At 59.6% G+C, this 54,749-nt stretch carries 62 protein-coding genes, 6 tRNA genes and 1 riboswitch (2 of these 69 running past the window's edge); of the genes, 56 read left to right on the top strand and 12 right to left on the bottom strand.

The window, feature by feature from the left end; genetic code table 11:
- The 3 genes in view from FV139_RS04110 to FV139_RS04100 are tightly spaced (at most 31 nt apart) and all read right to left on the bottom strand, a layout consistent with a single transcriptional unit that may run on beyond the window.
- Positions 1-288: the 5' portion of a carboxyl transferase domain-containing protein gene (locus FV139_RS04110; protein WP_148066928.1), read on the bottom strand. The gene continues 1,320 nt to the left of window position 1, outside the view; 288 of the gene's 1,608 nt are visible here — the first part of the coding sequence; it begins with the start codon at positions 286-288; its stop codon lies beyond the left edge, outside the window.
- Positions 289-303: 15 nt separating this feature from the next.
- Entirely contained in the window at positions 304-1,473 is a 1,170-nt protein-coding gene (locus FV139_RS04105) for an isovaleryl-CoA dehydrogenase (RefSeq protein ID WP_148066927.1), read from the bottom strand.
- Positions 1,474-1,504: 31 nt separating this feature from the next.
- Positions 1,505-1,891: a MerR family transcriptional regulator gene (locus FV139_RS04100; protein WP_148066926.1), complete on the bottom strand. Its 387-nt coding sequence runs from the start codon at positions 1,889-1,891 to the stop codon at positions 1,505-1,507.
- A 146-nt stretch (positions 1,892-2,037) separates the two neighbouring features.
- Here FV139_RS04100 and vapB point away from each other — a divergent pair, with 146 nt between their 5' ends.
- Together vapB and vapC are read left to right on the top strand one after the other, a co-directional pair.
- Entirely contained in the window at positions 2,038-2,271 is a 234-nt protein-coding gene (vapB, locus tag FV139_RS04095; protein WP_148066925.1) for a type II toxin-antitoxin system VapB family antitoxin, read from the top strand.
- Positions 2,271-2,669, top strand: a complete 399-nt coding sequence (gene vapC, locus FV139_RS04090) for a type II toxin-antitoxin system tRNA(fMet)-specific endonuclease VapC (protein WP_148066924.1) — start codon at positions 2,271-2,273, stop codon at positions 2,667-2,669. The genes vapB and vapC overlap by 1 nt, the downstream gene beginning before the upstream one ends.
- A 120-nt stretch (positions 2,670-2,789) precedes the next feature.
- Here vapC and FV139_RS04085 read toward each other — a convergent pair whose 3' ends face one another.
- The 3 genes from FV139_RS04085 to FV139_RS04075 form a co-directional block, all read right to left on the bottom strand.
- Positions 2,790-3,638: a sterol desaturase family protein gene (locus tag FV139_RS04085; protein WP_148066923.1), complete on the bottom strand. Its 849-nt coding sequence runs from the start codon at positions 3,636-3,638 to the stop codon at positions 2,790-2,792.
- On the bottom strand, positions 3,638-4,315 hold the full coding sequence (locus FV139_RS04080; protein WP_148066922.1) for a TetR/AcrR family transcriptional regulator: 678 nt from the start codon (positions 4,313-4,315) through the stop codon (positions 3,638-3,640). The genes FV139_RS04085 and FV139_RS04080 overlap by 1 nt, the downstream gene beginning before the upstream one ends.
- Before the next feature lie 114 nt (positions 4,316-4,429).
- The gene (locus FV139_RS04075; RefSeq protein ID WP_148066921.1) at positions 4,430-4,960 is read right to left on the bottom strand and encodes a nuclear transport factor 2 family protein; all 531 of its coding nucleotides are present in this window, start codon (positions 4,958-4,960) and stop codon (positions 4,430-4,432) included.
- A 142-nt stretch (positions 4,961-5,102) separates the two neighbouring features.
- Between FV139_RS04075 and birA the strand changes: the two genes are divergently transcribed.
- From birA to FV139_RS04035, 8 genes are all read left to right on the top strand, one after another.
- A complete protein-coding gene (gene birA, locus FV139_RS04070) occupies positions 5,103-6,080 on the top strand; it encodes a bifunctional biotin--[acetyl-CoA-carboxylase] ligase/biotin operon repressor BirA (RefSeq protein ID WP_148066920.1) in 978 nt (325 codons plus the stop codon).
- The gene (locus tag FV139_RS04065; RefSeq protein WP_235898514.1) at positions 6,077-6,823 is read left to right on the top strand and encodes a type III pantothenate kinase; all 747 of its coding nucleotides are present in this window, start codon (positions 6,077-6,079) and stop codon (positions 6,821-6,823) included. Before birA ends, FV139_RS04065 begins: the two co-directional genes overlap by 4 nt.
- Positions 6,824-6,880: 57 nt before the next feature.
- A tRNA-Thr gene (locus FV139_RS04060) sits at positions 6,881-6,956 on the top strand.
- Between the two features lie 95 nt (positions 6,957-7,051).
- A tRNA-Thr gene (locus tag FV139_RS04055) sits at positions 7,052-7,127 on the top strand.
- 73 nt (positions 7,128-7,200) lie between these two features.
- Entirely contained in the window at positions 7,201-8,076 is an 876-nt protein-coding gene (locus tag FV139_RS04050; RefSeq protein WP_235898512.1) for a phytanoyl-CoA dioxygenase family protein, read from the top strand.
- A 111-nt stretch (positions 8,077-8,187) separates the two neighbouring features.
- Positions 8,188-9,618, top strand: a complete 1,431-nt coding sequence (locus tag FV139_RS04045; RefSeq protein WP_148066919.1) for a hypothetical protein — start codon at positions 8,188-8,190, stop codon at positions 9,616-9,618.
- Positions 9,619-9,659: 41 nt separating this feature from the next.
- On the top strand, positions 9,660-11,372 hold the full coding sequence (locus tag FV139_RS04040; protein WP_148066918.1) for a glycosyltransferase family protein: 1,713 nt from the start codon (positions 9,660-9,662) through the stop codon (positions 11,370-11,372).
- The gene (locus tag FV139_RS04035) at positions 11,369-12,169 is read left to right on the top strand and encodes an enoyl-CoA hydratase (protein WP_148066917.1); all 801 of its coding nucleotides are present in this window, start codon (positions 11,369-11,371) and stop codon (positions 12,167-12,169) included. Before FV139_RS04040 ends, FV139_RS04035 begins: the two co-directional genes overlap by 4 nt.
- Before the next feature lie 45 nt (positions 12,170-12,214).
- On the opposite strand, the gene FV139_RS04030 is transcribed toward FV139_RS04035, so the two are convergent.
- Complete coding sequence (locus tag FV139_RS04030; protein ID WP_187276385.1) at positions 12,215-12,874, bottom strand: hypothetical protein; 660 nt, start codon at positions 12,872-12,874, stop codon at positions 12,215-12,217.
- A 295-nt stretch (positions 12,875-13,169) separates the two neighbouring features.
- Between FV139_RS04030 and FV139_RS04025 the strand changes: the two genes are divergently transcribed.
- The 13 genes from FV139_RS04025 (at position 13,170) to rpoC (ending at position 27,252) form a co-directional block, all read left to right on the top strand.
- A tRNA-Tyr gene (locus FV139_RS04025) sits at positions 13,170-13,253 on the top strand.
- 116 nt (positions 13,254-13,369) lie between these two features.
- A tRNA-Gly gene (locus FV139_RS04020) sits at positions 13,370-13,443 on the top strand.
- Positions 13,444-13,457: 14 nt separating this feature from the next.
- Positions 13,458-13,533, top strand: a tRNA-Thr gene (locus FV139_RS04015).
- A gap of 90 nt (positions 13,534-13,623) precedes the next feature.
- The gene (gene tuf, locus FV139_RS04010; RefSeq protein WP_148066904.1) at positions 13,624-14,847 is read left to right on the top strand and encodes an elongation factor Tu; all 1,224 of its coding nucleotides are present in this window, start codon (positions 13,624-13,626) and stop codon (positions 14,845-14,847) included.
- A gap of 107 nt (positions 14,848-14,954) precedes the next feature.
- A tRNA-Trp gene (locus tag FV139_RS04005) sits at positions 14,955-15,030 on the top strand.
- 49 nt (positions 15,031-15,079) lie between these two features.
- Entirely contained in the window at positions 15,080-15,442 is a 363-nt protein-coding gene (gene secE, locus FV139_RS04000; RefSeq protein ID WP_148066916.1) for a preprotein translocase subunit SecE, read from the top strand.
- A gap of 21 nt (positions 15,443-15,463) precedes the next feature.
- Positions 15,464-15,997: a transcription termination/antitermination protein NusG gene (gene nusG, locus FV139_RS03995; protein WP_148066915.1), complete on the top strand. Its 534-nt coding sequence runs from the start codon at positions 15,464-15,466 to the stop codon at positions 15,995-15,997.
- 142 nt (positions 15,998-16,139) lie between these two features.
- On the top strand, positions 16,140-16,574 hold the full coding sequence (gene rplK, locus FV139_RS03990; RefSeq protein ID WP_148066914.1) for a 50S ribosomal protein L11: 435 nt from the start codon (positions 16,140-16,142) through the stop codon (positions 16,572-16,574).
- Entirely contained in the window at positions 16,574-17,269 is a 696-nt protein-coding gene (gene rplA, locus FV139_RS03985) for a 50S ribosomal protein L1 (protein WP_148066913.1), read from the top strand. Before rplK ends, rplA begins: the two co-directional genes overlap by 1 nt.
- Positions 17,270-17,638: 369 nt before the next feature.
- Positions 17,639-18,166, top strand: coding sequence for a 50S ribosomal protein L10 (rplJ, locus tag FV139_RS03980; protein WP_148066912.1), 528 nt, complete (start codon positions 17,639-17,641; stop codon positions 18,164-18,166).
- A gap of 64 nt (positions 18,167-18,230) precedes the next feature.
- Positions 18,231-18,611, top strand: a complete 381-nt coding sequence (gene rplL, locus FV139_RS03975) for a 50S ribosomal protein L7/L12 (RefSeq protein WP_148066911.1) — start codon at positions 18,231-18,233, stop codon at positions 18,609-18,611.
- A 236-nt stretch (positions 18,612-18,847) separates the two neighbouring features.
- Entirely contained in the window at positions 18,848-22,921 is a 4,074-nt protein-coding gene (gene rpoB / locus FV139_RS03970; RefSeq protein WP_148066910.1) for a DNA-directed RNA polymerase subunit beta, read from the top strand.
- Between the two features lie 113 nt (positions 22,922-23,034).
- On the top strand, positions 23,035-27,252 hold the full coding sequence (gene rpoC, locus FV139_RS03965; RefSeq protein WP_148066909.1) for a DNA-directed RNA polymerase subunit beta': 4,218 nt from the start codon (positions 23,035-23,037) through the stop codon (positions 27,250-27,252).
- Positions 27,253-27,883: 631 nt separating this feature from the next.
- On the opposite strand, the gene FV139_RS03960 is transcribed toward rpoC, so the two are convergent.
- The 3 genes from FV139_RS03960 to FV139_RS03950 form a co-directional block, all read right to left on the bottom strand.
- Complete coding sequence (locus tag FV139_RS03960; RefSeq protein ID WP_148066908.1) at positions 27,884-29,050, bottom strand: FecR family protein; 1,167 nt, start codon at positions 29,048-29,050, stop codon at positions 27,884-27,886.
- A 216-nt stretch (positions 29,051-29,266) separates the two neighbouring features.
- A complete protein-coding gene (gene fusA / locus FV139_RS03955) occupies positions 29,267-31,351 on the bottom strand; it encodes an elongation factor G (protein WP_148066907.1) in 2,085 nt (694 codons plus the stop codon).
- 244 nt (positions 31,352-31,595) lie between these two features.
- Positions 31,596-32,603, bottom strand: coding sequence for a DUF4382 domain-containing protein (locus tag FV139_RS03950; RefSeq protein WP_148066906.1), 1,008 nt, complete (start codon positions 32,601-32,603; stop codon positions 31,596-31,598).
- A gap of 414 nt (positions 32,604-33,017) precedes the next feature.
- Here FV139_RS03950 and rpsL point away from each other — a divergent pair, with 414 nt between their 5' ends.
- The 5 genes from rpsL (at position 33,018) to FV139_RS03925 (ending at position 39,843) form a co-directional block, all read left to right on the top strand.
- On the top strand, positions 33,018-33,389 hold the full coding sequence (rpsL, locus tag FV139_RS03945; RefSeq protein ID WP_007230799.1) for a 30S ribosomal protein S12: 372 nt from the start codon (positions 33,018-33,020) through the stop codon (positions 33,387-33,389).
- Between the two features lie 137 nt (positions 33,390-33,526).
- A complete protein-coding gene (rpsG, locus tag FV139_RS03940; RefSeq protein ID WP_133213772.1) occupies positions 33,527-33,997 on the top strand; it encodes a 30S ribosomal protein S7 in 471 nt (156 codons plus the stop codon).
- Between the two features lie 36 nt (positions 33,998-34,033).
- Positions 34,034-36,139 (top strand): elongation factor G, encoded by a 2,106-nt coding sequence (gene fusA, locus FV139_RS03935; RefSeq protein WP_148066905.1) that lies wholly within the window; start codon positions 34,034-34,036, stop codon positions 36,137-36,139.
- 38 nt (positions 36,140-36,177) lie between these two features.
- Complete coding sequence (tuf, locus tag FV139_RS03930; RefSeq protein WP_148066904.1) at positions 36,178-37,401, top strand: elongation factor Tu; 1,224 nt, start codon at positions 36,178-36,180, stop codon at positions 37,399-37,401.
- 134 nt (positions 37,402-37,535) lie between these two features.
- Positions 37,536-37,725: riboswitch (cobalamin riboswitch) on the top strand.
- A 246-nt stretch (positions 37,726-37,971) separates the two neighbouring features.
- Entirely contained in the window at positions 37,972-39,843 is a 1,872-nt protein-coding gene (locus FV139_RS03925) for a TonB-dependent receptor domain-containing protein (RefSeq protein WP_187276384.1), read from the top strand.
- Between the two features lie 103 nt (positions 39,844-39,946).
- Here FV139_RS03925 and FV139_RS03920 read toward each other — a convergent pair whose 3' ends face one another.
- Positions 39,947-40,348 (bottom strand): TM2 domain-containing protein, encoded by a 402-nt coding sequence (locus FV139_RS03920; RefSeq protein ID WP_328592270.1) that lies wholly within the window; start codon positions 40,346-40,348, stop codon positions 39,947-39,949.
- A 353-nt stretch (positions 40,349-40,701) separates the two neighbouring features.
- Here FV139_RS03920 and rpsJ point away from each other — a divergent pair, with 353 nt between their 5' ends.
- The 28 genes from rpsJ (at position 40,702) to rplQ (ending at position 54,549) form a co-directional block, all read left to right on the top strand.
- The gene (rpsJ, locus tag FV139_RS03915; protein ID WP_116366776.1) at positions 40,702-41,013 is read left to right on the top strand and encodes a 30S ribosomal protein S10; all 312 of its coding nucleotides are present in this window, start codon (positions 40,702-40,704) and stop codon (positions 41,011-41,013) included.
- Positions 41,014-41,136: 123 nt separating this feature from the next.
- Positions 41,137-41,772 carry a 50S ribosomal protein L3 gene (rplC, locus tag FV139_RS03910; RefSeq protein ID WP_148066902.1) on the top strand — a complete coding sequence of 212 codons (636 nt, stop codon included), beginning with the start codon at positions 41,137-41,139 and terminating at the stop codon, positions 41,770-41,772.
- Between the two features lie 17 nt (positions 41,773-41,789).
- Entirely contained in the window at positions 41,790-42,407 is a 618-nt protein-coding gene (gene rplD, locus FV139_RS03905) for a 50S ribosomal protein L4 (RefSeq protein WP_148066901.1), read from the top strand.
- On the top strand, positions 42,404-42,700 hold the full coding sequence (gene rplW / locus FV139_RS03900; protein WP_148066900.1) for a 50S ribosomal protein L23: 297 nt from the start codon (positions 42,404-42,406) through the stop codon (positions 42,698-42,700). The genes rplD and rplW overlap by 4 nt, the downstream gene beginning before the upstream one ends.
- A gap of 23 nt (positions 42,701-42,723) precedes the next feature.
- A complete protein-coding gene (rplB, locus tag FV139_RS03895; protein WP_148066899.1) occupies positions 42,724-43,551 on the top strand; it encodes a 50S ribosomal protein L2 in 828 nt (275 codons plus the stop codon).
- A gap of 37 nt (positions 43,552-43,588) precedes the next feature.
- Entirely contained in the window at positions 43,589-43,864 is a 276-nt protein-coding gene (gene rpsS, locus FV139_RS03890) for a 30S ribosomal protein S19 (RefSeq protein WP_148066898.1), read from the top strand.
- Positions 43,865-43,894: 30 nt separating this feature from the next.
- Positions 43,895-44,233 (top strand): 50S ribosomal protein L22, encoded by a 339-nt coding sequence (gene rplV / locus FV139_RS03885; protein ID WP_148066897.1) that lies wholly within the window; start codon positions 43,895-43,897, stop codon positions 44,231-44,233.
- Positions 44,234-44,248: 15 nt separating this feature from the next.
- Positions 44,249-44,920, top strand: a complete 672-nt coding sequence (gene rpsC, locus FV139_RS03880) for a 30S ribosomal protein S3 (RefSeq protein WP_148066896.1) — start codon at positions 44,249-44,251, stop codon at positions 44,918-44,920.
- Between the two features lie 11 nt (positions 44,921-44,931).
- Positions 44,932-45,345 carry a 50S ribosomal protein L16 gene (rplP, locus tag FV139_RS03875; protein ID WP_148066895.1) on the top strand — a complete coding sequence of 138 codons (414 nt, stop codon included), beginning with the start codon at positions 44,932-44,934 and terminating at the stop codon, positions 45,343-45,345.
- Positions 45,345-45,536, top strand: a complete 192-nt coding sequence (gene rpmC / locus FV139_RS03870) for a 50S ribosomal protein L29 (protein ID WP_116366760.1) — start codon at positions 45,345-45,347, stop codon at positions 45,534-45,536. Before rplP ends, rpmC begins: the two co-directional genes overlap by 1 nt.
- Positions 45,537-45,538: 2 nt before the next feature.
- Entirely contained in the window at positions 45,539-45,808 is a 270-nt protein-coding gene (rpsQ, locus tag FV139_RS03865; protein WP_148066894.1) for a 30S ribosomal protein S17, read from the top strand.
- 42 nt (positions 45,809-45,850) lie between these two features.
- Positions 45,851-46,219 (top strand): 50S ribosomal protein L14, encoded by a 369-nt coding sequence (gene rplN / locus FV139_RS03860; RefSeq protein WP_116366756.1) that lies wholly within the window; start codon positions 45,851-45,853, stop codon positions 46,217-46,219.
- Positions 46,220-46,243: 24 nt separating this feature from the next.
- On the top strand, positions 46,244-46,555 hold the full coding sequence (gene rplX / locus FV139_RS03855) for a 50S ribosomal protein L24 (RefSeq protein ID WP_116366754.1): 312 nt from the start codon (positions 46,244-46,246) through the stop codon (positions 46,553-46,555).
- Positions 46,556-46,596: 41 nt separating this feature from the next.
- Positions 46,597-47,136, top strand: coding sequence for a 50S ribosomal protein L5 (rplE, locus tag FV139_RS03850; RefSeq protein WP_148066893.1), 540 nt, complete (start codon positions 46,597-46,599; stop codon positions 47,134-47,136).
- A 12-nt stretch (positions 47,137-47,148) separates the two neighbouring features.
- Positions 47,149-47,454: a 30S ribosomal protein S14 gene (gene rpsN / locus FV139_RS03845; protein ID WP_148066892.1), complete on the top strand. Its 306-nt coding sequence runs from the start codon at positions 47,149-47,151 to the stop codon at positions 47,452-47,454.
- A 15-nt stretch (positions 47,455-47,469) separates the two neighbouring features.
- Complete coding sequence (gene rpsH / locus FV139_RS03840; protein WP_148066891.1) at positions 47,470-47,862, top strand: 30S ribosomal protein S8; 393 nt, start codon at positions 47,470-47,472, stop codon at positions 47,860-47,862.
- A 27-nt stretch (positions 47,863-47,889) separates the two neighbouring features.
- Positions 47,890-48,417, top strand: coding sequence for a 50S ribosomal protein L6 (gene rplF / locus FV139_RS03835; protein WP_148066890.1), 528 nt, complete (start codon positions 47,890-47,892; stop codon positions 48,415-48,417).
- A 14-nt stretch (positions 48,418-48,431) separates the two neighbouring features.
- Complete coding sequence (gene rplR / locus FV139_RS03830; protein WP_148066889.1) at positions 48,432-48,782, top strand: 50S ribosomal protein L18; 351 nt, start codon at positions 48,432-48,434, stop codon at positions 48,780-48,782.
- Between the two features lie 9 nt (positions 48,783-48,791).
- Complete coding sequence (rpsE, locus tag FV139_RS03825; RefSeq protein ID WP_148066888.1) at positions 48,792-49,304, top strand: 30S ribosomal protein S5; 513 nt, start codon at positions 48,792-48,794, stop codon at positions 49,302-49,304.
- Positions 49,305-49,322: 18 nt separating this feature from the next.
- Positions 49,323-49,505: a 50S ribosomal protein L30 gene (gene rpmD, locus FV139_RS03820; RefSeq protein ID WP_148066887.1), complete on the top strand. Its 183-nt coding sequence runs from the start codon at positions 49,323-49,325 to the stop codon at positions 49,503-49,505.
- A 15-nt stretch (positions 49,506-49,520) separates the two neighbouring features.
- On the top strand, positions 49,521-49,955 hold the full coding sequence (gene rplO, locus FV139_RS03815; RefSeq protein WP_148067072.1) for a 50S ribosomal protein L15: 435 nt from the start codon (positions 49,521-49,523) through the stop codon (positions 49,953-49,955).
- On the top strand, positions 49,956-51,284 hold the full coding sequence (secY, locus tag FV139_RS03810) for a preprotein translocase subunit SecY (protein WP_148066886.1): 1,329 nt from the start codon (positions 49,956-49,958) through the stop codon (positions 51,282-51,284). It abuts the gene before it with no gap.
- A 28-nt stretch (positions 51,285-51,312) separates the two neighbouring features.
- Entirely contained in the window at positions 51,313-51,429 is a 117-nt protein-coding gene (gene rpmJ, locus FV139_RS03805) for a 50S ribosomal protein L36 (protein WP_116366734.1), read from the top strand.
- A gap of 160 nt (positions 51,430-51,589) precedes the next feature.
- Complete coding sequence (gene rpsM / locus FV139_RS03800; protein WP_148066885.1) at positions 51,590-51,946, top strand: 30S ribosomal protein S13; 357 nt, start codon at positions 51,590-51,592, stop codon at positions 51,944-51,946.
- A 75-nt stretch (positions 51,947-52,021) separates the two neighbouring features.
- On the top strand, positions 52,022-52,414 hold the full coding sequence (gene rpsK / locus FV139_RS03795; protein WP_148066884.1) for a 30S ribosomal protein S11: 393 nt from the start codon (positions 52,022-52,024) through the stop codon (positions 52,412-52,414).
- 20 nt (positions 52,415-52,434) lie between these two features.
- Positions 52,435-53,055, top strand: a complete 621-nt coding sequence (rpsD, locus tag FV139_RS03790) for a 30S ribosomal protein S4 (protein ID WP_148066883.1) — start codon at positions 52,435-52,437, stop codon at positions 53,053-53,055.
- A gap of 37 nt (positions 53,056-53,092) precedes the next feature.
- On the top strand, positions 53,093-54,097 hold the full coding sequence (locus FV139_RS03785; protein ID WP_148066882.1) for a DNA-directed RNA polymerase subunit alpha: 1,005 nt from the start codon (positions 53,093-53,095) through the stop codon (positions 54,095-54,097).
- A 65-nt stretch (positions 54,098-54,162) separates the two neighbouring features.
- Positions 54,163-54,549, top strand: a complete 387-nt coding sequence (gene rplQ / locus FV139_RS03780) for a 50S ribosomal protein L17 (RefSeq protein ID WP_148066881.1) — start codon at positions 54,163-54,165, stop codon at positions 54,547-54,549.
- 87 nt (positions 54,550-54,636) lie between these two features.
- Here rplQ and FV139_RS03775 read toward each other — a convergent pair whose 3' ends face one another.
- Positions 54,637-54,749 carry the 3' portion of a serine/threonine protein kinase gene (locus tag FV139_RS03775; RefSeq protein ID WP_148066880.1) on the bottom strand. The gene runs 1,252 nt beyond the window's last position, so the window shows 113 of its 1,365 coding nt (coding positions 1,253-1,365); its start codon lies beyond the right edge, outside the window — the gene reads right to left on this strand; it ends in the stop codon at positions 54,637-54,639.

The raw sequence follows: 54,749 nt of genomic DNA, 5'->3' as shown, positions 1-54,749 counted from the left end.
GCCGATGCCGGTGATGATGCCCGCGCCGGGGACGGGGCTGTCATAGACCTCGTAGGCGGCGAGCTGGCTCAGTTCGAGAAAGGGCGCACCGGGGTCGAGCAGGGCGTTCAGGCGTTCCCGGGGCAGCAGTTTGCCACGGGCCGTATGCCGCTCCCGGGCCTTGGCGCCTCCACCTTGGTGGATTTGGGCCACTTTTGCCTTCAGGTCATCGACCTGGCGTTGCATGTTCTCGCGATTGGCGAGGAACGCTTCGTCGCGGGGATTGATGCGGGTCTTCAACACACTCATCGGGTCACTTCCCTGTTAGCGGGTTTCGTTGAACAGCTCGCGGCCGATCAGCATGCGGCGGATCTCTGACGTGCCGGCGCCAATCTCGTACAGTTTGGCGTCGCGCAGCAGGCGGCCGGTATTGGCTTCGTTGGTATAGCCGAAGCCACCGAGGGTCTGGATGGCCTGCAGGGCCATCTGGGTGGCTTTTTCGGCGGTGTAGAGAATCACGGCGGCGCAGTCCTTGCGGCTTTCCTCGCCGCGGTCACAGGCGCCGGCCACGGCGTAGAGGTAGGCGCGGCTGGCGCTGAGGTCGGCGTACATGTCTGCCAGCTTGCCCTGCATCAACTGGAACTCACCGATGCTCTGGCCGAACTGTTTGCGGTCGTGGAGGTAGGGGACCACTTCGTCCAGGCAGGCCTGCATGATGCCTACTGGGCCGCCGGAGAGTACGGTGCGCTCGTAGTCCAGCCCGCTCATCAGCACTTTGACGCCTTCGCCCTCACCGCGCAGGATGTTCTCCGCCGGTACCGGGGTGTCTTCAAACACCAGTTCACAGGTGTTGGAGCCGCGCATGCCCAGCTTGTCGAGCTTGGGCGAGCGTGAGAATCCGGGGAAGTCGCGCTCGACGATAAAGGCGGTGATGCCCTTCGAGCCCGCTTCCGGGTCGGTCTTGGCGTAGATCACGTAGACATCGGCATCGGGGCCGTTGGTGATCCACATCTTGGCGCCGTTCAGGTAGTAGGTGTCGCCTTCCTTGCGGGCGCTGAGTTTCATGCTGACTACGTCGGAGCCGGCGTTGGGTTCGCTCATCGCCAGGGCGCCCACGTGCTCGCCGCTACACAGTTTCGGCAGGTATTTGGCCTTCTGCGCTTCGTTGCCGTTCTTGCGCAGCTGGTTGAGGCAGAGGTTGGACATGGCGCCGTAAGACAGACCGACGGAGGCGGAGGCGCGGCTGATCTCTTCCATCACAATGGCGTGGGCCAGGTAGCCGAGGTTGGAGCCGCCGTATTCTTCCTCCACGGTGATGCCGAGCAGGCCCATGTCACCGAACTTGCGCCAGAGGTCGGCGGGGAATGCATTGTCCCGGTCGATCTGGGCGGCGCGCGGGGCGATCTCCTTCTGGCACATCTGGTAGACAGCGTCGCGCAGCATGTCGAGTTCTTCGCCGAGGCCAAAGTTGAGAGTGGGGTATCCGGTATTCATCTGCGTGTGTCCTGAACGTTGGGTGGTGGTGTCACTTCCCGTGGGAATCCTTGAGGGATTGCTCGCAGAGCGCCTGGACTTCATCAAGGCCGGCGAGCATCTCGTCAATGTCTTTCTTTTGCTGCAGCAAGCGCTGGCGCTTTTCTGTGACGGTGCTGATAAGGGAGTGTAGCTGCTCCTCGTTGTTGTGTTCCGGGTCGTAGAGGTCGATTACTTCAACACTTTCCTGCAGGCTCATGCCAATGCGTTTGCCGCGCAGGATCAGCTTGATCCGGACCCGGTCAGCCGGCGTGTAGAGCCGCTTCTGCCCTTCCCGTTGGGGGTGGACCAGGCCCTTTTCCTCGTAGAAGCGAATGGTGCGGGTGGTTACACCAAATTCGGCGGCGAGGTCGGAAATGCTGTAGGTCTTGTCCTGCATGGTTGGGCCCGGGTCTGAGATGAGTGAACTATAGACCAAGTTAACGTTAACGTAAACGTAATTTCAATCAGATATTGCTATATACAATTGCTATATACGTGGTTCCACACTATATTTGAGTGTGCTCAAACTTGCAGGGATTCACCATGGCTACTGGAACCGTTTTTGAAAACAATCGAACGCAGTCTGTCCGCCTGCCGGCGGAAACCCGTTTCCCTGAAGGCGTGAAGAAGGTTTCTGTTCGGGTGCGCGGCAAGGATCGCGTGATCTCACCGGTCGAAAACACCTGGGACAGTTTTTTCCTCGGCGATTCCGCTGCCAGCGATGACTTCATGAGCGAGCGAGCAAGCCAGGAGCAATCGGAGCGTGAGCCGCTCTGATGCTGAAGTACATGCTCGACACCAATATCGCAATCTACGTTATCAAGCGCCGCCCGGTTGAGGTCATGGGTACCTTCAATGAGCATGCTGGGCAATTGTGCATGAGTGCAATCAGCCTGGCTGAACTTCTGCACGGTGTTGAAAAAAGCGCCAGGCCGGCGCAGAACCTCAACGCGGTTGAGGACTTCGCGTCGCGTCTGGAGGTGCTGGGCTACGGCGCCAGGGCAGCCAGTCATTATGGTGATATACGTGCCGACCTCGAGCGCAAAGGCACACCGATTGGGATTAACGATCTGCACATTGCCGCACACGCCCGCAGTGAAGGCCTGGTATTAGTTACCAACAATCTCGGCGAGTTTGAACGTGTCGACGGGCTCCGAACGGAAAACTGGCTGTAACGACAGGAAAAGCAATGTAACACCAGGCGGCTAATGCGGCCCCTGAATGTACCTGGCGTGCCTGTCGATCACACCGCGTAGCGGGGGCTGGTCCGCCGCGGCGCTGACTTCGGTGCTCTATCAGGCAGCCTGGCTGCTGCTGGCACTTGCGTTTTCCGGGCGAGGAAGCAGCGGCTTGCGTACCACGGGCCACAGCAGTTCCTCTGCCCAGTGCAGGCGTGGGGAGATGGGCAGCCCGTAGTTTTCCTGGCGTGCATGGGGGATCTTTGCGGTACCGAACAGCACGTCAAAGAGGAAGACGGTGATTGCGTAATTGCCGTTGGGGTGGGCGGTGCGTCCGTAGGCGTGATGGGCATGATGGGTATCGGGTAGCGTGATGACGCGCTCTATCACCCACCACAGGCCCTGGAGTGGTGCTGGCGTACGCTCGCGCAGCCAGAGGTCCCAGCGAAAGTTGGAATGTGTGGCCAGGTTGACCAGAAAGGTGATTAACACGGCGGTAAAGTAGGCCTGCGCCTGTCCGAAGTAGACGGCGAAAGCCCCCATCCAGGTTTGCGGGAGCATGAAGACCCAGAAAAAGTTGTAGCGGTAGATAACTGCCACGTTCAGGTTCTGTGCGCTGTGGTGGGTGCGATGGATTTTCCACAGGGTGCGGTTCTGGTGTGAGAACCGGTGCAGCCAGTAGTGCGCCGCCTCTTCAGTAAGGAAAATCACCGGGAACGCCAGCCAGAAAGGCACCCAGGCGAGGCCGCCGGACTGTTGTGGGAATAGCTGTACCACCAGCCAGCCGGCAAAGGTGCCTATCGCTGTACCGGCGACGATCAGGTTGGAAACCATGCCGAACAGCATGAACAGGAAGTCGCGCAGGGGGCGGGGTGAGCGGTGCAGCCGGCCAGTGCACAGTTCAATAGTGAACAGCGCCAGGAAGCTGAACAACGCGATCAGTCCCAGTAGTTTGAAGATATCCATTATTGCTCTCTCCCTGCCGGCGCCTGCAGCCCGGCCACTGAATAGTGAATGAAATCGTCGATTCGCCAGCCCAGCGCCTCAATAGTGGCGTCAAGTTCCCCGCCGCGGATTTGGGTGTCCCACTCGGCCACCACCTGCACGGTGTGGAAACCCTGCAGGCGCAGGCGTTCCTGGCGAATGTGTTCCGGCCATTGCAACAGATGCTGTTCGGCCAGGGTGGAGGTCCTGCGAATTGCGGAAGAACGGGCGCGGTTGCGCATGAACAGGTCGCGCCACGGCGGGCGCTGGGTGAGCTGTACCAGCAACCCCAGGTACCGGGCGCCGGTATCGCTCAGTAACTCCTCGGCCAGGGGGCGAACCATCAATGCCACAAGGGCCTCCAGAGAGGGGAGCTCCGACTCCGCCAGCAACCGGCTGAGCTGCTGCTCCCGGCGCCGGTTGACCGGGCCTACCCGATAGTTGATCAGCGCTTCCACCAGCCCTTCGAAGGAGCCGAAGTTGTAATTCACCGCGGAGTGGTTTTTCTGTCCTGCCCGGCGGGCGATTTCGCGGCTGGAGACGCCGTCCACACCCTTTTCGGCAATCAACTGCTCGGCGGTATGAAGCAGGGTGAGGGCCGAGCTGCTCAGTTCGGGGAGCTCGGTCTGTGCGATATCTGGGTGTGTTGGTATTTGCATGGGGACTACGTTAAGACGACTGTCTTATTAAGTCAACTGTCTTAATGTAATTCGTGGTGTGAGGGGCGGGAGCCCCGGAAGGGCACACCGTTTGTTGGGGGGCAGCGCTGGGTGTCAGTGCTGGGGGTTGCGCGCGAGTTGCTCCTGCAGGCGAGCCTTCATGGGCAGGACCCAGCTTTCCTTCAGTCTGGGTGACAGCAGCCCGGCATCCTCGAGTTCATCACACAGGTGCATCTGGTGTGCGAGGTCGAACAGGTCGAACTGGCGAACAATCTGCGCGTTGTCATCGAGGGTGATAAAGGAGATGCCCGGCGTCTGGAAATGGCTGCCATCCGGGCGCTGGCCGGGGCCGCGATTGAGCCAGTGGGTGATGAGGCGGTTATCCGAGCCGACGTAAACCCCTTCATAGGGAAAACTCCAGCCCTCCCAGCCCACCTGCATGTCGCGTCCGTAGTGGGTCGCCTTGATCTCGTCGATGCCGCGGGCAGTGACCTCCATGACGCCGGCATATTCGCAGGTGTACACGCAGTCCCGGGCATACAGTGTGTCGACAAAAAACGTCCATTCATTGGTCCGGGAGGCCTCTTCGTGGGCATCGATGAGTTTTTGCGCCGTGGCGCGGAGGGTGGCGTCGTCGAGGGCCATGGGGCTGCTTCCCTGATTGTTATGGGTAGATCGATCCAGTGTAGTGGGGCGCTGGCTTCGCCACCACGGGCGTTGTCTGGTGAGTTGAACTGCTCTGGCATTTGCTATCATCGGCCTCTCGATTGATGTGAGCTGTAAACCCATGCCAAAGACTGTGATATTGCCCATGCTGGCCGACGGCGAGTTTCACTCCGGCCAGGCGCTGGCCGAGACGCTGGGGGTCAGCCGCACCGCGGTGTGGAAGCAACTGAACCGGCTGGAGGACCTCGGCCTGGAGCTGGAATCGGTGCGAGGCCTGGGCTACCGCATACCGGGTGGGCTGGAGTTACTGGACGCGGCCGAGGTGCGTGCGGGGCTGTCACAGCGGGCCGGTGAGCTGATCGGCGACCTGCTGCTGCTGGATACGGTGGACTCGACTAACGCCGAGGCCCTGCGCCAGATCGAGTCGGGACGGGCGCGTGGCCTGGTCTGTTCCGCCGAGCAGCAGAGTGCCGGCCGGGGTCGTCGCGGCCGCACCTGGGTCAGCCCCTATGCCCGTAACATCTACCTGTCGGTCGTGTGGGAGTTCAGCCAGGGCGCTGCAGCGCTGGAGGGGCTCAGCCTGGCGGTAGGGGTGGCGGTCGCCCGTGCGCTGGAATCCCTCGGTGTGCCTGCCCTGCAGCTCAAATGGCCCAACGACCTGCTGGCCGGCGGCGCCAAGCTGGGCGGCATTTTGCTGGAGATGGCCGGCGATGCCTCGGGTGCCTGCCAGGTGGTGGTGGGGGTGGGGCTCAACGTGCGCATGCCAGAGCGGGCCGCGGGGGAGATTGACCAGGCCTGGACCGACCTTTTTCAGCTGTGCGGCGAGGCGCCGCCCTCGCGCAACGCTCTGCTGGCGGCTGTATTGAATGAATTGCTGCCCCTGTTGGCAGGCTTCGAGGGAGCGGGGTTTACACCCTGGCGCGAGGCCTGGATGGCGCGCGACGCCTACGCCGATTGCCCGGTTGTGGTACGCAGCGCCGACAGGCAGATCGCCGGAACTGCCCGTGGTGTCGACCAGCGGGGTGCGCTGCAGCTGGAAACCAGCGTGGGTATCCAGTCCCTGTTCGGGGGAGAGCTCTCAATGAGGCCGCAAGCTTGAGTCGGGGCGCCGGGCCCTGCCTGCAACTGGACGTGGGCAACAGCAGCGCGAAGTGGCGAGTCGTACAAGGCGACACGTTGCTGGGGCGAGGCAGTTACCGTGAAGAAGACCCCGTCAGCAGGGAGGAACTGTTGGCCTGCTGTGAGCAACCGGACTACATCTGGGTGTCGAGCGTGGCGAGTGCAGAGCAGGACTCAGCCTTGTCACGCTTGCTGCAGGAGCGCTGGAATGTCGAGCCCTGGTTTGCCCGCTCTGAAGCCGAAACCCTTGGCCTGCGCAACAGCTACACGGAACCGGAGCGGATGGGAGTGGATCGCTGGCTGGCCATGCTGGCGGCCCGTGAGCGATCCAGAGGGCGGCTTTGTGTCGTCGACGCAGGATCCGCCCTGACCATCGACCTGGTGAGTGCAGCGGGCGAGCACGAGGGCGGCTATATCATCCCCGGCCCGGACTTGATGGAACGGGCACTGCTGCTGGATACCGATCGGGTCCGCTTCTCCGAGGCATCTGACTACAGGCTGGATCCCGGGTGTTCCACCGCCCAGGCGGTGCGCCACGGCATCGCCCTGGCTCAGGTCGGTGCCGTTCGGCAGGCGCTGGCGGAAGCCGGCTCTGAGCTGCACCTGGTACTGACTGGTGGCGGTGCGGCATGGCTTTACGACCAACTGGGCCGTTGCGGGGAGTTTATCCCCGACCTGGTGCTGGATGGCCTCCAGTTGCAGGGTGAGCTGAGGGCGGCCTGAAGATATTGCATCCTCGCCCGTGTAGATTAGAATGCGCGCTTCTGGATGAGGCACCCTGCCGGTGTAGCTCAGTTGGTAGAGCAGCGCATTCGTAATGCGAAGGTCGTAGGTTCGACTCCTATCTCCGGCACCATTTTCTTGCATCCGCCGGGGTGTTCTCCTATTATTGCCGCCCTTCGCGGGATGGGGTGCCTGACAGGCCCAATTTCCGCAGAAGTCGGGTGATTGGCTGGCGTAGCTCAGTAGGTAGAGCAGCTGATTTGTAATCAGCCGGTCGGGGGTTCGATTCCTCTCGCCAGCTCCATTTCCCCAAGCGCTTAGCAAACGACAGAAGAATAAACAGCCGCAAGACGGCGATTGCCAGAGGGCGCACTGGATTGACAACGCCTGACCCGGAAGGGGTGACGCGCCTTCCCTACCAGATTTCCCATCCCCGGGAGCCGTTGGCCATTTTGCGCGAACGCTTCAGTGAGTATGGCTACCTCTTTTTCCCTCGGGCCGTAGATGCTTCGCTGTGCAGTGCGCTGCTCGATAGCATCCTCGAGCAGTTGCATCCCCACGTCACTATGGACCGTGACAGCGGCGTGCCGTGCCTGGTCGGCGAGCCCTTCTTTGAAACGGATCTCGTCTGGGATGAGGTGTATCCCAAGGTTCAGTGCCTGGAGGATTTTCACCGCTTCTTCCACCGGCCCGAGCTTGCGCGGCTGATGGCCCTGGTGTCGGGAGAGGACCCTTTTGTCTACCCGATGAAGATGGCCCGCATTGCTACCCCCCGCAAGATCGGTTTTGAGACGCCGCCGCACCAGGACGCCTATTCCCATCACGCCGGGCCAACCATGGCGGGTGTCTGGGTGGCCCTGCACGACGTGGACAGCAGTATGGGGCGGGTGACTGTTCTGCCGCGCTCGCACACGCGCGGGGTACGACAGGTGTTCGAGGCAGACGGAGTGGGCGGCGTTCAGTGCCACATTTATGAAGACGAAACCGAGTGGCACGTGTCCGATTACCGGCAGGGCGATGTACTCCTGTTCCATTCGGCGACGGTGCATAAGGCGGAGCCAAACACCGCCAGCGAGCGGGTGAGGATCAGTGTCGATACCCGTTTCTGCGATCACGGCGCCCCGGTGTTTTCCACCAACCTGGAGCCGCACCACGGTTGGCGTATTCCGGGGCTCGACTGGCCGGCGATCTACGGCGGCTGGAAAAGCAGAGACGGCCAGTACTACTGGAAGGACTACCCGGGCCTGTTTTGAGTGGGCGCACTCCCTCCCGTTCCGCGGTCTGAGGCGCTCGGTTAGAGGATATTGGCAGAAGCCATTACACTGGGTCCCTGGGGAAGTTTTGCGAAAGGACGGGGGAGTACTGTGTCTCTAGGGGTCAACTGGCTGCGGGCGTGGTTTTACGGGCTGGTCATCACCGCGATGTTCGCGTTCTATGCGATGAATTCGGGTATCACAATCACCAATGACGGCAGTCATTTTGCCCTGTTTGATGCGGTGGTCAGTAATGGCTCGCCTGAACTGGTGCAGGTCAGGCAATTCGCTTTCGGGGACAGTGCCCTGTATGAGGGCCGGTATTATTCAGACAGGAACCCCGGGCTGGCACTGCTGACAGCCGCCGCCTACAAGGTGACGGGCGGGCTGGAGCCGGTTCTGGCGCCAATCCGCCTGGATCCCAAATTTGCCCGCAATTACAGCTATGGCCAGCGGAAAAGCATTCCCTTTGTGATGCTGGTGCCGGCGCTGTTTGCGGGTTTGCTGCTGCTGGTGATGTACGGGTTGAGTCGGGAGCTGGGAGCGTCGGAACTCAGTGCCATGCTTGCCAGCCCGTCTGTGCTGTTTGGCACCATTCTTTTGCGCTATTCGACGCTGTTCTATTCGCACATTGTTGCCGCTGCGCTGCTGTCGCTGAGTGTGTTGCTGTTCTTCCGGTTTCGCAAGCGGGGAGGGTGGGTGTGCCTGGGGAACGCCTGCTTTCTGTTCTCGCTGGCCGTTCTGGTGGAGCATTTGATGGTGCTGGCGGGGCTTCCCCTCGCCATCTACTTGCTGTTTTGTGCGCGAGAGCGATTGTTGCGCCCACTGTCACTGCTGGTGGCCGCTGCTGCTGCGATGATTCCGATGGCCGTTCTGATGGTCTACAACTGGGTGTGCTTCGACTCACCTTTTTCCATTGCCCACTTTCACCACTCGACGGACGCCGCCAATCACCAGCTCTCGACGCTACTCAGGGTGAGTCATTCCTTCGATGCGGCCATCAACCTGTTTTTTGGCGCCCCGAAGGCAGAAGTAGGGCGGCAGGATCTGGTGGGGCTGTTCAGCCATTCTCCGTTTCTCCTGCTGTGCCTGGCCCTGGCGCCGTTGGCGGTTCCCGGGTGGCGGTACAAGGCGGAGGGAGTGGTGCTGTTGGCGGCTTTTCTGCTGCTGGTGGCCGGCGGGGCCAGCGTGTTCGCTCCCTACGGGGGCTGGGATCGCGATTACCGGTACTTTGTGGCTGGCGTGCCCCTGTTGGCGCCGCTGGTGGCGCTCGTACTGGACTTCCTGGGCAGGCTTCATCGGGGGCGGGCGGCGGCACTGGCTCGCGTGGCAGTGGTTGGGCTGATTCTGGTGCTGTTTCTGTATTCCGTGCGTCTTCAGTTCGAGCATCTCCGGCACCCGGGTCAGATCCCCTATGATTCCCTGTGGGTGAATCTCGGGGCCAGCTTCCAGAATGTTGGTGTCGCCCTGGCGCTGGTTCTGCTGCTCATGGGGGTAATTTATTTCGCGTACAGCAAGTTTTCCGGCCGGAGCGATCGATAGTTTCCTGGGGGTCTAGCGGGGTGGTTGAGGAAAGGGCGACATTGTTGCAACGAATACCGGTCACTCGATTCGGGCTGCTCTGGGCGGGATTGGCCGCTCTGGTGATTACGGCAGCTTGCCTACCGCTGCTAGCCTACGGTCCCCAGGCCGGGCACGACCTGATACTGCTCTTGCCCTGGGCGCAGCACTTCGCAGAGCAGGTGTTGGCGGGAGAGCTCTATCCCCGCTGGTTGCCAGGCCTCTATGGCGGCGCCGGTTCCCCGGCCTTTTTCTACTACCCTCCGCTGGCATTTCAGATCTCGAGCCTGGCGGTTCTGGCGTGTGGCAGTTGTTCTCCGCTGGTGCAGCTCGGTCTGGCGGAGTGGTTTGTCGTCTTGCTCTCGGCCGGCACCTTTGCCTGGTTCGCCAGGGTTCACGCTCCCCTGCCAGCGGTCGCGGTGGGTGCCCTGTTTTACGCTCTGGCTCCCTATCACATTGCCATGGACCTCCTGTTTCGTCAGGCCTTCGCCGAGGCCAGTAGCTACATCTGGATACCGGTGGTTTTTGGTGCCATCGATCGGTTGGCGTCCAAAAGGGGGATCACCCTGCTCGCCATTGGCTATGCGCTGCTGCTGATGACCCATCTCCCCACGGCGTTGTTGGTTTCGCCCTTTCTCGCCCTGTATTCCTGTTCCCTGGCGTACAACACAAGGCGCAAGGACCTGCTGCTGCGGGCGATGGCCGGAGGCAGCCTGGGGCTGTTGCTCGCCGCGATCTATCTGCTGCCCGCACTCACTCTGCAGGACGCGGTGTCCATGGAGAAGCTCTGGGGTGAGCAGTATCACTATGATCGCTGGCTGTTTTTCAATAACGAAAATCTGGCTGACAAGCGCCCCTTCCTGGAAGCCGGTATGGCGGCCCTGGCCCTGCTGGTTGTGGCGTTGCCGGGGTTGTGGTTCCGACCTTCGGGTTGCCAGTCCTGTCTGTTGGTATTCCTGGCGCTGGCACTGACAGGGTGTTGGTTCCTGATGAGTACGCCCTCGGCCTGGCTGTGGGGCATGCTGGAACCGCTCCAGCGAGTGCAGTTCCCGTGGCGGCTGCTGGTGATGCACGACTGGGTTGTCAGCATGGCGGTTACCCTGTGCCTGGGGTTTGCGCTTCGCAATGGAAGGCCTGTGGCGCTGGTTTACTCGGCCCTGGTAGCGGTGGTGGCCATCCTGCTTTGTGGATACTTTCTGTACCAGCAATACCAGAATCACTTCGCCAAACAGGATGATCCCCGCCAGCAGCAGCGCCTGGAGTATGTGCTGGCCACCGGCTACAGTGCCAGTGAGTACCTGCCTGCCGATCTGGACATTCGAGTAGCCCGATTTGTGGCTGTGGCGGCGCGGGCCCCGCTACTTGCTTTCGACGATGGCAAGGGGGAGCTCACGCTGGAGAAACAGCGGTCCCGAGAGCTGGTTGTGGCGGCCGCGCTTGAGGAGCCGGTTGAATTGATACTCAAGCAGTTTTACTACCCTGGCTGGACGGCTGTCCTCGAGTGGCCGAACGGGCGGGTAACGAACCTCCCAGTGCGGTCGCACTCCCGGCTCAGGCTGTTGACACTGGACCTTCCGGCAGGGGATTTTGAGCTGCGGCTGGCGCTCCGGCCCGGCTGGCAGGAACTGCTCGGGCGGACCCTGTCGGTATCGGGGGTTTTGGCCTTGGGGGTCCTGGCCTATCTGGGGCGGCGCTCAAGGCAATTATTGGATAACAACAAAGGGATACAGCAATGACTTCATCATCTGATACCGCTGCGGACAACCTGGTACTGATCGATATTCAGGACGAGGTTGCCCTGGTCACCCTGAACCGCCCGGAGGCTTATAATGCCCTGTCGGCAGCGATGACTGCCGCCATCATCGAGGCTTTCGGTGCCCTCTCAGCCGACCCCTCGGTGCGTGCGATTGTCTTGACGGGCAAGGGCAAGGCCTTCACCGCCGGGGTCGACCTCAAGGAATTGAAGTCTGAGGGCGGGGCGGCCATGAGCGCCGACAATCTCGGGACGGACGCACCCCTGGTGCGGGCCCTCAGCGAGTGCGAAAAGCCGATCATCGGTGCCATCAACGGCTTTGCTGTTACCGGCGGTTTTGAACTGGCGTTGGCCTGCGATTACCTCTACGCCGCGCGTTCAGCCCGCTTTGCCGATACCCACGCCCGGGTCGGCCTGGTTCCGGGCTGGGGCCTGTCGCAAAAACTGCCGCGGCTGGTGGGCATTAATCGCGCCAGGGAGATCAGCTTCACCGGCAACTACTTCAGTGCCGAGCAGGCCTGCCAGTGGGGGCTGGTGAACGAGGTGTGTGAGGACAGTGAACTTGTGGGCCGGGCCCTTGCCTCGGCGCGCGATATCGCGGAAACCCAGCCGGAGGCGCTGCGCCGCATCCGGGCGTTGATGAATGAGGGGTGGGAACTGCCGCTCGGCGAGGCGTTGCGGGTGGAGGGCGAGCGCTCCGGTGCCTATAACAGCACGATCGAGTTCGACGTGATGGAAAAGCGCCTGGAGGAACTCCGGGCGCGCGGCCGCAAGCAGTAGCGGCCGGGCCGGGGTGCCCCCGATCGCTGCGCCTGTGCCTGGGCGTCAGCGATCCTGGGGAAGACGCCCCATCCGTTGTAGCCACCAGTTACCGCTGTATTTGCGATAGCGCTTGTTCTTGCGGGTGCTGTTGTGGGGGGTGCGCAGCGTCTCCAGGGCGGCTTCCAGGTCTCCCTCGGCCCCAACGAACTCCCAGAAGCGCCTGAAATCGCGGTCGGCCTCCTCCAGCTGAAAGTCCATCTTGTGGGTTTTGTCGCGCAGGAACAGTTTGATGTTGGTGGTGACCGTATCGCAGTAGTCCATGCCGACCGCAAAGGCGTCTGCGTTCTCGTCCAGGCCGCGCAGGATGCCGCGGCTGTAGGCGCGCATGATGCCGTGGGAGAACCGGTAGATGTGGCTCTGGGATACCTTTTCCGGGCTGCGTGTCAGGTGGACATAAAGCGCGTTATCGCCGTATTCCCGGTCCAGCCTGCCCAGTAACCAGCTCAGGCGATTGTCGGCCTCGATGTGGTTGTCGGGGAAGGCCATGCGCTCCGCTCCCAGTTGCCCGCTGCGGGTTTCGTGGCCGGCGCTGTAGTTGTCGATGTGTCGACACGCTTCGATGATGGAGGTGGACCCGCAGCGGCCAGTGTTCAGGATAAAGACGTTCATGAGGGCAATGAGCTGTGGGGCGTCAAACTGGGGAACTCCGTGGGAACTCGACAATGGGTGCTACCTGGGTCGCCGGGGTTCGGCGGGCCACTGTTAATTTGTAGCAAATTTCGGTGGTTATCGGCAATTGGGCAAGAGAAGTTCCATTATAGGTTGACGCGCCTCGATCGTGATGTGAATATTGCCGCCGCGTCGCCAGCCCCCTGTGGCAGTCGTGCTGCCAGGAGCGTTTTTCGGGGGCAAATCCCCTTATTTACCTCCCGAAAGCCCAGTGACAGCCCTTCGCGAAAAACAGGGGATTTATTGGTTGACAAGGTCGTGCGGCGTCTGGACAATATGCCGCCTTCTGGGAGGGGTTCCCGAGTGGCCAAAGGGATCAGACTGTAAATCTGACGCGAAAGCTTCGGTGGTTCGAATCCACCCCCCTCCACCAAGATTTTGTATTGAAATCAATCAGAAGCGTAACGCAACTTGAGTGATTTCAGTGTGGCTTGGAAGTCCGCGCAGGGCGCGGTGGGGCCGGTTTTGGCCGGCCTGTTGAGAAGTGTGGCGGGTATAGTTCAATGGTAGAACCTCAGCCTTCCAAGCTGATGATGCGGGTTCGATTCCCGCTACCCGCTCCAGTTGGTTGTGAAAAGCTCATATAGCTCAGTCGGTAGAGCACTTCCTTGGTAAGGAAGAGGTCACCGGTTCAAATCCGGTTATGAGCTCCACACCCTCGAGGTGTGCAATCAGCTAAAACGATTTTTTAGTGGTGCGTTTCAACTGCATGGCATATGCCGCTGTGATAGGAGACCGTCGTAATGGCAAAGGAAAAGTTCGAACGTAGTAAGCCCCACGTCAACGTGGGTACCATTGGTCACGTTGACCACGGTAAAACTACCCTGACAGCGGCGCTGACCCGCGTTTGTGCTGAAGTATGGGGCGGCGAAGCCGTTGCCTTCGACGGCATCGACAATGCACCGGAAGAGAAAGAGCGTGGCATCACCATCGCGACCTCTCACGTAGAGTACGATTCTCCGAACCGTCACTACGCGCACGTTGACTGCCCCGGGCACGCCGACTACGTGAAGAACATGATCACCGGTGCGGCGCAGATGGACGGCGCTATCCTGGTATGTGGTGCGACTGACGGCCCGATGCCGCAGACCCGCGAGCACATCCTGCTGTCCCGCCAGGTAGGTGTACCCTACATCGTTGTATTCCTGAACAAGGCCGACCTGCTGGCAGAAGACTGCGGCGGTGCGGACACCGAGGAATACGAAGAGATGAAAGAACTGGTTGAAATGGAGCTGCGTGAGCTGCTGGACCAGTACGAATTCCCGGGCGACGACACCCCGATCATCTGTGGCTCTGCCCTGATGGCGCTGAACGGTGAAGACGAGAACGAGCTGGGCACCACCGCGGTTAAAACTCTGGTAGAGACTCTGGACAGCTACATTCCGGAGCCCGAGCGTGCGATCGACCAGGCGTTCCTGATGCCGGTAGAGGACGTGTTCTCTATCTCCGGTCGCGGTACCGTGGTAACCGGCCGTGTAGAGCGTGGCATCATCAAGGTGGGCGACGAGATCGAGATCGTTGGTATCAAGGACACCCAGAAGACCACCTGTACTGGCGTTGAAATGTTCCGCAAGCTGCTGGACGAAGGCCGTGCCGGTGAGAACGTGGGTATCCTGCTGCGTGGCACCAAGCGTGAAGAAGTGGAGCGTGGCCAGGTTCTGGCGATTCCGGGTTCTGTGACCCCGCACACCAAGTTCGAGGCAGAGGTTTACGTACTGTCCAAGGACGAAGGTGGTCGTCACACCCCGTTCTTCAAGGGCTACCGTCCGCAGTTCTACTTCCGTACCACCGACGTAACCGGCTCCTGTGAGCTGCCGGAAGGCGTTGAGATGGTCATGCCGGGTGACAACATCCAGATGGAAGTGACCCTGATTGCTCCGATCGCCATGGAAGATGGCCTGCGCTTCGCGATCCGCGAAGGTGGCCGTACTGTTGGCGCCGGCGTTGTAGCCAAGATCATCGAGTAAGGCTCGATACAGGGGTGGATCGCTGATCTGCCCCGCAAGCGACCAAGCCGAACCGCTTGAACAAGCAGTTCGGCTTCGTTGTCTCAAAGTGTAGAAGGATCAAGTTTAGGCCAGTAGCTCAATTGGCAGAGCAGCGGTCTCCAAAACCGCAGGTTGGGGGTTCGATTCCCTCCTGGCCTGCCATTATGGCAGGGGGCGTCGCAGGTACGGCGCCCACGAATAGGATTGTTTGATGAGTGTGGAAACCACCGGCAGCCGTTTTGACGCGCTGAAGTGGATTGTCGTATTCGCCCTGATTGCAGTGGGCGTGGTTGGCAACAGCTATTTCTCCGGCGAATCGCTGCTCTACCGCGTGTTGGCGCTGGTGGCGCTGGCGGCAGTGGCCGGTCTGGTGGCCCTGCAGACGGCGAAAGGTGCGGCGTTCTGGTCACTGGTCAAGGGATCGCGAACCGAAATTCGCAAAGTCGTCTGGCCTACCCGCCAGGAGACCTTGCAGACCACCATGATTGTGGTGATTTTTGTCGTTGTAGTGGCACTGATGCTCTGGGGGCTCGACTCCCTGCTGGGCTGGCTGGTGTCGCTGGCGATTGGATAGCGAAACGAGAAGGCTTAGCCGATGGCAATGCGTTGGTACGTGGTACACGCCTATTCAGGCTACGAGAAGAAAGTTGCGTCTGCACTGAAGGAGCGCATCGAGCTTCACGGTATGCAGGACCGCTTTGGCGATGTGCTGGTGCCCACTGAAGAAGTGGTGGAAATGCGCGCCGGCCAGAAGCGCAAGAGCGAACGCAAGTTCTTCCCCGGCTACGTGCTGGTGCAGATGGAACTGGACGATGACACCTGGCACCTGGTGAAAGAGACTCCCCGGGTGATGGGCTTTATCGGTGGCAAGGCGGATGCGCCGGCCCCGATTACCGAAGCCGAAGCCGCGGCCATTCTGCAGCGCGTGGAGCAGGGCGTGGAAGCCCCGCGTCCCAAGACGCTGTTCGAGCCGGGCGAAATGGTGCGGGTTATCGATGGCCCCTTCAACGACTTCAATGGCGTTGTCGAAGAGGTCAACTACGAAAAGAGCCGCCTGAACGTGGCGGTGCTGATCTTCGGTCGTTCCACCCCGGTGGAGCTGGAGTTCAGCCAGGTGGAGAAGGCCTGAGGTCTTTTCTCAAAAGGGGTCAGAGCCCTTTTTAAAGAAATCAGTAAAAAGGGCTCTGACCCCTTTTTAGACAATGGGGAGCCCGCGTACCGGGCGGCGCAAGTCGAAAGGTACAACGGCGTTTGCACCCGGGAGAGTCAACATGGCCAAGAAAGTAGAAGCTTATATCAAGCTGCAAGTGCCTGCTGGCCAGGCCAACCCGAGCCCGCCTGTGGGCCCGGCGCTGGGTCAGCATGGCGTGAACATCATGGAATTCTGCAAGGCGTTCAACGCCGAGACCCAGGGCACCGAGCCCGGTCTGCCGATTCCGGTTGTGATCACTGTTTACAACGACCGTTCCTTTACCTTCATCAAGAAGACCCCGCCGGCCTCCGTGCTGCTGCGCAAGGTCGCCAAGATCAAGAAAGGTTCTGGCACCCCGAACACCAACAAGGTGGGCAAGGTTACCCGCGCCCAGCTGGAAGAGGTTGCCACCCAGAAATGGCCGGACCTGACTGCCGCTGACATGGACGCCGCCGTGCGCACCATCGCTGGCAGCGCCCGTTCCGCCGGTATCGAAGTAGAGGGGGTTAACTAATGGCCAAGCTGTCCAAGCGCGTACGCGCATTCAAGGAAAAGGTCGATCCGGCCAAAGCCTACTCTCTGGAAGAGGCCGTTGGCCTGTTGAAAGAGTTCGCCACTGCCAAGTTCAACGAGACCGTTGAAGTGGCCGTGAACCTGGGCGTGGACGCACGTAAATCCGACCAGGCTGTGCGCGGCGCGACCACGCTGCCCCACGGTACCGGTTCCGACGTGCGTGTTGCCGTGTTCACCCAGGGCGACAACGCCGACAAGGCCCAGGCTGCTGGCGCCGACTTCGTGGGTATGGAAGAGCTGGCCGAGCAGATCAAGGGCGGCATGATGGATTTCGACGTGGTTGTCGCTTCACCCGACGCCATGCGTGTTGTAGGTCAGCTGGGTCAGCTGCTGGGTCCGCGCGGCCTGATGCCGAACCCCAAGACCGGCACCGTAACTCCGGACGTCGAGACTGCGGTCAAGAACGCCAAGGCTGGTCAGATGCGCTACCGCACTGACAAGAACGGCATTATCCATGGTGGCATCGGCAAGATCAGCTTCGAGCTGGACGCCATCAAGGGCAACCTCGAAGCAGTACTGGCTGACCTGAAAAAGGCCAAGCCCGCCGCTGCCAAGGGCGTTTACCTGAAGAAAATCACCCTGTCCACTACCATGGGCCCGGGTGTTAACGTCGACACCGCTTCCGTCGACGCTTAAGCAGTATTGATCGGGCGGCCCCCACAAGGGGCTGCTCCTCAAGGCTTTCCATGGAGGGAGAGTCGGTCGACCGGGCAGGGGCCTACGCGGCGCCAACCGGTCAACTTTGAGGTCTTTGGAACAGGCTGTGGCCACGTCGAGAGACGGGCCCGATTAGCTGAGAACTGAAGGCCATCAAAGACCGTAGGTGGCACTGCAATAACAGGCTGGCAACAGCTTAACGCAGCGCCTTAATTGCGATCAACCCGCGGGAGAAAGTTTCCCGTGACGTCGATCAAAACCTACGCAGATGGTGGATACGTTCACCACGCAAAGCGGTACCGCCATAGGTTTGGCAGTACTTAACTTAGTCATCCAGGAGTAATACCAGTGGCAATTGGACTCGAAGACAAGAAAGCGATCGTAGCTGAAGTTAACGAGACTGCCACCAGTGCACTGTCCCTTGTTATCGCCGATGCACGTGGCGTAACCGTGGACGGGATGACAGCCCTGCGAGCCAGCGCGCGCGAAAATTCAGTGACCCTCCGTGTCGTACGGAACACACTGGCCAAACGCGCTCTGGAAGGAACTGACTACGAGTGTGTCAACGACGCACTGGTGGGTCCGTCCCTGTTCGGCTTCTCTATGGAGGATCCGGGTGCAGCGGCTCGACTCTTTAAAGACTTCGCCAAAGAGAACGACAAGTTCGAGGTGAAGGCACTGGCGGTGAGCGGCCAAATGCTGGGTGCAGACCAGTTGGATGTTCTGGCTAAGTTGCCTACGCGTGATCAGGCACTCTCAATGCTGATGAGTGTAATGAAAGCGCCGGCGACCAAGCTGGTCCAGACAATGAACGAAGTACCTGGAAAGTTGGTTCGCACGCTGGCAGCAGTACGCGATCAGAAAGAGGCAGCGTAATTCGCTGTCGAGTGAATTTCACTCAGCTAATTAACCTATTCACAGCAAATTGGAGAAATGAGTCATGGCTCTGTCTAAAGACGACATTTTGAATGCAATCGCTGAAATGAGCGTAATGGAAATCGTTGAGCTCATCGAAGCAATGGAAGAAAAATTCGGCGTAACTGCGGCTGCTGCCGTAGCTGCTGCTCCGGCTGCTGCTGGCGGCGACGCCGGCGGTGCTGCTGAAGAGCAGACCGAGTTCGACGTGGTTCTGACTGCTGCCGGTGACAAGAAAGTTAACGTCATCAAGGTAGTACGTGCAGTAACCGGTCTGGGCCTGAAAGAAGCCAAAGGCCTGGTCGACGGCGCTCCTTCCCCCATCAAGGAAGGTGCTTCCAAGGAAGAAGCCGAAGACATCAAGAAGCAGCTGGAAGAAGCCGGCGGCTCCGTCGAGCTCAAGTAAGCTCGACATTGGTCTGGTTTCATCCAGGCAAGGACAAGGCTGGTGGGCAATTTGCCCGCCGGCCTTTTCCCGCTTCGGTTTTAAGGGGTCAGAGCCCTTTAATTAAAGGGCTCTGACCCCTTAAAACCGTATTCAGATTCTGGGTTGGCAGCTGCGCTGCGCGACCTGACTGCAGCCCGCGAGGGGCTGTTGAACCGCCCACTGTGGCGGATGGCTAATCACGCTGGGGAGTACTGATGGCATACTCGTACACTGAGAAAAAACGCATTCGCAAGGACTTCGGCATGCTGTCGAAGGTCATGGACGTTCCATACCTGCTTGCGATCCAACTGGATTCCTACCGGAAGTTCACCCAGCAGGGCACGCCCCTGGACCAACGTGGCGATTACGGCCTGCACGCTGCATTCAAGTCCGTATTTCCTATTGTCAGCTACAGCGGCAACGCCGCTCTGGAATACGTTGATTACGCCCTGGGCACTCCGGTGTTTGACGTCAACGAGTGTCAGCTGCGTGGCGTCACCTACTCCTGCCCCCTGCGCGTGAAGGTCCGCCTGATCATTTACGACAAGGACTCCGCCAACAAGACCATCAAGGACATCAAGGAGCAGGAAGTCTACATGGGGGAGATCCCCCTGATGACCGAGAACGGTACCTTCGTCATCAACGGTACCGAGCGTGTCATCGTGTCCCAGCTGCACCGCTCCCCCGGTGTATTCTTCGACCACGACAAGGGCAAGACCCACTCGTCCGGCAAGCTGCTGTACTCCGCCCGGGTGATTCCCTACCGTGGCTCCTGGCTGGACTTCGAGTTCGACCCGAAAGACATGGTCTTTGTGCGTATCGACCGTCGCCGCAAGCTGCCGGCGACCATCCTGCTGCGCGCCCTGGGTTACGAGTCCGAGGAAATCCTGGACATGTTCTACGACACGAACACGTTCAACGTCGACAAGGACGGTGCTTACACCATCAAGCTGATCCCCGAGCGTCTGCGCGGTGACGTCGCTGCCTTTGATATCAAGGTTGGCAAGAAAGTCATCGTGGAGCAGGGCCGCCGTATCACTGCGCGCCACATTCGCGATCTGGAGAAAGCTGACGTCACCGAACTGGAAGTGCCGGAGGAGTACCTCTACGGCCGCGCCCTGGCCAAGAACTTCATCGACGAGAAAACCGGTGAAGTACTGGTTGAGTGCAACTCCGAAGTCAATGGTGAGATCCTGGCCAAGCTGCGCGAAGCCGGTGTCGACATCATTGAAACCCTGTACACCAATGAGCTGGACTGCGGTCCGTTCATCTCCGATACCCTGCGTCAGGACAGCACCCGCAACGAGCTGGAAGCGCTGGTCGAAATCTACCGCATGATGCGCCCCGGCGAGCCGCCGACCAAGGAGTCTGCCGAGAACCTGTTCCAGAACCTGTTCTTCTCCGCCGACCGCTACGACCTGTCCAACGTTGGCCGCATGAAGTTCAACCGCCGCCTGGGTCGTGACGAAGTGACCGGTTCCGGCGTCCTCGACCGTGAAGACATCGTAGCGGTACTGAAGACCCTGGTGGACATCCGTAACGGCCGCGGCATGGTGGACGACATCGACCACCTGGGTAACCGCCGTGTGCGTTCCGTGGGCGAGATGGCCGAGAACCAGTTCCGAGTGGGCCTGGTGCGTGTGGAGCGCGCGGTAAAAGAGCGCCTGTCCATGGCCGAGTCCGAGGGCCTGATGCCCCAGGACCTGATCAACGCCAAGCCGGTTTCCGCCGCGGTGAAAGAGTTCTTCGGTTCCAGCCAGCTGTCCCAGTTCATGGACCAGAACAACCCGCTGTCGGAAGTGACCCACAAGCGCCGTGTATCGGCCCTTGGCCCGGGTGGCCTGACCCGCGAGCGTGCCGGCTTCGAAGTGCGCGACGTACACCCGACGCACTACGGCCGCGTCTGTCCGATCGAGACCCCTGAAGGTCCGAACATCGGCCTGATCAACTCGCTGGCAACCTATGCCCGCACCAACGATTACGGCTTCCTCGAGTCGCCCTACCGCAAAGTGGTGGACGGCAAGGTGACCGACCAGATCGAATACCTGTCGGCCATCAATGAAGCCGGCTTCGTAATCGCGCAGGCGTCTGCGGAACTGAACGAGAACAATCAGTTCGTGGAAGAGCTGATCAACGTGCGTTACATGAACGAATTCACCGTCAAGCCGGCGGTAGAAGTCGGCTACATGGATGTATCACCCAAGCAGGTGGTATCCGTGGCGGCGGCCCTGATTCCGTTCCTCGAGCACGATGACGCGAACCGCGCCCTCATGGGTTCGAACATGCAGCGTCAGGCGGTTCCGACCCTGAAGAGCGACAAGCCTCTGGTGGGCACCGGTATGGAGCGCTACGTCGCTGCCGACTCCGGTGTGTGTGCCGTGGCCCGTCGCCCCGGCGTAATCGACTCCGTCGACGCCAGCCGTATCGTGGTACGCGTCAACGACCAGGACGTGGGCAAGGACGAGGCACCGGTTGATATCTACAACCTGACCAAGTACACCCGCTCCAACCAGAACACCTGCATCAACCAGCGGCCGATTGTGCGCCAGGGTGACGTGGTCGACCGCGGTGACATCCTGGCCGATGGCCCGTCCATCGATATGGGTGAGCTGGCCCTGGGCCAGAACATGCGCATCGCGTTCATGCCCTGGAACGGCTACAACTTCGAGGACTCCATCCTGGTGTCCGAGAAAGTGGTCAAGGAAGATCGTTTCACTACGATCCACATCCAGGAACTGACCTGTATCGCCCGTGATACCAAGCTGGGGCCGGAAGAGATCTCTGCCGATATTCCCAACGTGGGTGAGAGCGCCCTGGCCAAGCTGGATGAGTCCGGCATCGTGTACATCGGTGCGGAAGTCGACGCCGGCGATATCCTGGTGGGCAAGGTAACGCCGAAGGGCGAAACCCAGCTGACCCCGGAAGAGAAACTGCTGCGCGCGATCTTCGGTGAGAAGGCCTCCGACGTGAAAGACACCTCCCTGCGTGTGCCTTCCAGCACCAAGGGTACGGTGATCGACGTCCAGGTATTCACCCGCGACGGTCTGGAGAAGGACGCTCGTGCCCTGCAGATTGAGAAGCACCAGCTGGACGAGTTCCGCAAGGATCTGAAAGAAGAGTACCGTATCTTCGAAGAAGCCTCCTTTGCGCGTCTGGGCAACCTGATCAAGGGCCAGAAGACCGTCAGTGGTGCGGGCCTGGCCAAGGGCACCAGCCTGACCGAGAAGGTGCTGAGCGAACTGGATCGCGACCAGTGGTTCAAGCTGAAGCTGGCCGATGCCGACCTGAACGAAGCCCTGGCTTCCGCCAAGCGTCAGCTCGACGAGCAGAACAAGCTGCTGGAAGAGCGCTTTGAAGACAAGAAACGCAAGCTGCAGTCCGGCGACGACCTCGCCCCGGGCGTGCTGAAAATCGTCAAGGTCTACCTGGCCATCAAGCGTCGCATCCAGCCGGGTGACAAGATGGCGGGCCGCCACGGTAACAAGGGTGTGATCTCGGTGATCATGCCGGTGGAGGACATGCCCTACGACGAGAACGGTGAGCCTGTGGACATCGTGCTCAACCCGCTGGGTGTACCCTCGCGGATGAACGTGGGCCAGATTCTGGAAACCCACCTGGGCATGGCTGCCAAGGGCCTCGGCGTGAAGATCGACGAGATGATCGCCGAGCAGCGCAAGGTCGCCGAGGTACGCAAGTTCCTCGAGTCCATCTACAACAACGGCGCTGGCCGTGTTGAGGATCTCAAGTCACTCAGCGACGAAGAGATCATGGAACTGGCCGGCAACCTGCGCGGTGGTGTGCCGATGGCGACCCCGGTATTCGATGGTGCTGCCGAGGAGTCCATCAAGGAACTGCTGGAACTGGCGGGTCTGCCTGAGTCAGGCCAGTTCACCCTGCACGACGGTCGTACCGGCGAAGCCTTCGACCGTCCGGTGACCGTGGGCTACATGTACATGCTGAAGCTGAACCACCTTGTGGACGACAAGATGCACGCCCGTTCCACCGGTTCCTACAGCCTGGTTACCCAGCAGCCGCTGGGTGGTAAGGCCCAGTTCGGTGGCCAGCGCTTCGGTGAGATGGAAGTGTGGGCGCTGGAAGCTTACGGCGCGGCCTATACGCTGCAGGAAATGCTGACTGTGAAGTCGGATGACGTGGCGGGCCGTACCAAGATGTACAAGAACATCGTCGATGGTGACCATCGTATGGAGCCGGGCATGCCCGAGTCCTTCAACGTGTTGGTTAAGGAGATCCGTTCACTGGGTATCGATATCGAGCTGGAGAACGAGTGATCACCAGCTGCCCGGCGGCGCGCCGCCGGGCGGTGCATTAACGAACATATTCAGGACTCACGGCCGGGTGGCCCAGCCACCCGCCCAAAGGAAAACCTCGCGGAGGAAAGACCTTGAAAGACTTACTTAATCTGCTCAAGTCCCAGGGACAGTCAGACGAATTCGATGCCATCCGTATTGGCCTCGCGTCCCCGGAGATGATTCGCTCCTGGTCATTCGGTGAAGTGAAGAAGCCGGAAACCATTAACTACCGTACCTTCAAGCCGGAGCGGGACGGCCTGTTCTGCGCCAAGATCTTTGGCCCGGTGAAGGACTACGAGTGCCTGTGTGGCAAGTACAAGCGCCTCAAGCATCGCGGTGTTATCTGTGAGAAGTGTGGCGTTGAAGTGGCGTTGGCCAAAGTGCGTCGCGAGCGCATGGGCCACATCGAACTGGCGTCGCCGGTTGCGCACATCTGGTTCCTGAAGTCGCTGCCGTCCCGTATCGGCCTGCTGCTGGACATGACCCTGCGCGATATCGAGCGGGTACTGTACTTTGAATCCTACGTGGTCACCGATCCCGGCATGACTACCCTGGAGCTCGGCCAGCTGCTCACCGACGAGCAGTACTACGAGGCCATGGAAGAATTCGGTGACGAGTTCTCCGCCAAGATGGGTGCCGAAGCCGTCCAGGACCTGATGAGCCAGCTCGACCTGGAGCAGGAGATCGCCCGCCTGCGCGAGGAGATCCCGGCCACCAACTCCGAGACCAAGATCAAGAAGCTGTCCAAGCGCCTGAAGCTGATGGAAGCCTTCGCCAACTCCGGCAACAAGCCCGAGTGGATGGTCATGAACGCCCTGCCGGTACTGCCGCCGGACCTGCGCCCGCTGGTACCGCTGGACGGTGGCCGCTTTGCGACCTCCGACCTGAACGACCTGTACCGTCGGGTGATCAACCGTAACAACCGGCTTAAACGGTTGTTGGACCTCAATGCGCCCGACATCATCGTGCGCAACGAGAAGCGCATGCTGCAGGAGTCCGTGGACGCGCTGCTGGACAACGGCCGTCGCGGCCGCGCCATCACCGGCTCCAACAAGCGCCCGCTGAAGTCCCTGGCCGACATGATCAAGGGCAAGCAGGGCCGCTTCCGTCAGAACCTGCTGGGTAAGCGGGTCGACTACTCGGGCCGTTCCGTGATCGTGGTGGGCCCGACCCTGCGCCTGCACCAGTGTGGTCTGCCCAAGAAAATGGCCCTGGAGCTGTTCAAGCCGTTCATCTTCGGCAAGCTGGAAGCCCGTGGCCTGGCGACGACCATCAAGGCCGCCAAGAAAATGGTCGAGCGCGAGCCGCCGGAAGTGTGGGACATCCTCGCCGAGGTCATCCGTGAGCACCCGGTACTGCTGAACCGCGCACCGACCCTGCACCGCCTGGGTATCCAGGCCTTCGAGCCAGTACTGATTGAAGGTAAGGCGATCCAGCTGCACCCGCTGGTGTGTGCCGCCTACAACGCGGACTTCGACGGCGACCAGATGGCGGTACACGTACCGCTGACCCTGGAAGCCCAGCTGGAAGCGCGCGCGCTGATGATGTCTACCAACAACATCCTGTCGCCCGCCAACGGTGAGCCGATCATCGTACCGTCCCAGGACGTGGTACTGGGTCTGTACTACATGACCCGCGAGCGCGTAAACGCCAAGGGCGAGGGCATGGCCTTTGCCAATGTCTCCGAAGTACACCGCGCCTACAAGGCCGGTCACGTCCACCTGCAGGCGCGCGTCAAGGTACGTGTATCCGAGGCTGTGGCTACCGAGGAAGGCGACCTGGAAGAGCGCACTTTCCTGGCGGACACTACCGTCGGCCGCGCCCTGCTGTGGGAAATCGTACCCCGCGGTATCGGTTACGACATGGTCAACCAGGACATGGCCAAGAAGGCTATCTCCCGCATTATCAACCAGTGCTACCGCGTGGTGGGCCTGAAGGCGACCGTTATCTTCGCCGACCAGCTCATGTACACCGGTTACGAGTACTCCACCCGCTCCGGTTCCTCCATCGGTGTGAACGACTTCGAGATCCCCGAAGCCAAGGCCGAGATCATCGATCACGCCGAAGCCGAGGTGAAGGAAATCGAAGACCAGTTCGCCTCCGGCCTGGTAACCCACGGTGAGAAGTACAACAAGGTGATCGATATCTGGTCACGCGCCAACGACCTGGTGTCCAAGGCGATGATGGAAGGCCTTTCCAAAGAGAGCGTGGTCAACCGTGAAGGCGAGGAAGAGCAGCAGGCTTCCTTCAACTCGGTGTACATCTACGCCGACTCCGGCGCCCGGGGTTCACCCGCCCAGATCCGCCAGCTGGCGGGCATGCGGGGCCTGATGGCCAAGCCCGACGGCTCCATCATCGAGACGCCGATTGTGGCGAACTTCCGTGAGGGCCTGAACGTACTGCAGTACTTCATCTCCACCCACGGTGCTCGTAAGGGTCTGGCGGATACCGCACTGAAGACCGCGAACTCCGGTTACCTGACCCGTCGTCTGGTTGACGTGGCCCAGGACCTGGTAGTGACCGAGGACGACTGTGGCACCGACGCCGGCCTGCTGATGGCACCGGTCATCGACGGTGGCGACATCATCGAATCGCTGGGCGATCGCGTACTGGGCCGGATCGTGGCCAAGGACGTACTCAAGCCCGGTAGCGACGACGAAATTGCCATCACTGCCGGCACCATGCTGGACGAGGCCTGGGTTACCCGCCTGGAAGAAATGGGTATCGACGAGATCGAAGTGCGCTCGCCGATCACCTGTGAGACCCGTCACGGTATCTGCTCCACCTGTTACGGCCGTGACCTGGCCCGTGGCCACAAGGTCAACATGGGTGAGTCCATCGGTGTTGTGGCGGCCCAGTCCATTGGTGAGCCGGGTACCCAGCTGACCATGCGTACCTTCCACATCGGTGGTGCGGCGTCCCGGGCGACTGCCCAGGACAACATCCAGGTGATGAACGACGGTACCGTGCGTCTGCACAACGTGAAGGTAGTAGACCGTCAGGACGGCTCCCTGATCACCGTTTCCCGTTCCGGTGAACTGTCGGTTCTGGACAAGGTCGGCCGTGAGCGCGAGCGTTACAAACTGCCCTACGGTGCAGTGATCAAGGTGCAGGACCACGCGGAAGTCTCCGCCGGCGACATCGTCGCCAACTGGGACCCGCACACTCACCCGATCGTGACCGAGCTGGCGGGTACCGTGAAGTTCTCCGCCATGGACGAAGGTGTGACCATCAAGCGCCAGACCGACGAGCTGACCGGTCTGTCTTCCATCGAGGTGATGGAAGTGGGTGAACGCCCCGTCGCCGGCAAGGACGTGCGTCCTGCGGTGACCCTGGTGGACGAGAATGGCAAGGAACTGTGCCTGCCGAACACCAACGTTCCGGCCCACTACTTCCTGCCGGCCCACGCCCTGGTGAACCTGGAAGACGGTGCCAAGGTGGACGCGGGTGACGTACTGGCCCGTATCCCGCAGGAAGGTTCCAAGACTCGCGACATCACCGGTGGTCTGCCGCGCGTTGCCGACCTGTTCGAAGCCCGTAAGCCGAAAGAGCCCGCCATCCTGGCGGAAATCTCCGGTACCGTGAGCTTCGGTAAGGAAACCAAGGGCAAGCGTCGCCTGGTGATCACCCCGACCGACGGCAAGCCGCTGGCGGATGGTTCCGATCACTACGAGGCGCTGATTCCCAAATGGCGTAACCTCTCCGTGTTTGAAGGTGAGCAGGTAGAGAAGGGTGAAATCGTGTCTGAAGGCCCGATGAGCCCCCACGATATCCTGCGCCTGAAAGGCATCGAGGACCTGGCCAAGTACATCGTCAACGAGATCCAGGAGGTTTACCGCCTCCAGGGTGTGAAGATCAACGACAAGCACATCGAGGTGATCGTTCGCCAGATGCTGCGCAAGGTGATCATCACCTCCAGTGGCGATTCCACCCTGATCAAGGGCGAGCAGGTAGAGTTCACCACCTTCCTCGAGGAGAACGAGCGCCTGCTGGCCGAGGGCATGATCCCCGCCACCGCCGAGCGCGAACTGCTGGGTATCACCAAGGCCTCGCTGGCCACTGAGAGCTTCATCTCCGCGGCCTCCTTCCAGGAGACTACCCGCGTACTGACCGAAGCAGCGGTAACCGGCAAGCGCGACTACCTGCGCGGCCTCAAGGAGAACGTGGTCGTTGGCCGCCTGATCCCGGCCGGTACCGGCCTTGCCTACCACGAGGAGCGCAAGCGCAACCGTGACGGTGACAGCGAGATGACTGTGTCTGCACAGGAAATCGAAGCGGCACTGACCGAGGCGCTGCAGGCGGACGACTAAGTCTGCGTGATCCCGCTGCCTCCGGGTGGCGGGTGCCAGATCAAGGGCTCATCCTGAGAGGGGTGGGCCCTTTTTGCATTTTACGACATTGCCTACATCTTCGAAGATGCTGCCCTGGCGGAAAGGGGTCGCCAACTCAGCAAGTCCGGTCGACAGAATCAGTGACGGTGTCTACTCTCAGTAGTCGGCCAACATGTTCTTCAATCCAACGCTCTTTGGGGAATCCTTATGAAGTTTCCAGCTCTCACGGTTGTCGCGTTGATCGGCGCTGCAATTCCCGCCATCGTAGCTCCACTGTCCTCCGCTCAGAACCGCCCGCTCACCATGGAGGAGGTTATGGGCCAGGCTGTGCAATCGAAGGAGATGAATCGGCGTGGGCCCAGCCAGCGAGACCTGCCAACGGACGACTCAGGGGTGACCGGTGTTCAGGGCGAGCCTGACCCTTACTCGTCTAAATCGCGGAGCCAGTCGGGTTCCGGTTCATCCTGCCAGTGGGTGTCAGCAGATAACTCGGGTACGCTCTATGGTATTGGAGGTGTAGGCGGTGGCAGTGCCAAGCAGTGCGTTTGTGGCGTTCAGGTTGCTGATCCAAGCAACTGCAATTAACCCGCAGCAACGATATCCACGCAGATCAGCTCTGGCTGTGCTCAAGTGTGCGAGGAGGGGAAGGCGCGCCATCTCTAACCCGTAGTCCGTTCCCCGCTTTGAGGTTTACTGTTTGAGACGGTGTACGTATTTCCACTACTCCCTCGTACAACTTGTAATCCACGACGTCGGCAGCCGGATCATAAAAAATCTCCACATCCGTTCCACGGATCCCGCACAGCGAAGTGCCAGTGCGTACGTTGAAAGCAGCCTGGCCCGTGAAGCCTTTGGTAAACGCCCTAATGGTGCCGCGGATTGTATTCACCATCGCTTCGCGGGCTAGGTCGTAGTGATTGGAATTCGCTCGCCGCTGCTGCTCGGCCCAGCGACGAAAAAAAACACGTTCGATTCGCACTTCCGTATCACTACCAACGTTGATCACCGTCGGCCCGGCATTTTTCGCCTCTATACGATCGTACAACTCGAGTATGATCCGGCCCCGGCTTTCAGTAAGCAGCGTATCTCCAGCCAGCAACTCAGTACCCTCCCTGAGAATCTGCGGGGCAGCAACTCCCACGCGGCGAAGCTGTGCCTTGCCCATAACCGATGTGACACGCCCGATATAATTGTCAGCTGACTCGAGGTGCCGGATTTCAGCTTCTATTTTGGCGATATTGGCTTGGATTTGTCCTTCCGTGAATTCGCCGGGATAGTCCTGAAGGGTGCGATCGTAGACCGCCGTGGCACTGGCATAGCTATTCACGCCGGGTGGCAGGACATTCGCAAACCCGGGTCTCCGAATCTGTTCATCAAAACAGTCCTCGAAGCGCCGCCAGTTTTCTTCTTCCACTCTTTGTAATTTCTGGTACCGCTCCCTGTCGGCGGTGCTCAGGGCGCCTGAAGCTGTTCGGCGCGAAGCCAGTTCAGACAAGCCATCATAAGCACGTTGATAGGCAAGGTCCTGCGATTGGCAAGCACCTGCGACAATGGCGTTATTAGTCGAGTCCAGCATGAATAAGGTATCTGCGGCCTCAAGCTTTTCGTGCAGTTCATTGAGTTTGCTTGCGGTCTCATAGTCTCGTTCGTAGAAAGCGGGGAATTCTCTGGCCTGTAACGGAAAACACATGACGGAATAGAGGACGAGGATTATCCAGACCAAAATGGGACGCTGGCAATTGCGGGATGCGCACGGTGAGGAAATAGTCTGTTGCATCAGGACTCCTCAGAACCAGAGATTCAGGGGGAACTGCTACCGTCAAGCAGCGTATTGATCCAGCCGAACAACTAGTATTCGCGTACTCGCGCGATTTGTCCACGCTGTACGGATTGGACCTGAAAGCAATACTGTCGTCAAAGTGTCAGGCCGATTGGGGCGTGGGGCACAAAAAAGCCGACCCGGAGGTCGGCTTCTTCGAGAGAACGCTGGCGCTTAGCCCGCTTTCTTACGCTCCGCCACTTCGGCGATAACCTGTTCTGACACGTTTTGCGGGCAGGGCAGGTAGTGCGAGAACTCCATGGAGAACTGGCCGCGGCCAGAGGTCATGGTGCGCAGGTGGCCGATGTAGCCGAACATCTCGGACAGCGGAACGTCTGCCTTGATGCGAACGCCGGTCGGGCCGGGCTCCTGGTCCTTGATCATGCCGCGACGACGGTTCAGGTCACCGATAACGTCACCCACGTGATCTTCCGGAGTGAACACGTCGACCTTCATGATCGGCTCGATCAGCTGCGGAGAGGCCTTCGGCATGGACTGGCGGAATGCGCCCTTGGCGGCCAGCTCAAACGCGATGGCGGATGAGTCAACAGCGTGGAAAGCACCGTCGTACAGCTCGATTTCAACGTCCAGCACGGGGAAGCCGGCAATCGGGCCTTCTTCCATCATGACCTTGAAGCCCTTCTCGATAGCCGGGAAGAATTCCTTCGGTACGTTACCGCCCACAACCGAGGAGGAGAACGCAAAGCCGGTGCCGGGCTCGCCGGGTTTGATGCGGTAGTCGATCTTACCGAACTGACCGGAACCACCAGACTGCTTCTTGTGAGTGTAGCTGTCTTCGATTTGCTGGGTGATGGTCTCGCGGTAGGCTACCTGCGGCTTGCCCACGACCAGTTCCACGCCGTAGGTACGCTTGAGGATGTCCACCTTGATGTCCAGGTGCAGCTCGCCCATGCCCTTGAGGATCGTTTCGCCGGAGTCCTCGTCGGTTTCCACACGGAAAGAGGGATCCTCGGCAACCAGCTTGCCGATAGCGATACCCATTTTCTCGACGCTGCTCTTGTCTTTCGGCGCAACGGCGATGGAGATCACGGGCTCGGGGAAGACCATGGCTTCCAGGGTGCAGGGGTGATCCGGGCTGCACAGGGTGTGGCCGGTCTGCACGTTCTTCATACCCACGATGGCGATAATGTCGCCGGCCTGGGCGGAGCTCAGCTCGGTGCGCTCGTCAGCCTGCATTTCCACCATGCGGCCGACACGCTCGGTCTTGCCGGTGAAGCTGTTGAGGATGGTGTCACCCTTGTTGATGCGGCCGGAGTAGATGCGCACGAAGGTCAGGGCGCCGAAACGGTCGTCCATGATCTTGAACGCCAGGGCGCGCAGGGGTTCGTCGGCGTCGACTTTGGCGAACTCGCCAGTTTCGTTGCCTTCTTCGTCGGTCAGCGGCTGCGGGTCAACTTCGGTCGGGGCCGGCAGGTAGTCCACAACGGCGTCCAGTACCAGCTGCATGCCCTTGTTCTTGAACGCGGAACCACAGAAGGTGGGGAAGAACTCGAGGTCGCGGGTACCCTTGCGGATGCAGCGCTTGATGTCTTCGATGGAGGGCTCTTCGCCATCCATGTAGGCCATCAGCAGGTCGTCGTCCATTTCCAGGGCAGTTTCGATCAGCTGCTCACGGTACTCGGCAACCTGGTCGGCCATGTCGGCGGGAACATCGACAACGTCGAAGTTTTCCGGCTGGCCGGACTCGTCCCAGATGTAGGCCTTGTTTTCCAGCAGGTCGACAACGCCCTTGAACTCGTCTTCGCGGCCGATCGGCAGGGTCATTACCAGGGGCTTGGCACCCAGTACTTTCTTGACTTGCTCAACCACGCGCAGGAAGTCAGCGCCAACGCGGTCCAGCTTGTTGACGAAGATGATCCGGGATACTTCGGATTCGTTGGCGTAGCGCCAGTTGGTCTCGGACTGGGGCTCAACGCCGCCGGAACCACAGAATACGCCGATACCGCCGTCCAGTACTTTCAGGGAGCGGTATACCTCTACGGTGAAGTCAACGTGCCCGGGGGTGTCGATGACGTTCAGGCGGTGGCCTTTCCAGGCACAGGTCACAGCAGCGGACTGAATGGTGATGCCGCGCTCGGCTTCCTGCTCCATGAAGTCGGTGGTGGATTCGCCCTCGTGAACCTCGCCCAGCTTGTGGATCTTGCCGGTGAGTTTCAGGATACGCTCGGTAGTGGTCGTTTTACCGGCGTCAACGTGAGCGAAGATACCGATATTACGATAGAGAGATAGGTCAGACATTGCACCTTCCAAGTGATTAATTTTTGGCCAAAAAAACAGGGCGCAAGGGTACAGGAAAATGCGCTCCGTTGGGAGTGCTCAGGTTGTGTATTTCCACCGTTTTTGCGAGGAAATGGCCGGAATGGGGCGCAGTGCGCGTTTCTTGCGCGATTTGGGGGGAGAAAAGCGCCAGTTGCGGGCCTGAAGAGGGGGTTGTAAAGGGTATCACCGGGCCACTGGGCGGCCCGGTCGCGGGCTCTTCGGCTTAGGGGAAATTGGCCTCGCTATCGTCGTCGGCGACCACGGTCACCGGGTTGTCCCCGCTCAGGACCAGGCTGATGCCGTCGTCAGGCGCCTCCGGGGAGTCATCAGCGGCCTGGCAGGTGAAGGCTGCCAGGTAGTCGCCGGGGGGCAGGTAGCCCACGGTGTAGCGCCATTGTCCGCTGGCCTGGTCCAGGCTCACGGCTGCGCTCGCCAGTGGGGCGCTGTCCGAGCCTTCCTCACCGGGTTCGAGTTCGGGGGTATTGGGGTAAACATAGACTGCAAAGCCGCCGCCGGTATTGACGTCGCCGGTACAGCCCGGCGCTGTCAGCAGGCTTGCCTCAACAGACCCGGTCAGGTTGCCGCTCTCGGCCAGGTCAATCAGCCTCAGACGGGGGTTCAGGCGGTAATCGGCGAAGCCCTGGGGGTCGTTCAGCGACTTGCGCAGGTCGAAATCGATCACGAAGTTGTGGCTGCCCCCGGCCAGAATCGTAAACGGGTTGTTGAGCTTGAGGCCGCTCTGGTTGCCGCTGGGGATAAACAGGGATTCCTGGGCGCCGTCGTCCAGCACGATAATAGAGTCCAGTTCGCCGCGGGCGGCTTCGACTTCGAGTCTGAGAGCGGTGTACTCACCGGCATCGAGGGTCACGCCGTTCAGCAGGGTGGTGGTTGCGGTGCCCTGCAGCTCGAGCAGGTCCACGCACTGGCGCACCGGTTCACCGGCGGCCGGTGGCGCCGGAGGGCTGCCGTCCAGCAGGTCCTGGCAGCTCTGGCTGTCGCCCGTCAGGGCCAGCTCGAGCGGGCCGCCGGCGGAAGGGAATACGCTGACGCCGGTAAATTGCACCAGCACCCGGGCGGCACTATCGACCGGGGCGTCGGAAACGCTGACTGTCATGGTGCCCTCATCCGGGGTGTTGTTGGCGGGGTTGCCACCACCGCCACCGCCGCCACAGGCGGCCAGGCCGAGGGCGCACAGGGCGGCCCAGATTCCGGTTCGGGTTGAGTGAAGCATGTTACCTCCGTGGTAGAGTTCTTCTGATATTCCAAATAGTTATTGCGGGATGGAGAGTTCATTCCTGTCTGGTTGACGGTCCGGCCGGGGAGTTATTCCCCGGCGATTTCGCGGGGCGGTCTCCTGGCGGGGCGTCGGGCGAGTGGGGGGAGGCGGTTACGCCCAGTGCGGGCGCGGGTTTGCGGTGTACAAGCGGCAACGGAAAACGGGGTTGACGGGGCTTGAGCCCGTCTATAGAATGCGCGCCTCCTCTTTACCGGGGGTGGTTTCCTATGCCTTGCCGTAAGCATTGTTGGTGGCGGCATGGCAGCCCCGGCTCGCATCCCTCGAAGCATTGCGGGGTAAGCGGGGAGGGCGGCGCTTCCCTGAAGCTGGCCGTGAAACTAAACGATTTAATTTTGGAGTTCAAACTGAATGGCAACGATCAACCAATTGGTTCGTAAGCCTCGGAAACGCAAAGTAGAAAAGAGCGACGTACCCGCCCTGCAGAGCTGTCCCCAGCGCCGCGGTGTATGTACTCGCGTCTACACTACGACCCCGAAGAAGCCGAACTCTGCACTGCGTAAAGTCTGTCGTGTTCGCCTGACCAACGGCTACGAGGTTTCCTCGTACATCGGTGGTGAAGGTCACAACCTGCAGGAGCACAGTGTGGTTCTGATTCGCGGTGGTCGTGTGAAGGACCTGCCCGGTGTGCGTTATCACACCGTACGTGGCAGCCTGGACACCTCCGGCGTAGCTGACCGTCGCAACGGTCGCTCCAAGTACGGTGCCAAGCGTCCCAAGTAAGCTATAAGTAAGTAGCTGGGCAAGTTCGAAAGCGAATCCCGCTGACGAAAATTAAGTAAGGCCGGACCCCTGCCTCCCCCGCCTAGTTGTGGCAGGTCGGTGTTCGGATTCACCTGAAGAGATAGAAGGGCAACAACATGCCAAGAAGACGCGTAGTCGCCAAGCGCGAAGTACTGCCGGATCCCAAATTCGGTAACGTAACGCTGGCCAAGTTCATGAACCACGTAATGATCAGTGGTAAAAAATCCGTCGCCGAGACCATCGTTTACGGCGCGCTGGACATTGTTCAGGAAAAACTGAACAAGGATCCCCTCGAAGCTTTTGACGAAGCGCTGGAAAACATCGCGCCCATGGTAGAGGTTAAGTCCCGCCGTGTGGGTGGTGCGACCTACCAGGTGCCGGTTGAAGTACGTCCCGCTCGTCGTGTGGCTCTGTCCATGCGCTGGCTGGTGGAGTACGCCCGTAACCGCGGTGAAAAATCCATGCGTCAGCGTCTGGCCGGCGAAATCATTGACGCGTCCCAGGGTAAGGGTAACGCGGTCAAGAAGCGCGAAGACGTGCACCGCATGGCCGAAGCGAACAAGGCTTTCTCTCACTACCGTTTTTAATCTCTTTTCTGGCAGTTTGCTTCTGGAGATTTAGTCGTGGCACGAAAGACTCCCATCAAGCGCTACCGTAATATCGGTATTTGCGCACACGTGGATGCGGGTAAAACCACCACCACGGAACGCGTGCTGTTCTACACCGGTCTTTCCCACAAGATCGGTGAAGTTCACGATGGCGCCGCCACTATGGACTGGATGGAGCAGGAACAGGAGCGGGGGATTACCATTACCTCCGCTGCTACTACCTGTTTCTGGCGCGGAATGGACGCCCAGTTCGACGAGCACCGCATCAACATCATCGACACCCCCGGGCACGTGGACTTCACCATCGAGGTGGAGCGTTCTCTGCGTGTGCTGGACGGTGCAGTTGTGGTGTTGTGCGGCTCCTCCGGTGTGCAACCCCAGACAGAAACGGTTTGGCGGCAGGCCAACAAATATGAAGTGCCGCGCATGGTGTTCGTCAACAAGATGGACCGTGCCGGCGCCAACTTCAAATCAGTGATCCAGCAGCTGCGTGATCGACTCGGCGCCAACGCCGTGCCGCTGCAGATGACCATTGGTTCAGAGGATGAGTTCAAGGGCGTTGTCGACCTGGTCAAGAACAAGGCCATTCTCTGGAACGAAGAAGACCAGGGCATGACCTTCAACTACGGTGAGGTTCCGGCCGACCTGGTGGACGAAGTCGCCGAGATGCGTGAGTACATGATGGAAGCCGCCGCCGAGGCGACGGAAGAGCTCATGGAAAAGTATCTGGAAGAGGGTGAGCTCTCCGAGGCGGAGATCAAGCAGGGCATTCGCGCCCGCACCCTGGCCAACGAAATCGTACCCGTGCTTGGGGGCTCCGCCTTCAAGAACAAGGGCGTGCAGGCGGTTCTGGATGCGGTGATCGAGTACATGCCCTCACCCACTGAGGTGAAGGCCATCGAAGGTCACCTGCTGGACAAGGACGAAACCATCGAAACCCGCGAGGCGGATGACGATGCGCCCTTCGCCGCGCTGGCGTTCAAGATTGCCACTGACCCCTTTGTGGGCACCCTGACCTTCTTCCGCGTGTACTCCGGCAAGCTGGAGTCCGGCACCGGCGTGTTCAACTCCGTGAAGGAGAAGAAAGAGCGTGTAGGCCGGATGGTGCAGATGCACTCCAACAGCCGCGAGGAAATCAAGGAAGTACTGGCGGGCGACATTGCTGCCGCCGTCGGCCTGAAGGACGTCACCACCGGTGACACCCTGTGCGACCCGGACAAGCCCATCGTTCTCGAGCGGATGGAGTTCCCCGAGCCGGTGATTTCAGTGGCGGTGGAGCCCAGGTCCAAGGCGGACCAGGAAAAGATGGGTATCGCCCTGGGCAAGCTGGCCCAGGAAGATCCGTCCTTCCGGGTGAAGACCGACGAGGAAACCGGCCAGACCATCATCTCCGGTATGGGCGAGCTGCACCTGGACATCATCGTCGACCGCATGCGTCGCGAGTTCAGCGTGGAGGCCAACATCGGCAAGCCGCAGGTGGCGTACCGCGAGGCGATCCGCAACACCTCCGAGATTGAAGGCAAGTTCGTGCGCCAGTCCGGTGGTCGCGGCCAGTATGGTCACGTCTGGATCAAGTTCGAGCCGGGCGAGGACGAGAACGCAGAAGGCCTGGAATTCGTCAACGAGATCGTGGGCGGTGTGGTGCCGAGGGAATACATTCCCGCGGTGCAGAAGGGTATCGAAGAGCAAATGCAGAACGGCGTCCTGGCGGGTTACCCCCTGCTGGGCCTGAAGGCGACGCTCTACGACGGCTCATTCCACGACGTGGACTCCAACGAAATGGCGTTCAAGATCGCTGCCAGCATGGCTACCAAGAAGCTGTCCACCGAGGGCGGTGCGGTGCTGCTGGAGCCGATCATGAAAGTGGAAGTGGTTACCCCGGAAGAAAACATGGGTGACGTGGTGGGTGACCTCAATCGCCGCCGCGGCATGATCTCCGGTATGGACGAGAATGTTTCCGGTAAGGTGGTTAACGCCGAGGTGCCGCTGGCAGAGATGTTCGGTTACGCAACCGACCTGCGCAGCGCAACCCAGGGGCGTGCGACCTACACCATGGAGTTCCAGAAGTACTCCGAGGCACCGAACAATATCGCCCAGGAAATTATTTCCAAGAACGCATAAACAGTTTTTTTTCAGCAAACCCATAGAGGTGAACTAAAGTGGCAAAGGAAAAGTTTGAACGTAGTAAGCCCCACGTCAACGTGGGTACCATTGGTCACGTTGACCACGGTAAAACTACCCTGACAGCGGCGCTGACCCGCGTTTGTGCTGAAGTATGGGGCGGCGAAGCCGTTGCCTTCGACGGCATCGACAACGCACCGGAAGAGAAAGAGCGTGGCATCACCATCGCGACCTCTCACGTAGAGTACGATTCTCCGAACCGTCACTACGCGCACGTTGACTGCCCCGGGCACGCCGACTACGTGAAGAACATGATCACCGGTGCGGCGCAGATGGACGGCGCTATCCTGGTATGTGGCGCGACTGACGGCCCGATGCCGCAGACCCGCGAGCACATCCTGCTGTCCCGCCAGGTAGGTGTACCCTACATCGTTGTATTCCTGAACAAGGCCGACCTGCTGGCAGAAGACTGCGGCGGTGCGGACACCGAGGAATACGAAGAGATGAAGGAACTGGTTGAAATGGAGCTGCGTGAGCTGCTGGACCAGTACGAATTCCCGGGCGACGACACCCCGATCATCTGTGGCTCTGCCCTGATGGCGCTGAACGGTGAAGACGAGAACGAGCTGGGCACCACCGCGGTTAAAACCCTGGTAGAGACTCTGGACAGCTACATTCCGGAGCCCGAGCGTGCGATCGACCAGGCGTTCCTGATGCCGGTAGAGGACGTGTTCTCTATCTCCGGTCGCGGTACTGTGGTAACCGGCCGTGTAGAGCGTGGCATCATCAAGGTGGGCGACGAGATCGAGATCGTTGGTATCAAGGACACCCAGAAGACTACCTGTACTGGCGTCGAGATGTTCCGCAAGCTGCTGGACGAAGGCCGTGCCGGTGAGAACGTGGGTATCCTGCTGCGTGGCACCAAGCGTGAAGAAGTGGAGCGTGGCCAGGTTCTGGCGATTCCGGGTTCTGTGACCCCGCACACCAAGTTCGAGGCAGAGGTATACGTACTGTCCAAGGACGAAGGTGGCCGTCACACCCCGTTCTTCAAGGGTTACCGTCCGCAGTTCTACTTCCGTACCACCGACGTAACCGGCTCCTGTGAGCTGCCGGAAGGCGTTGAGATGGTCATGCCGGGTGACAACATCCAGATGGAAGTGACCCTGATTGCTCCGATCGCCATGGAAGATGGCCTGCGCTTCGCGATCCGCGAAGGTGGCCGTACTGTTGGCGCCGGCGTTGTAGCTAAAATCATCGAATAAAGCGTCGATACAGGCATCGAGTAACACTCGAAGGGGTCAGAGTCGAGACTCTGACCCCGGTCTGAAGTAGTACCCGAAAGCCCGGCCTTGTGCCGGGCTTTTTCGTTTTTGACTTCCATCGAATTCAGCCTATATACTCCGCCGCCTGCACAGGTGCCTGTCCGATTCTCCTTCGCCGGGAAAGTCTGGGACAGGGTAAACGGGAAGTAAGGTGCGTCGCGGCAGGTTCCACTGGCCGCCACCGACAATGCCTTCGCTGCCCCCGCAACGGTCCGGAGCTTATTGCTCCCAAGCCCGAAACCGGCCTGGTGATGATCGCGTGAAGTGGTCGTTACGCGCAGCAGTATGACGATGAAGCGGCGGGCTTCTCGGGACGCTGCCAGACGTGCCTCCTTGCGGGGGCCTGGCCTCGCCTCCGGCTTTCCCTTCGGCGTCTGCCTGACACAACAGTCATGCAGTGAAGAAGCGGAGGGCTTCTCATGCAGGCAATGGCGGCTGCTATGGCAGTGCCAGGGCCCCGTGAACTTCCTCCCTCTTACGCACTGCCAAATAGCGTATGAGGATCTACCCATGTTTCAATTTTCCATTCCGTTCCAGCGGCAACCACTGCTGTGTGGGCTAGTCGCAGCGCTCGGCTGCATAGCGCCCGCTGTCGCCCAGGATGCCCGCCAGGAAGAAATGGTCGTAACGGCCACGCGTACCCCGGTACCACTGTCGGACACACTGTCATCGGTATCGGTGGTCAGTCGGGAGGACATCGCAGTCCTCCAGCCCCTGGACCTGACTGAGGTCTTCGACAAGGTGCCCGGCCTGGATATGACCCAGAGCGGCGGCCCCGGCTCGACGGCAAGCCTGTTCATTCGCGGCAACGCCAGTGATCACACCCTGTTCCTGGTGGATGGCCAGCGGATCGGTAGTGCGACTCTTGGTAGCACCAGCTTCCAGTATCTGAACCCGGACCAGATTGAGCGGATAGAGGTTGTGCGCGGTGCGCATTCCAGCCTGTACGGCTCCGACGCCATTGGTGGGGTGGTGCAGATATTTACCCGGGACGGCAACGGCACACCGGGTAGCTACGTGACGGCGTCGGGCGGTAGCCACAATGCCTACCAGGCGGCGGCCGGCACCAGCGGCCAGAGTGGTGCCTGGCGCTACGGTGCCAATGTGTCCTACCTGGAGACCGACGGCATCGACAACCTGGTGGATGACTCGGGCTTCAATGGCGATGACGATGGCTACCGCAACCAGTCTTTCAATGGCAGCCTGGGTTACCGGTTTGCCAACGATGCGGATATCGCCCTGCGCTACCTGGCCCTGGATACCCGCAACGAGTACGACAATGCCTTCGGGCCCCAGGAAAAACCGTACACCAAGGGCTGGGTGCAAAACATCAACCTGCGCGGTCGCCTGCCGGTCACCGATTTCTGGTTGAGTACCCTGTCGCTGGGAACCTCCGCCGATGACACCGATAACTTTGACGACGTGACAGGCAATAACACCGCGCACTTCCGTACCAGTCGCGACCAGTTGTTCTGGCAGAACGACTTCAGCGTCGCCAGGGACACCGTGCTGACCCTGGCCTACGATTATTACGAGGACCAGGTGCAGGCCAGCTCGCTGTATGAGCGCGAAGGTCGCCCGGTCTCCAGTCGCAGCAACAAGGCGTGGATCGGCGAACTGCAGACTGGATTCTCCGTTCTGGACCTGGTGTTCGGTGTTCGCTCGGACGACAATGAGGAGTTTGGCCGGGAGAATACCGCCAGTGTGTCTGCCGGCATCGCATTGACCGAGCACTATGAACTGATCGGCAGCTGGGCCCAGGGCTTCAAGGCGCCGACCTTTAATGACCTCTATTGGCCCGCGAGCCCCTGGACGGCGGGCAACCCGGATCTCGAACCCGAAACCTCTGACAACCGGGAGCTGGGAATCCGCGGCCAGTACAGTTCGTGGGCCTGGTCCCTGACCTGGTTCGATAACCAGGTTGAAAACCTGATTGACTGGGCGCCGGGTGCAGATTTCGTATACCGCCCGGCGAATGTGGCGGATGCGAGTATCAGTGGCGGCGAATTCATGTCCACGGCGGAGTTGGGGGAGTGGCAGGTAGAGGCCTCCTACACCTACGTAGAGGCGCGTGATGATGTGACTGATAACCTCTTGGTGAACCGGGCTCGATCCAATTTTGTCCTCAATGCGGACCGTTCCCTGGGCCGCTGGCAGCTCGGCCTGTCGTTGAAGGCCCAGGACAAACGCTACACCAATGCAGCCAATAGCGGCTCGTTACCGGGTTACGCGACCGTTGGGGTGCGGGCCCAATATGAGTTGATGAGGGGGTTGGTGGCCCGCCTGCGGGTGGATAACCTGTTCGACAAGGAGTTTCAGCTGGCCGAGGGCTACCGCCAGGATGGCCTCAACTTCCAGCTGGGTGTGGGCTACAGCTTCTGAAGCGCTCCACCATTTCGAAAGGGGGTCAGAGTCACGACTCTGACCCCGAATCCCTCTCGACCCCGACCCCGACCCCGATCCCGACCCCGACCCCTGCACGCGGTCAGCGGTAGCGCCGGTTTTGCTCGTCGATCTGGCCGTTGAGAGTCAGGAAGTCATACAGCACCCCAATTCCGAACAGGCCGACAGTCAACAGGTAGAGCAGGCCGGTAAAAATCTTGCCCATATAGAAGCGGTGAATACCGAACACGCCGAGGAAGGTGAGCAGGATCCACGCCAGGTCGTAATCGGTCTCGCCGCTTTCGTAGCGATAATCCGCTTCTCGCGCCATGCCCGGGATCAGCAGCAGGTCGATAATCCAGCCGATAAAGAACAGGCCCAGGGTGAAGAACCAGATGATGCCGGTAATCTGGCGTCCGTAGTAGAAGCGGTGGGCGCCGATAAAACCGAATATCCACAGCAGGTAGCCCATGAAGACCGAGTGGCTGGGGGGTGCATAGCGCATGGCGAGGGCTCCTCGTGTACAGGGCTTCAATAGTGGTGGGACCACTTCGGGCCGTCAAGGAACGGGTTCTCGTTATAGCGATTAGCTATATCAAGAAGGAAGGCAGGGCCCGTTCTGGTAAGGATCGGCAAGCGGCTGTTGTCGCGCAAAAATTAATCAAAAAGTGCTTGCATCCGGCTTCGGGAGTGCCATAATGCGCGCCGGCAAATGCCCATGGAAATAAGTCGGATTCCCCGAAACTATTTACCATTGCCTGGTTGACACCTCACAGGTAGGTCTATAGTATTCGCGTTCCTTTTTCGGGGGGCTCCTTTGCGGGTTCCTGGTTTTTTTATTGATTGGAGTTTGGTCAGGTGCAGAATCAACGCATTCGTATCCGTCTTAAGGCCTTTGATCATCGACTGATCGACACGTCGACTCAGGAGATTGTTGAAACTGCGCGTCGCACTGGCGCCCAGGTTCGTGGCCCGATCCCCCTTCCCACCCGGAAGGAAAAGTACACCGTGCTGATTTCCCCGCACGTTAACAAAGATGCACGTGACCAGTACGAGATTCGTACGCACAAGCGTCTGTTGGACATCGTGGAGCCCACAGAAAAGACTGTGGACGCCCTGATGAAGTTGGACCTGGCCGCAGGTGTTGAAGTACAAATCAGTCTTGGTTAACGAAATCTCGTAGCAAGACCTGCCCGGTCGCCACAATGCGACCGGGTGTGTAACGCCCAGCAGTTCTAAGCAAGGCGGGGCGGCCATAGAGGGTAAGCCCCGTACACTGAGAGGTTAGCAACAATGACTATTGGCTTAGTCGGCCGTAAATCCGGTATGACTCGTGTTTTTACCGAAGACGGCGCATCCATTCCAGTAACCGTAGTGGAGATTGCTCCAAACCGCGTTACTCAGATCAAAGAGCTCGAGAGCGATGGCTACCGGGCAATTCAGGTCACTGCGGGCAGCCGCAAGGCCTCTAAAGTGAGTAAATCCGAAGCGGGACACTTCGCCAAGGCGGGTGTTGAGGCTGGTAACGGTTTGTGGGAATTCCGTCTGGAAGGTTCTGAGGAGTCTTTCGAGGTGGGTTCCGAGCTGACTGTTGAGCGTTTCGAAGCGGGCCAGAAAGTTGATGTGGCCGGCAAATCCAAGGGTAAAGGCTTCCAGGGCGCTATCAAGCGCTGGAACTTCCGCACCCAGGATGCCACCCACGGTAACTCTCTGTCGCACCGCGCTCCGGGTTCTATCGGTCAGTGTCAGACTCCCGGTCGCGTATTCAAGGGCAAGAAGATGGCCGGCCACATGGGCGCCGAGCAGGTGACCGTTCAGGGCCTGGAAGTTGTCCGTGTAGACGCCGAGCGCAATCTGCTGCTCATCAAGGGTGCCGTCCCCGGCGCACCGGGCGGTGACGTGATCGTACGTCCCGCGGTCAAGGCTTAAGTTAGGGGGTTTCTGACGTGGAACTGAATGTAGTAAAGCCGGGCAATGCAGAAGCGGGCAAGGTCTCCGTTTCCGATGTTGCTTTTGCTCGTGAATACAACGAGGACCTGGTTCACCAGGTGGTGACTGCGTATCTCGCAGGCGCCCGCCAGGGTACCCGTGCACAGAAAACGCGCTCCGATGTGAGCGGTGGTGGCAAGAAGCCCTGGCGCCAGAAAGGCACCGGTCGCGCTCGTGCCGGTACCATCCGCTCCCCGATCTGGCGCTCCGGTGGTGTGACCTTCGCGGCCCGTCCGCAGGATCACTCCCAGAAAGTGAACCGCAAGATGTACCGCGCCGCTCTGCGCTCCATCATGTCCGAGCTGGCTCGCCAGGATCGCCTGGTAGTGGTTGAGAGCGTTGAAGTCGAAGCACCGAAAACCAAGCTGCTGGCCAAGCAACTGGGCGACTACGGTATCGACAACGTGCTGATCGTCACTGCAGAGGTGGATGGGAACCTGTACCTGGCCGCACGCAACCTGCACAAGGTTGATGTTCGCGACGTGGACGGTGTGGATCCGGTCAGCCTGATCGCCTACGACAAGGTGATGGTGACTGTGGACGCAGTGAAGAAATTTGAGGAGATGCTGGGATGAACCAGGAAAGAGTATTCCAGGTACTGGTAGGCCCGCACGTTTCCGAGAAGGCCGCCATCGTTGCAGACGCCAACAACCAGTACGTGTTCAAGGTAGCTGTCGACGCTACCAAGCTGGAAGTGAAGAAGTCTGTTGAGCAGCTTTTCAAGGTAAAAGTGGACAGCGTTCAGACCCTGAAGGTCAAAGGCAAAGTGAAGCGTAACCGTTTTGGTTACAGCACCAAGCCGACCTGGAAGAAGGCGTACGTTCGTCTGGAGCAAGGTCAGGAAATTGACTTTGCTTCTGCAGAGTAAGGCGAATAAGGAGTAGGTTGAAAATGGCAATTCTGAAGAGCAAGCCCACTTCCCCGGGTCGCCGCCACGTCGTTCGCGTGGTCAACCAGGAGCTGCACAAAGGTGCGCCTTACGCGCCCCTCCTGGAGAAGCAGTCAAGGAATGGTGGTCGTAACAACAACGGCCGTATCACTACCCGTCACGTTGGTGGTGGTCACAAGCAGCACTACCGCGTTATCGATTTCAAGCGCACCAAGGACGGCATTCCGGCCAAGGTTGAGCGTCTGGAATACGATCCGAACCGCACCGCGCACATCGCGCTGCTGCTGTTCGCCGACGGTGAGCGTCGTTACATCGTTGCGCCCAAGGGCGTTGCAGCGGGTGACGTACTGCAGTCTGGCTCCGCAGCGCCGATCAAGACCGGTAACTGCCTGCCGCTGCGCAACATCCCTGTGGGCTCTGTTGTACACGCCGTAGAAATGAAGCCCGGCAAGGGAGCCCAGCTGGCGCGTTCCGCTGGTGCCTCTGTACAGCTGGTGGCTCGCGAAGGTCGCTACGCAACCCTGCGTCTGCGCTCCGGCGAGATGCGCAAGGTGCTGTCTGACTGTCGCGCGACGCTGGGCGAGGTTTCCAACTCCGAGCACAGCCTGCGCAAACTGGGTAAAGCGGGTGCAGCGCGCTGGCGCGGTGTACGTCCGACCGTTCGCGGTGTTGCGATGAACCCGGTTGATCACCCCCATGGTGGTGGTGAAGGTCGTACTTCCGGTGGCCGTCATCCGGTCAGCCCCTGGGGTACCCCGACCAAGGGTTACAAGACCCGCAAGAACAAGCGTACCGACGACCTCATTGTGCGTCGTCGCGGTAAGAAATAACGGTTGCCGTTAAACCAGATTTTAGAGGAAACAGATTGTGCCGCGTTCATTGAAGAAAGGTCCTTTTATCGACCTGCACTTGTTGAAGAAGGTCGAGGCTGCGCTTGAAGCCAACGACCGTCGTCCGATCAAAACCTGGTCGCGCCGTTCCATGGTTTCTCCGGATATGGTCGGTCTGACGATTGCCGTACACAACGGTCGTCAGCACGTACCGGTACTGATCAACGAAGATATGGTTGGTCACAAGCTGGGTGAATTTGCGGTAACCCGCACGTTCAAGGGCCATATCGTGGACAAGAAGGCCAAGCGCTAAGCGCGGGCCGGATAAGCGAGGTTTAGGAAGATGGAAGTTGCAGCAAGACTGAAAGGCGCGCGCATCTCGGCGCAGAAAGCCCGCCTGGTCGCAGACCAGGTGCGCGGCATGCCCGTTGAGCAAGCGCTTGCACTGCTGGAATTCAGCCCCAAGAAGGCTGCTCACATTGTCAAGAAGGTGCTGGATTCTGCCATTGCCAATGCTGAGAACAACGAAGGTGCCGATGTGGACGAGCTGAAAGTGTCCAGCATCTTTGTAGACGAAGGTATGACCATGAAGCGTCTGCGTCCGCGTGCCAAAGGCCGTGCGGATCGCATCCTGAAGCGCAGCTGTCATATCACAGTGAAAGTAGCAGACGGCGAAGGCTAAGGTTAGGAGAAGACCATGGGTCAGAAAGTAAATCCGGTCGGCATCCGGTTGGGCATCGTAAAAGATCACAACTCGATCTGGTACGCGGACAGCAAGAACTACTCCAAGAACCTGATCAGTGACCTGGAAGTTCGCGCTTTCATTGAGAAAGAGCTGGAAAACGCTTCTGTCAGCCGCGTCGTTATCGAGCGTCCGGCGCAGACTGCGCGTATCACCATCCACACCGCTCGCCCCGGTATCGTTATCGGCAAGAAAGGTGAGGACGTGGACAAGCTGCGTCGCACCCTGAGCGAGAAGATGGGTGTTCCGGTTCACATCAACATCGAGGAAATCCGCAAGCCGGACCTGGATGCCAAGCTGGTTGCACAGAACGTTGCCCAGCAGCTGGAGCGTCGTGTGATGTTCCGTCGCGCCATGAAGCGTGTGGTACAGAACGCCATGCGCCAGGGTGCCGAAGGTATCAAGGTGCAGGTTGGCGGCCGTCTGGGCGGTGCTGAAATTGCCCGTACCGAGTGGTACCGCGAAGGTCGTGTTCCGCTGCACACGCTGCGCGCCGACATCGACTACGCAACTTATGAGGCGTCCACCACCTACGGCATCATCGGTGTGAAGGTGTGGATTTTCAAAGGCGAGGTGATCGGCACTGAAGATGCAGCCGAAGGCGCCAAGAAGTCAGCAACTAATTAAGGGTTACGCAGATGCTTCAACCTAAGCGTACTAAATTCCGCAAAATGATGAAGGGTCGCAACCGCGGCCTGGCTCAACGCGGTAGCAAAGTAAGTTTCGGCGAATACGGCCTGAAAGCGACTGGTCGCGGCCGTATCACTGCGCGCCAGATCGAAGCGGCACGTCGTGCCATGACCCGTCACATCAAGCGTGGCGGTAAAATCTGGATCCGCGTATTCCCGGACAAGCCCATTACCGGCAAGCCCCTGGAAGTTCGTCAGGGTAAAGGTAAGGGTAACGTAGAGTACTGGGTGGCCCAGATCCAGCCCGGCAAGGTTCTGTACGAAGTACAGGGCGTTTCCGAAGAGCTGGCGCGTGAGGCATTCACCCTGGCCGCAGCCAAGATTCCTGTGGCTACCACATTTGTTAAACGGTCGGTGATGTGATGAAAGCAAGCGAATTGCGTGAAAAGTCCGCTGAGGACCTGAACAAGCAGCTGCTCACCCTGCGTGAAGAGCAGTTCAAGCTGCGCATGCAGAAGTCCACTGGTCAACTGGCGCAGACTCACCTGCTCCAGCAGAACCAGCGCGACATTGCACGCGTCAAGACTGTACTGAAACAGAAGGCAGGTAATTAATCATGTCAGGTGCAGAGAAGCGTATCCGTACGGCGACCGGCAAGGTTGTCAGCAACAAGATGGACAAGACGATCACCGTACTGATCGAGCGTCGGGTAAAGCACCCGGTATACGGCAAGTACATCACTCGCTCGTCCAAGATCCACGCTCATGACGAAAACAATGAGTGCGGCATCGGCGATACCGTAAAGGTGGTTGAGTCCCGTCCGCTTTCCAAGTCCAAGACCTGGAAGCTGCAGGAAGTTGTTGAGAGCGCCACTCAGGTCGGTTGAGTAGAGGATATTGCGGCGTGAGCCGCAGTTTGGAGTTAGAAAATGATTCAAACACAGTCGTATTTGGAAGTAGCCGACAACAGCGGTGCACGCCGTGTGATGTGTATCAAGGTGCTCGGCGGCTCCAAGCGTCGCTACGCGCGTGTTGGTGACCTGATCAAGGTAACCGTGAAGGAAGCAATTCCCCGCGGTAAGGTGAAAAAAGGTCAGGTAATGACCGCCGTGGTTGTGCGCACCAAGAAAGGTGTTCGTCGTGCAGACGGTTCGCTCATCAAGTTCGATGACAACGCCGCTGTTCTGCTGAACAACCAGGAAGCGCCCATCGGTACCCGTATTTTTGGCCCGGTTACCCGTGAACTGCGTGGCGAGAAGTTCATGAAGATTATTTCTCTGGCCCCGGAAGTTATCTGACCAGGCCGAGGAGAGGAAGCAGAGATGTTGAAGATCAAGCGCGATGACGAAGTGGTTATCCTGGCCGGCAAGGACAAGGGTAAGCGCGGCAAGGTTCGCAAGGTGCTCGCTGACAATAAAGTAATTGTTGCCGGCATCAACATGGTGAAGAAGCACACCCGTCCCAACCCGCAAATGGGTGTGGCCGGTGGCATTGTGGAAAAGGAAGCCCCGATCCAGGTTTCCAACGTGGCGATTTTCAACCCCGCCACCAGCAAAGCCGACCGTGTGGGCTTCAAGGTAGACGGAGATACCAAGGTACGTATCTTCAAGTCCAACGGCGAAGCGATCGACTGATCCCGCTGCGGGCTGGATAACCGAGTTTACAGGTAGAAGACATGGCAACGTTGAAAGACAAGTACAAGAGCGAGATCGCTCCCCAGCTGAAAGAAGAGCTGGGTCTGGACAATGTGATGGAAGTTCCTCGCATCACCAAGATCACCCTGAACATGGGTGTTGGTGAGGCCGTTGGCGACAAGAAAGTGCTGGAAAATGCCGTCGCCGACATGGAGAAAATCGCTGGTCAGAAAGTGGTTATCACCAAGGCCCGCAAATCCATCGCCGGTTTCAAGATCCGCGACGGCTGGCCGATCGGCTGCAAGGTGACTCTGCGTTCAGATCGTATGTATGAGTTCCTGGAGCGTCTGATCTCCATCGCGATCCCCCGTGTTCGTGACTTCCGCGGCATCAGCCCGAAGTCTTTCGACGGCCGCGGCAACTTCGCCATGGGTGTCAGCGAGCAGATCATTTTCCCGGAAATCAACTACGACGAGGTGGATGCCCTGCGCGGTATGGATATCACTATCACCACCACCGCTCGTACGGATGATGAAGGTCGCGCCCTGCTGCGCGCGTTCAACTTCCCCCTGAAAGGTTAAGAGGCTTTATACATGGCTAAAAAATCTATGATTGCGCGTGAGAACAAGCGTGCACGACTGGTAGCTAAGTACGCCGAGAAGCGTGCCGCTCTGAAAGCGATTCTGAGCGACGTCAACGCCTCTGACGATGACAAGTGGGACGCCCAGATCGCCCTGCAGAAGCTGCCTCGTGATGCCAGCCCGGTTCGCCGTCAGCGTCGCTGCCAGGTCACCGGTCGCCCTCACGCGGTATATCGTAAATTTGGCCTGTGCCGTAACAAGCTGCGCGAAGCTGCAATGCGCGGTGATGTACCTGGTCTGGTTAAGTCCAGCTGGTAACGGAGAGAATTCAAGATGAGTATGCAAGATCCGCTGTCAGATATGCTGACCCGCATTCGCAACGCGCAGATGGCCGGCAAGACCCGGGTGGAAATGCCCGGTTCAAAGCTGAAGGCTGCGGTAGCGAACGTACTGAAGGAAGAGGGCTACATTGCTGACTTCAACGCTTCCAGCGAAGGCAAGCCTCGCCTGGAAATCGAGCTGAAGTACTTCAACGGCAAGCCCGTTATTGCAGAGATCGACCGCATCAGCCGTCCCGGCCTGCGCAGCTACAAAGGCAAGGATGATCTGCCTTCTGTACGCGGTGGCCTGGGTGTCGCCATTGTCTCCACCTCTCGTGGTGTGATGACAGATCGCGCAGCTCGCGCTGCCGGCGTCGGTGGTGAAGTGCTCTGCACCGTTTTCTAAGATTTACTGAATTGAAGAGCATTCAACATGTCTAGAGTCGCAAACAATCCGGTAGAACTGCCCAGCGGGGTTGAGGTCAAGGTAAACGGCCGCGACCTGACCGTGAAGGGCGGGAAAGGCGCCCTGGAGTTCACCCTGAAAGACGGCGTGAACATCAGCCAGGACGACAACGTACTGTCCGTTGCCTACGACAGCGACAAGTTCAAGGCACTGGCGGGTACCACTCGCGCACTGCTGAGCAACATGGTCAAGGGTGTCAGCGAGGGCTGGGAAAAGAAACTGGTTCTCAACGGCGTTGGTTACCGTGCCAAGGCTGACGCCAAGAGCGTCAACCTGACCGTGGGCCTGTCCCACCCGGTAGACTACCAGCTGCCCGAAGGTGTCAGCGCGGAAACCCCGACCCAGACCGAGATCGTGGTCAAGGGTATCGACAAGCAGGCAGTCGGCCAGGCAGCCGCGGAAATCCGCGCCTACCGTCCGCCGGAGCCTTACAAGGGTAAGGGCATTCGCTACGCGGACGAGCACGTCCGTCGTAAAGAAGCCAAGAAGAAGTAAGTAGGTACTAAGAGATGAGTGCAAAGAATGATTCCCGGCTGCGCCGCGCCCGTCGCGCCCGCGCCCGCATGCGCACCCAGGGTGTAAACCGCCTGACCGTGCACCGTACTCCGCGCCACATTTACGCCCAGGTGTTCGCACCGGCTGGTGACAAGGTACTGGCCAGCGCTTCTACCCTGGACAGCAGCCTGCGCACTGGCGCCACCGGCAACATCGATGCCGCTGCCGCTGTGGGCAAGCTGGTCGCTGAGCGCGCCAAGGCCGCTGGCGTTGAGAAAGTCGCCTTCGATCGTAGCGGCTACAAGTACCACGGACGCATCAAGGCCCTGGCCGACGCAGCCCGTGAAAGTGGACTGGAATTCTAGGGTATCGACATGGCGTTTAACGAGAAAAAGCAACAGCAACAGGAAGGTGACCTCCAGGAGAAGCTGGTTCAGGTCAACCGCGTAGCCAAGGTTGTTAAAGGCGGTCGTATCTTCGGTTTCACCGCCCTGACCGTGGTTGGCGATGGCAATGGCCGCGTTGGCTTCGGCCGCGGCAAGGCTCGCGAAGTACCTGTTGCGATCCAGAAAGCAATGGAAGCCGCCCGTCGCAACATGATCAGTGTTGAGCTGAACAACGGCACCATCCAGTACCCGGTAAAGGCCGCCCACGGCGCCTCCAAGGTGTACATGCAGCCTGCATCAGAAGGTACCGGTGTTATCGCCGGTGGCGCGATGCGCGCAGTACTGGAAATTGCCGGCGTACACAACGTACTGGCCAAGTGCTACGGCTCCACCAACCCGGTAAACGTGGTACGCGCGACCTTTAACGGCCTGCGCGACATGGCCGCTCCGGACGACGTGGCAGCCAAGCGCGGCAAGACTGTCGAAGAAATTCTGAACTAATTATTGGGTTGGCTTGTCATGGCTAAAGCAACTATCAAGGTCACGCAGATCAAGAGCGTTCACGGTCGCCTGAAGAACCACCAGGCCTGTGTCGCTGGTCTTGGCCTGCGCCGTATCGGCCACACCGTGGAAGTGGAAGACACTCCCTCTGTGCGTGGCATGATCAACAAAGTGAACTACCTGGTACGGGTTGAGGACTAAATCATGTCTGATGTAATGCGACTGAACACCCTGAGCCCGGCTCCCGGTGCCCGCAAGGACGCCAAGCGCGTCGGTCGCGGTATCGGTTCCGGCCTGGGTAAGACCGGTGGCCGCGGCCACAAGGGTCAGAAATCCCGCTCCGGCGGTACAGTGAAGCCCGGTTTCGAGGGCGGCCAGATGCCGCTGCAGAAACGTCTGCCGAAGTACGGTTTTACTTCCCGTATTTCCCGCACCACCGCTCAGGTTCGCCTGGGTGAGCTGAATGCGGTTGCCGGCGACGTGGTTGATCTGGCGGCTCTGAAAGATGCCGACATCATCCGCAACGATGTTCTGCGTGCCCGCGTGTTCCTGTCTGGTGAACTGAACAAGGCCGTTACTGTTAAAGGCCTGGCAGTCACCAAAGGTGCTCGTGAAGCCATCGAGAAGGCTGGCGGAAAAGTAGAGGACTAAATGGCGACAGGTCAACTGCCCGGAGTCAACAAGGCAGGCATGGGCGAGCTCTTTGCTCGCCTTCGTTTTGTCTTGATGGCGATAATCGTTTATCGCATCGGTACCCATATCCCGGTCCCCGGGATCGATCCCAACCAGTTGGCGGCGCTGTTCAACCAGAACCAGGGAACCATCCTGGGTCTGGCGAACATGTTCTCCGGTGGCGCACTGGAGCGCATGAGTATTCTGGCGCTGGGCATCATGCCCTACATCTCTGCATCGATCATCATGCAGTTGATGTCGGCAGTGACCCCGCAGCTGGAGCAGTTAAAGAAAGAAGGCGAGTCCGGCCGCCGCAAGATCAGCCAGTACACGCGCTACCTGACGGTAGTGCTGGCGCTGGTGCAGGGCACCGGGATGACCGTAGGCATGGCCAATCAGGGCATGGCTTACAGCGTCACCCCGCTGTTCTACGTGATCGCGATTACCTCGCTGGTGACCGGCGCGGTGTTCATGATGTGGCTGGGTGAGCAGATCACCGAGAAAGGCGTAGGCAACGGTATTTCGCTGCTGATCTTCGCCGGGATCGTCGCGGGTCTTCCCGCAGCGATCGGGCAGTCGCTGGAGCAGGCGCGGCAGGGGGAACTGAACATCCTCATCCTGCTGTTCATCCTGACCCTGGCGGTTGCGGTGATCTACATGATTGTGTTCATCGAGCGCGGCCAGCGCCGTATCACGGTGAACTACGCCAAGCGGCAACAGGGTCGCAAGATGATGCAGGCGCAGAGCTCCCATCTGCCCCTGAAGGTGAACATGGCGGGGGTAATCCCGGCTATTTTCGCCAGCAGCATCCTGCTGTTTCCGGCATCGCTGGCGCAGTGGTTCGGCTCCTCCGGGGGCGCCGACTGGCTGCAGGACCTGGCCGTTGCCATTGGCCCGGGCCAGCCGTTGAACATCCTGTTGTTCACGGCACTGATTGTATTTTTCTGCTTCTTCTATACGGCGTTGATGTTCAACCCGCAGGAAGTGGCTGACAACCTGAAGCGGTCCGGTGCCTTTGTCCCCGGTATCCGCCCGGGACAACAGACCGCCAACTACATCGATGGCGTGCTGACCCGGCTGACGGTTTTCGGCGCCGCGTATATCGCGCTGGTCTGCCTGCTGCCGCAGTTCCTGGTCGTAATGTGGAACGTGCCCTTTTACCTGGGCGGTACCTCACTGCTGATCGTGGTTGTCGTTGTGATGGACTTTATGGCCCAGGTGCAGAGCCACCTGATGTCACAGCAGTACGACTCTGTGATGAAAAAGGCCAACCTGAAAAACTATGGTGCTTCCGGCCGGGTGCGTTGAGCACGGTCGGGCGAACGGAGAAAGAGAGATGAAAGTACGTGCATCGGTCAAAAAAATCTGCAGAAACTGCAAGATTGTCCGTCGCAATGGTGTTGTGCGCGTGATCTGTAACACGGATCCCCGCCACAAGCAGCGCCAGGGCTGATGTGGTCACCGCCTGCTATTTGGTGGGTGGTGGTTGATTTTTAGTGAACATGCCGCTAGAATGCTGCGCCTTTCGCGTCCCGCCCCTCAATCTGATGCAAATCAGGGGCCAGATGCTGCGCTGCTGTTAGCGACAAACTGAGTATTTTGGAGAGAGTTGGATGGCTCGTATTGCCGGCGTCAACATACCCGATAACAAGCATGCTGTTATCTCACTGACCTACATCTACGGTGTAGGTCGCACCCAGGCCAAACGCCTGTGCCTGGAAACCGGTGTCGAGGAAAGCGCGAAAATCGCCGACCTCAACGAAGAGCAGATGGATGCTCTGCGTAACAAGGTGGCCGAGATGACGGTTGAGGGTGACCTGCGCCGTGAAGTCTCCATGAACATCAAGCGCCTGATGGACCTCGGTTGCAACCGCGGCCTCCGTCACCGCCGCAGCCTGCCGCTGCGTGGCCAGCGCACCAAGACCAACGCACGTACCCGCAAGGGACCGCGTAAACCGATTCGCAAGTAAGCAAGCGCTCACGCGAATCCAATTTAGTGTAGCTGCACCCAAGTGCAGTGTTGATATTAAAGCAGGAACGACAACATGGCTAAGCCAGGTGCCAAAAGCACTCGTAAGAAGGTCACCAAGACCGTTGTTGACGGTATCGCGCACGTACACGCGTCCTTCAACAACACCATCATCACTATCACCGACCGTCAGGGCAACACCCTGAGCTGGGCCACCGCGGGTGGTTCCGGTTTCCGTGGTTCACGTAAGAGCACGCCGTTTGCCGCCCAGGTGGCAGCAGAGCGCGCCGGTGAAGCCGCCAAGGAATACGGCCTCAAGAATCTGGACGTTCAGGTCAAGGGCCCCGGCCCGGGCCGTGAGTCCGCGGTTCGCGCGCTGAACGCCTGTGGTTACAAGATCAGCAACATTACCGACGTGACGCCGGTGCCGCACAACGGCTGCCGTCCGCCCAAGAAACGTCGCGTATAACGCTTACAGGAAGAATTGACATGGCTCGATATATTGGTCCCAAGTGCAAGCTCTCCCGTCGTGAGGGAACCGACCTGTTCCTGAAAAGCGGTGTGCGCGCACTCGAAAGCAAGTGCAAACCCGAAACTGCCCCCGGTCAACACGGCGCCCGTCGCGGCCGCCTGTCCGACTACGGTGTTCAGCTGCGTGAGAAGCAGAAAGTACGTCGTATCTACGGTGTTCTGGAAAAGCAGTTCCGCAACTACTACAAAGAAGCCGCCCGCCTGAAAGGTGCCACCGGTGAGAACCTCCTGCAACTGCTGGAGTCTCGCCTGGATAACGTGGTCTACCGCATGGGCTTTGGCGCTACCCGTTCCGAAGCTCGCCAGCTGGTTTCCCACAAGGCGATCCTGGTGAATGGTGCTGCGGTCAACATCCCGTCTTACCAGGTGCAAGCCGGTGACGTGGTGTCTGTTCGCGAGAAAGCCAAGAAGCAACTGCGTGTGCAGTCTGCCCTGGCCCTGGCCGCCCAGCGCGGTGAGCCCGAGTGGATCGAAGTCAACGCCGACAAGCTGGAAGGGACCTTCAAGTCCGCTCCCGAGCGTCAGGACCTGTCCGCCGAGATCAATGAAAACCTGATCGTGGAACTGTACTCCAAGTAATCGGAACCAGGACTAACCTACTACTACAGGTGCCAGAATGCAGACAGCAGTAAATGAATTCTTGACTCCGCGCGTTATCAACGTCGAAGAAAAGACCAACTCTCGCGCCCAGGTAACCCTGGAGCCGCTGGAGCGTGGTTTCGGCCACACTCTGGGCAATGCATTGCGTCGCATTTTGCTGTCTTCCATGCCCGGCTGCGCAATCACCGAAGTCGAGATCGATGGCGTACTGCATGAGTACAGCGCTATCGAAGGCGTTCAGGAAGACGTTATCGAGATCCTGCTGAACCTCAAGGGCGTAGCCCTGGTGATGAACGGCAAGGACGAAGCTGAGCTGACGCTGAGCAAAAAGGGCCCCGGTGCCGTGACCGCCGCCGATATCCAGGTGGACCACGACATCGAGATCCGCAACCCTGATCACGTGATCTGCCACCTGAACGGCAGCTCCGAGATCAACATGAAGCTGACTGTGGCCCGTGGCCGCGGCTACTCTCCGGCGGACTCTCGCGAGAACCCGGAAGAGGAAACCCGCTCCATCGGTCGCCTGCAGCTGGACGCAACGTTCTCGCCGATTCACCGCGTATCCTACGTGGTGGAAGCTGCGCGGGTTGAGCAGCGTACCGACCTGGACAAGCTGGTGCTGGACCTCGAAACCAACGGCACCATCGATCCGGAAGAAGCCATCCGTCGCGCCGCGACCATCCTGCAGCAGCAGCTGGCCGTGTTCGTCGACCTGGAGAGCGAGTCCGAGTCCGAGTCTGTAGAGGAAGAGGACGAAGTCGATCCGATCCTGCTGCGTCCGGTAGACGACCTCGAGCTGACCGTTCGCTCCGCGAACTGCCTGAAAGCCGAGAATATCTACTACATCGGTGACCTGGTTCAGCGTACCGAGGTGGAGCTGCTGAAGACTCCGAACCTCGGCAAGAAGTCACTGACCGAGATCAAGGACGTCCTGGCGTCGCGTGGCCTGTCACTGGGCATGCGCCTGGACAACTGGCCCCCCGCCAGCCTGAAAAACGACGACCGGGTGCTGAGCGTTTAATCAGCCCCGGTACTGATACCAGACATTGCGTGCTGAGATAGCACAGAACACATAGGATTGGAAAAATGCGTCATCGTCACAGTGGACGTCAGCTCAACCGGAACAGCTCGCACCGCAAAGCCATGTTCCGCAACATGACCGTGTCTCTGGTAGAGCACGAACTGATCAAGACCACCCTGCCCAAAGCCAAGGAGCTGCGCAGCTACGCTGAGCCGCTGATCACCCTGGCCAAGAGCGACAGCGTGGCCAACCGCCGCCTGGCTTTCGACCGTATCCGCAGCAAAGAAGCGGTCGGCAAGCTGTTCGGCGAGCTGGGTCCCCGCTACGAGAGTCGTCCTGGTGGTTACATCCGCATCCTCAAGTGCGGCTACCGCGCCGGCGACAAGGCTCCCATGGCTTACGTAGAGCTGGTGGATCGCCCCGTTGCAGACGTGGATGCTGACGAAGAATAAGTGCTTCGTTAGTCACTCATGAAAAAGCCGGGCCTGTCCCGGCTTTTTTGTGTCCACCTATCGCCGTTGGACGATAGCAGGTCAGTACTATTGCAGCTGTCGCTCGATATTCTCTGCGATGTCCGCTGCGCCTGAGTCCCGTAGACGCCGGAGTCCCTGTTTAACGAATTGCCTGTCACCTCGTTCGTCGGCGGACGATA

The sequence above is a fragment of the Parahaliea maris genome (assembly GCF_008064665.1).
GTDB lineage: Bacteria > Pseudomonadota > Gammaproteobacteria > Pseudomonadales > Halieaceae > Parahaliea > Parahaliea maris.
Note: the sequence above shows the minus strand (reverse complement) of the source record. Positions and strands in the feature narration are given on the sequence as shown.

Bases quoted from the DNA above. Each gene is read 5' to 3' on its own strand.
- FV139_RS04105 (WP_148066927.1), bottom strand. From the start codon at position 1,473: ATGAATACCGGATACCCCACTCTCAACTTTGGCCTCGGCGAAGAACTC.
- FV139_RS04100 (WP_148066926.1), bottom strand. From the start codon at position 1,891: ATGCAGGACAAGACCTACAGCATTTCCGACCTCGCCGCCGAATTTGGT.
- vapB (WP_148066925.1), top strand. From the start codon at position 2,038: ATGGCTACTGGAACCGTTTTTGAAAACAATCGAACGCAGTCTGTCCGC.
- vapC (WP_148066924.1), top strand. From the start codon at position 2,271: ATGCTGAAGTACATGCTCGACACCAATATCGCAATCTACGTTATCAAG.
- FV139_RS04085 (WP_148066923.1), bottom strand. From the start codon at position 3,638: ATGGATATCTTCAAACTACTGGGACTGATCGCGTTGTTCAGCTTCCTG.
- FV139_RS04080 (WP_148066922.1), bottom strand. From the start codon at position 4,315: ATGCAAATACCAACACACCCAGATATCGCACAGACCGAGCTCCCCGAA.
- FV139_RS04075 (WP_148066921.1), bottom strand. From the start codon at position 4,960: ATGGCCCTCGACGACGCCACCCTCCGCGCCACGGCGCAAAAACTCATC.
- birA (WP_148066920.1), top strand. From the start codon at position 5,103: ATGCCAAAGACTGTGATATTGCCCATGCTGGCCGACGGCGAGTTTCAC.
- FV139_RS04035 (WP_148066917.1), top strand. From the start codon at position 11,369: ATGACTTCATCATCTGATACCGCTGCGGACAACCTGGTACTGATCGAT.
- tuf (WP_148066904.1), top strand. From the start codon at position 13,624: ATGGCAAAGGAAAAGTTCGAACGTAGTAAGCCCCACGTCAACGTGGGT.
- secE (WP_148066916.1), top strand. From the start codon at position 15,080: ATGAGTGTGGAAACCACCGGCAGCCGTTTTGACGCGCTGAAGTGGATT.
- nusG (WP_148066915.1), top strand. From the start codon at position 15,464: ATGGCAATGCGTTGGTACGTGGTACACGCCTATTCAGGCTACGAGAAG.
- rplK (WP_148066914.1), top strand. From the start codon at position 16,140: ATGGCCAAGAAAGTAGAAGCTTATATCAAGCTGCAAGTGCCTGCTGGC.
- rplA (WP_148066913.1), top strand. From the start codon at position 16,574: ATGGCCAAGCTGTCCAAGCGCGTACGCGCATTCAAGGAAAAGGTCGAT.
- rplL (WP_148066911.1), top strand. From the start codon at position 18,231: ATGGCTCTGTCTAAAGACGACATTTTGAATGCAATCGCTGAAATGAGC.
- rpoB (WP_148066910.1), top strand. From the start codon at position 18,848: ATGGCATACTCGTACACTGAGAAAAAACGCATTCGCAAGGACTTCGGC.
- FV139_RS03960 (WP_148066908.1), bottom strand. From the start codon at position 29,050: ATGCAACAGACTATTTCCTCACCGTGCGCATCCCGCAATTGCCAGCGT.
- fusA (WP_148066907.1), bottom strand. From the start codon at position 31,351: ATGTCTGACCTATCTCTCTATCGTAATATCGGTATCTTCGCTCACGTT.
- FV139_RS03950 (WP_148066906.1), bottom strand. From the start codon at position 32,603: ATGCTTCACTCAACCCGAACCGGAATCTGGGCCGCCCTGTGCGCCCTC.
- rpsL (WP_007230799.1), top strand. From the start codon at position 33,018: ATGGCAACGATCAACCAATTGGTTCGTAAGCCTCGGAAACGCAAAGTA.
- rpsG (WP_133213772.1), top strand. From the start codon at position 33,527: ATGCCAAGAAGACGCGTAGTCGCCAAGCGCGAAGTACTGCCGGATCCC.
- FV139_RS03925 (WP_187276384.1), top strand. From the start codon at position 37,972: ATGTTTCAATTTTCCATTCCGTTCCAGCGGCAACCACTGCTGTGTGGG.
- FV139_RS03920 (WP_328592270.1), bottom strand. From the start codon at position 40,348: ATGCGCTATGCACCCCCCAGCCACTCGGTCTTCATGGGCTACCTGCTG.
- rplC (WP_148066902.1), top strand. From the start codon at position 41,137: ATGACTATTGGCTTAGTCGGCCGTAAATCCGGTATGACTCGTGTTTTT.
- rplW (WP_148066900.1), top strand. From the start codon at position 42,404: ATGAACCAGGAAAGAGTATTCCAGGTACTGGTAGGCCCGCACGTTTCC.
- rplB (WP_148066899.1), top strand. From the start codon at position 42,724: ATGGCAATTCTGAAGAGCAAGCCCACTTCCCCGGGTCGCCGCCACGTC.
- rplV (WP_148066897.1), top strand. From the start codon at position 43,895: ATGGAAGTTGCAGCAAGACTGAAAGGCGCGCGCATCTCGGCGCAGAAA.
- rpsC (WP_148066896.1), top strand. From the start codon at position 44,249: ATGGGTCAGAAAGTAAATCCGGTCGGCATCCGGTTGGGCATCGTAAAA.
- rplP (WP_148066895.1), top strand. From the start codon at position 44,932: ATGCTTCAACCTAAGCGTACTAAATTCCGCAAAATGATGAAGGGTCGC.
- rpmC (WP_116366760.1), top strand. From the start codon at position 45,345: ATGAAAGCAAGCGAATTGCGTGAAAAGTCCGCTGAGGACCTGAACAAG.
- rpsQ (WP_148066894.1), top strand. From the start codon at position 45,539: ATGTCAGGTGCAGAGAAGCGTATCCGTACGGCGACCGGCAAGGTTGTC.
- rplN (WP_116366756.1), top strand. From the start codon at position 45,851: ATGATTCAAACACAGTCGTATTTGGAAGTAGCCGACAACAGCGGTGCA.
- rplX (WP_116366754.1), top strand. From the start codon at position 46,244: ATGTTGAAGATCAAGCGCGATGACGAAGTGGTTATCCTGGCCGGCAAG.
- rplE (WP_148066893.1), top strand. From the start codon at position 46,597: ATGGCAACGTTGAAAGACAAGTACAAGAGCGAGATCGCTCCCCAGCTG.
- rpsN (WP_148066892.1), top strand. From the start codon at position 47,149: ATGGCTAAAAAATCTATGATTGCGCGTGAGAACAAGCGTGCACGACTG.
- rpsH (WP_148066891.1), top strand. From the start codon at position 47,470: ATGAGTATGCAAGATCCGCTGTCAGATATGCTGACCCGCATTCGCAAC.
- rplF (WP_148066890.1), top strand. From the start codon at position 47,890: ATGTCTAGAGTCGCAAACAATCCGGTAGAACTGCCCAGCGGGGTTGAG.
- rplR (WP_148066889.1), top strand. From the start codon at position 48,432: ATGAGTGCAAAGAATGATTCCCGGCTGCGCCGCGCCCGTCGCGCCCGC.
- rpsE (WP_148066888.1), top strand. From the start codon at position 48,792: ATGGCGTTTAACGAGAAAAAGCAACAGCAACAGGAAGGTGACCTCCAG.
- rpmD (WP_148066887.1), top strand. From the start codon at position 49,323: ATGGCTAAAGCAACTATCAAGGTCACGCAGATCAAGAGCGTTCACGGT.
- rplO (WP_148067072.1), top strand. From the start codon at position 49,521: ATGCGACTGAACACCCTGAGCCCGGCTCCCGGTGCCCGCAAGGACGCC.
- secY (WP_148066886.1), top strand. From the start codon at position 49,956: ATGGCGACAGGTCAACTGCCCGGAGTCAACAAGGCAGGCATGGGCGAG.
- rpmJ (WP_116366734.1), top strand. From the start codon at position 51,313: ATGAAAGTACGTGCATCGGTCAAAAAAATCTGCAGAAACTGCAAGATT.
- rpsM (WP_148066885.1), top strand. From the start codon at position 51,590: ATGGCTCGTATTGCCGGCGTCAACATACCCGATAACAAGCATGCTGTT.
- rpsK (WP_148066884.1), top strand. From the start codon at position 52,022: ATGGCTAAGCCAGGTGCCAAAAGCACTCGTAAGAAGGTCACCAAGACC.
- rpsD (WP_148066883.1), top strand. From the start codon at position 52,435: ATGGCTCGATATATTGGTCCCAAGTGCAAGCTCTCCCGTCGTGAGGGA.
- FV139_RS03785 (WP_148066882.1), top strand. From the start codon at position 53,093: ATGCAGACAGCAGTAAATGAATTCTTGACTCCGCGCGTTATCAACGTC.
- rplQ (WP_148066881.1), top strand. From the start codon at position 54,163: ATGCGTCATCGTCACAGTGGACGTCAGCTCAACCGGAACAGCTCGCAC.